At 43.1% G+C, this 57,671-nt stretch carries 56 protein-coding genes, 1 pseudogene and 1 riboswitch (2 of these 58 running past the window's edge); of the genes and pseudogenes, 28 read left to right on the forward strand and 29 right to left on the reverse strand.

The window, feature by feature from the left end; genetic code table 11:
* The 5 genes from CGB83_RS05975 to CGB83_RS05995 form a co-directional block, all read right to left on the reverse strand.
* Positions 1-447, reverse strand: the 5' end (the start) of a protein-coding gene (locus CGB83_RS05975) for a DHA2 family efflux MFS transporter permease subunit (RefSeq protein WP_100074992.1). The gene continues 1,128 nt to the left of window position 1, outside the view; the window shows 447 of its 1,575 coding nt (coding positions 1-447); the start codon lies at positions 445-447; its stop codon lies off the left edge, out of view.
* A 154-nt stretch (positions 448-601) separates the two neighbouring features.
* Entirely contained in the window at positions 602-1,705 is a 1,104-nt protein-coding gene (locus CGB83_RS05980; protein ID WP_100074993.1) for an HlyD family secretion protein, read from the reverse strand.
* 23 nt (positions 1,706-1,728) lie between these two features.
* Positions 1,729-3,039, reverse strand: coding sequence for a TolC family protein (locus CGB83_RS05985; protein ID WP_100074994.1), 1,311 nt, complete (start codon positions 3,037-3,039; stop codon positions 1,729-1,731).
* Positions 3,023-3,649: a TetR/AcrR family transcriptional regulator gene (locus CGB83_RS05990; protein ID WP_100074995.1), complete on the reverse strand. Its 627-nt coding sequence runs from the start codon at positions 3,647-3,649 to the stop codon at positions 3,023-3,025. Before CGB83_RS05990 ends, CGB83_RS05985 begins: the two co-directional genes overlap by 17 nt.
* Positions 3,650-3,944: 295 nt before the next feature.
* Positions 3,945-5,066, reverse strand: coding sequence for a DNA polymerase III subunit (locus tag CGB83_RS05995; protein WP_100074996.1), 1,122 nt, complete (start codon positions 5,064-5,066; stop codon positions 3,945-3,947).
* Between the two features lie 410 nt (positions 5,067-5,476).
* On the opposite strand from CGB83_RS05995, the gene CGB83_RS06000 reads away from it, so the two are divergent.
* From CGB83_RS06000 to CGB83_RS06020, 5 genes are all read left to right on the forward strand, one after another.
* Positions 5,477-6,760 carry a hypothetical protein gene (locus CGB83_RS06000; protein ID WP_100074997.1) on the forward strand — a complete coding sequence of 428 codons (1,284 nt, stop codon included), beginning with the start codon at positions 5,477-5,479 and terminating at the stop codon, positions 6,758-6,760.
* 1 nt (position 6,761) lies between these two features.
* Positions 6,762-7,355 carry an LPS export ABC transporter periplasmic protein LptC gene (gene lptC / locus CGB83_RS06005; RefSeq protein ID WP_100074998.1) on the forward strand — a complete coding sequence of 198 codons (594 nt, stop codon included), beginning with the start codon at positions 6,762-6,764 and terminating at the stop codon, positions 7,353-7,355.
* An 8-nt stretch (positions 7,356-7,363) separates the two neighbouring features.
* Complete coding sequence (locus CGB83_RS06010; protein WP_100074999.1) at positions 7,364-8,410, forward strand: anhydro-N-acetylmuramic acid kinase; 1,047 nt, start codon at positions 7,364-7,366, stop codon at positions 8,408-8,410.
* Positions 8,411-8,599: 189 nt separating this feature from the next.
* Positions 8,600-9,469 carry a helix-turn-helix domain-containing protein gene (locus tag CGB83_RS06015; protein WP_100075000.1) on the forward strand — a complete coding sequence of 290 codons (870 nt, stop codon included), beginning with the start codon at positions 8,600-8,602 and terminating at the stop codon, positions 9,467-9,469.
* A gap of 68 nt (positions 9,470-9,537) precedes the next feature.
* A complete protein-coding gene (locus CGB83_RS06020) occupies positions 9,538-10,590 on the forward strand; it encodes a hypothetical protein (RefSeq protein WP_100075001.1) in 1,053 nt (350 codons plus the stop codon).
* A gap of 69 nt (positions 10,591-10,659) precedes the next feature.
* Here the strand turns inward: CGB83_RS06020 and CGB83_RS06025 are convergent, their stop codons facing one another.
* Positions 10,660-11,049, reverse strand: coding sequence for an orotate phosphoribosyltransferase (locus tag CGB83_RS06025; RefSeq protein ID WP_100075002.1), 390 nt, complete (start codon positions 11,047-11,049; stop codon positions 10,660-10,662).
* Positions 11,050-11,084: 35 nt separating this feature from the next.
* Between CGB83_RS06025 and CGB83_RS06030 the strand changes: the two genes are divergently transcribed.
* Complete coding sequence (locus CGB83_RS06030) at positions 11,085-11,690, forward strand: NUDIX hydrolase (RefSeq protein ID WP_100075003.1); 606 nt, start codon at positions 11,085-11,087, stop codon at positions 11,688-11,690.
* On the opposite strand, the gene CGB83_RS06035 is transcribed toward CGB83_RS06030, so the two are convergent.
* On the reverse strand, positions 11,687-12,958 hold the full coding sequence (locus CGB83_RS06035) for a UDP-N-acetylmuramoyl-tripeptide--D-alanyl-D-alanine ligase (RefSeq protein ID WP_100075004.1): 1,272 nt from the start codon (positions 12,956-12,958) through the stop codon (positions 11,687-11,689). The genes CGB83_RS06030 and CGB83_RS06035 overlap by 4 nt on opposite strands.
* A 61-nt stretch (positions 12,959-13,019) precedes the next feature.
* Positions 13,020-14,615 carry a gliding motility lipoprotein GldJ gene (gene gldJ, locus CGB83_RS06040; RefSeq protein WP_100075005.1) on the reverse strand — a complete coding sequence of 532 codons (1,596 nt, stop codon included), beginning with the start codon at positions 14,613-14,615 and terminating at the stop codon, positions 13,020-13,022.
* Between the two features lie 164 nt (positions 14,616-14,779).
* Here gldJ and porU point away from each other — a divergent pair, with 164 nt between their 5' ends.
* The 3 genes from porU (at position 14,780) to CGB83_RS06055 (ending at position 22,372) form a co-directional block, all read left to right on the forward strand.
* Positions 14,780-18,679 carry a type IX secretion system sortase PorU gene (porU, locus tag CGB83_RS06045; protein WP_100075006.1) on the forward strand — a complete coding sequence of 1,300 codons (3,900 nt, stop codon included), beginning with the start codon at positions 14,780-14,782 and terminating at the stop codon, positions 18,677-18,679.
* Positions 18,680-18,739: 60 nt separating this feature from the next.
* Positions 18,740-19,903, forward strand: a complete 1,164-nt coding sequence (gene porV / locus CGB83_RS06050; RefSeq protein WP_100075007.1) for a type IX secretion system outer membrane channel protein PorV — start codon at positions 18,740-18,742, stop codon at positions 19,901-19,903.
* Between the two features lie 207 nt (positions 19,904-20,110).
* Complete coding sequence (locus tag CGB83_RS06055; RefSeq protein ID WP_100075008.1) at positions 20,111-22,372, forward strand: FUSC family protein; 2,262 nt, start codon at positions 20,111-20,113, stop codon at positions 22,370-22,372.
* Here CGB83_RS06055 and CGB83_RS06060 read toward each other — a convergent pair.
* The gene (locus CGB83_RS06060; protein ID WP_100075009.1) at positions 22,353-22,967 is read right to left on the reverse strand and encodes a 4'-phosphopantetheinyl transferase family protein; all 615 of its coding nucleotides are present in this window, start codon (positions 22,965-22,967) and stop codon (positions 22,353-22,355) included. The two genes, CGB83_RS06055 and CGB83_RS06060, sit on opposite strands and share 20 nt — an antisense overlap.
* A 54-nt stretch (positions 22,968-23,021) precedes the next feature.
* Here CGB83_RS06060 and ahcY point away from each other — a divergent pair, with 54 nt between their 5' ends.
* The 3 genes from ahcY (at position 23,022) to CGB83_RS06075 (ending at position 26,415) form a co-directional block, all read left to right on the forward strand.
* On the forward strand, positions 23,022-24,335 hold the full coding sequence (gene ahcY / locus CGB83_RS06065) for an adenosylhomocysteinase (RefSeq protein WP_100075010.1): 1,314 nt from the start codon (positions 23,022-23,024) through the stop codon (positions 24,333-24,335).
* Positions 24,336-24,529: 194 nt separating this feature from the next.
* Positions 24,530-24,922 (forward strand): inner membrane protein YiaA, encoded by a 393-nt coding sequence (gene yiaA, locus CGB83_RS06070; RefSeq protein WP_100075011.1) that lies wholly within the window; start codon positions 24,530-24,532, stop codon positions 24,920-24,922.
* Between the two features lie 167 nt (positions 24,923-25,089).
* The gene (locus CGB83_RS06075; protein ID WP_172954681.1) at positions 25,090-26,415 is read left to right on the forward strand and encodes a BspA family leucine-rich repeat surface protein; all 1,326 of its coding nucleotides are present in this window, start codon (positions 25,090-25,092) and stop codon (positions 26,413-26,415) included.
* A gap of 118 nt (positions 26,416-26,533) precedes the next feature.
* Here the strand turns inward: CGB83_RS06075 and purE are convergent, their stop codons facing one another.
* Positions 26,534-27,037, reverse strand: a complete 504-nt coding sequence (gene purE, locus CGB83_RS06080; RefSeq protein WP_100075013.1) for a 5-(carboxyamino)imidazole ribonucleotide mutase — start codon at positions 27,035-27,037, stop codon at positions 26,534-26,536.
* A gap of 133 nt (positions 27,038-27,170) precedes the next feature.
* On the opposite strand from purE, the gene CGB83_RS06085 reads away from it, so the two are divergent.
* From CGB83_RS06085 to CGB83_RS06095, 3 genes are read left to right on the forward strand one after another with little or no spacing between them, the layout of a single operon-like run.
* Positions 27,171-28,088, forward strand: a complete 918-nt coding sequence (locus tag CGB83_RS06085; RefSeq protein ID WP_100075014.1) for a DMT family transporter — start codon at positions 27,171-27,173, stop codon at positions 28,086-28,088.
* A 50-nt stretch (positions 28,089-28,138) separates the two neighbouring features.
* The gene (locus CGB83_RS06090; protein ID WP_100075015.1) at positions 28,139-28,705 is read left to right on the forward strand and encodes a hypothetical protein; all 567 of its coding nucleotides are present in this window, start codon (positions 28,139-28,141) and stop codon (positions 28,703-28,705) included.
* A gap of 6 nt (positions 28,706-28,711) precedes the next feature.
* Entirely contained in the window at positions 28,712-30,835 is a 2,124-nt protein-coding gene (locus CGB83_RS06095) for a cation:proton antiporter (RefSeq protein ID WP_100075016.1), read from the forward strand.
* A 70-nt stretch (positions 30,836-30,905) separates the two neighbouring features.
* Here CGB83_RS06095 and CGB83_RS06100 read toward each other — a convergent pair whose 3' ends face one another.
* On the reverse strand, positions 30,906-32,021 hold the full coding sequence (locus CGB83_RS06100; RefSeq protein WP_100075017.1) for a 5-(carboxyamino)imidazole ribonucleotide synthase: 1,116 nt from the start codon (positions 32,019-32,021) through the stop codon (positions 30,906-30,908).
* Between the two features lie 60 nt (positions 32,022-32,081).
* Positions 32,082-32,633 (reverse strand): DUF1543 domain-containing protein, encoded by a 552-nt coding sequence (locus CGB83_RS06105; RefSeq protein WP_100075018.1) that lies wholly within the window; start codon positions 32,631-32,633, stop codon positions 32,082-32,084.
* An 84-nt stretch (positions 32,634-32,717) separates the two neighbouring features.
* Between CGB83_RS06105 and CGB83_RS06110 the strand changes: the two genes are divergently transcribed.
* Both CGB83_RS06110 and CGB83_RS06115 read left to right on the forward strand, forming a co-directional pair.
* Positions 32,718-33,548 (forward strand): sulfite exporter TauE/SafE family protein, encoded by an 831-nt coding sequence (locus CGB83_RS06110; RefSeq protein WP_100075019.1) that lies wholly within the window; start codon positions 32,718-32,720, stop codon positions 33,546-33,548.
* On the forward strand, positions 33,545-33,928 hold the full coding sequence (locus CGB83_RS06115) for a DUF1634 domain-containing protein (protein ID WP_100075020.1): 384 nt from the start codon (positions 33,545-33,547) through the stop codon (positions 33,926-33,928). Before CGB83_RS06110 ends, CGB83_RS06115 begins: the two co-directional genes overlap by 4 nt.
* A 6-nt stretch (positions 33,929-33,934) precedes the next feature.
* Here the strand turns inward: CGB83_RS06115 and gloA2 are convergent, their stop codons facing one another.
* The gene (gene gloA2 / locus CGB83_RS06120) at positions 33,935-34,318 is read right to left on the reverse strand and encodes an SMU1112c/YaeR family gloxylase I-like metalloprotein (RefSeq protein ID WP_100075021.1); all 384 of its coding nucleotides are present in this window, start codon (positions 34,316-34,318) and stop codon (positions 33,935-33,937) included.
* 129 nt (positions 34,319-34,447) lie between these two features.
* On the opposite strand from gloA2, the gene CGB83_RS06125 reads away from it, so the two are divergent.
* Entirely contained in the window at positions 34,448-35,530 is a 1,083-nt protein-coding gene (locus tag CGB83_RS06125; RefSeq protein WP_100075022.1) for an endonuclease/exonuclease/phosphatase family protein, read from the forward strand.
* Between the two features lie 58 nt (positions 35,531-35,588).
* Here the strand turns inward: CGB83_RS06125 and CGB83_RS06130 are convergent, their stop codons facing one another.
* The 12 genes from CGB83_RS06130 to CGB83_RS06185 form a co-directional block, all read right to left on the reverse strand.
* Positions 35,589-36,650, reverse strand: coding sequence for a diphosphomevalonate decarboxylase (locus CGB83_RS06130; protein ID WP_100075023.1), 1,062 nt, complete (start codon positions 36,648-36,650; stop codon positions 35,589-35,591).
* Positions 36,651-36,684: 34 nt separating this feature from the next.
* Complete coding sequence (locus CGB83_RS06135) at positions 36,685-38,457, reverse strand: AMP-dependent synthetase/ligase (protein WP_100075024.1); 1,773 nt, start codon at positions 38,455-38,457, stop codon at positions 36,685-36,687.
* Positions 38,458-38,465: 8 nt separating this feature from the next.
* Positions 38,466-39,473, reverse strand: coding sequence for an NAD-dependent epimerase/dehydratase family protein (locus tag CGB83_RS06140; protein ID WP_100077512.1), 1,008 nt, complete (start codon positions 39,471-39,473; stop codon positions 38,466-38,468).
* A 216-nt stretch (positions 39,474-39,689) separates the two neighbouring features.
* Positions 39,690-40,697 (reverse strand): MvdC/MvdD family ATP grasp protein, encoded by a 1,008-nt coding sequence (locus tag CGB83_RS06145; RefSeq protein ID WP_100075025.1) that lies wholly within the window; start codon positions 40,695-40,697, stop codon positions 39,690-39,692.
* The gene (locus tag CGB83_RS06150) at positions 40,690-41,646 is read right to left on the reverse strand and encodes an MvdC/MvdD family ATP grasp protein (protein WP_100075026.1); all 957 of its coding nucleotides are present in this window, start codon (positions 41,644-41,646) and stop codon (positions 40,690-40,692) included. Before CGB83_RS06150 ends, CGB83_RS06145 begins: the two co-directional genes overlap by 8 nt.
* 88 nt (positions 41,647-41,734) lie before the next feature.
* Positions 41,735-41,953 (reverse strand): microviridin/marinostatin family tricyclic proteinase inhibitor, encoded by a 219-nt coding sequence (locus CGB83_RS06155; protein ID WP_100075027.1) that lies wholly within the window; start codon positions 41,951-41,953, stop codon positions 41,735-41,737.
* A gap of 51 nt (positions 41,954-42,004) precedes the next feature.
* The gene (locus CGB83_RS06160) at positions 42,005-42,217 is read right to left on the reverse strand and encodes a microviridin/marinostatin family tricyclic proteinase inhibitor (RefSeq protein WP_100077513.1); all 213 of its coding nucleotides are present in this window, start codon (positions 42,215-42,217) and stop codon (positions 42,005-42,007) included.
* A 113-nt stretch (positions 42,218-42,330) separates the two neighbouring features.
* Positions 42,331-43,110, reverse strand: a complete 780-nt coding sequence (locus tag CGB83_RS06165) for an alpha/beta fold hydrolase (protein ID WP_100075028.1) — start codon at positions 43,108-43,110, stop codon at positions 42,331-42,333.
* Between the two features lie 97 nt (positions 43,111-43,207).
* Positions 43,208-43,927 carry a pyridoxine 5'-phosphate synthase gene (locus CGB83_RS06170; protein WP_100075029.1) on the reverse strand — a complete coding sequence of 240 codons (720 nt, stop codon included), beginning with the start codon at positions 43,925-43,927 and terminating at the stop codon, positions 43,208-43,210.
* Positions 43,928-43,979: 52 nt separating this feature from the next.
* Complete coding sequence (locus tag CGB83_RS06175) at positions 43,980-44,219, reverse strand: hypothetical protein (RefSeq protein WP_100075030.1); 240 nt, start codon at positions 44,217-44,219, stop codon at positions 43,980-43,982.
* Between the two features lie 9 nt (positions 44,220-44,228).
* Positions 44,229-44,564: a DUF2085 domain-containing protein gene (locus CGB83_RS06180; protein WP_100075031.1), complete on the reverse strand. Its 336-nt coding sequence runs from the start codon at positions 44,562-44,564 to the stop codon at positions 44,229-44,231.
* Between the two features lie 27 nt (positions 44,565-44,591).
* Positions 44,592-45,854, reverse strand: coding sequence for a mechanosensitive ion channel family protein (locus tag CGB83_RS06185; RefSeq protein ID WP_100077514.1), 1,263 nt, complete (start codon positions 45,852-45,854; stop codon positions 44,592-44,594).
* A 214-nt stretch (positions 45,855-46,068) separates the two neighbouring features.
* Between CGB83_RS06185 and CGB83_RS06190 the strand changes: the two genes are divergently transcribed.
* Together CGB83_RS06190 and CGB83_RS06195 are read left to right on the forward strand one after the other, a co-directional pair.
* Positions 46,069-46,560 carry a DUF456 domain-containing protein gene (locus CGB83_RS06190; protein WP_100075032.1) on the forward strand — a complete coding sequence of 164 codons (492 nt, stop codon included), beginning with the start codon at positions 46,069-46,071 and terminating at the stop codon, positions 46,558-46,560.
* Positions 46,561-46,565: 5 nt separating this feature from the next.
* Positions 46,566-47,069 (forward strand): hypothetical protein, encoded by a 504-nt coding sequence (locus tag CGB83_RS06195; protein ID WP_100077515.1) that lies wholly within the window; start codon positions 46,566-46,568, stop codon positions 47,067-47,069.
* Here the strand turns inward: CGB83_RS06195 and CGB83_RS06200 are convergent.
* Positions 47,056-47,697 carry a uracil-DNA glycosylase gene (locus tag CGB83_RS06200; RefSeq protein ID WP_100075033.1) on the reverse strand — a complete coding sequence of 214 codons (642 nt, stop codon included), beginning with the start codon at positions 47,695-47,697 and terminating at the stop codon, positions 47,056-47,058. The genes CGB83_RS06195 and CGB83_RS06200 overlap by 14 nt on opposite strands.
* Positions 47,698-48,076: 379 nt before the next feature.
* Positions 48,077-48,595 (reverse strand): GNAT family N-acetyltransferase, encoded by a 519-nt coding sequence (locus CGB83_RS06210; protein ID WP_100075035.1) that lies wholly within the window; start codon positions 48,593-48,595, stop codon positions 48,077-48,079.
* Between the two features lie 108 nt (positions 48,596-48,703).
* Here CGB83_RS06210 and CGB83_RS06215 point away from each other — a divergent pair, with 108 nt between their 5' ends.
* On the forward strand, positions 48,704-50,851 hold the full coding sequence (locus CGB83_RS06215; protein WP_100075036.1) for an endonuclease MutS2: 2,148 nt from the start codon (positions 48,704-48,706) through the stop codon (positions 50,849-50,851).
* Positions 50,852-50,967: 116 nt separating this feature from the next.
* Here the strand turns inward: CGB83_RS06215 and CGB83_RS06220 are convergent, their stop codons facing one another.
* On the reverse strand, positions 50,968-52,062 hold the full coding sequence (locus tag CGB83_RS06220; RefSeq protein WP_100075037.1) for a GEVED domain-containing protein: 1,095 nt from the start codon (positions 52,060-52,062) through the stop codon (positions 50,968-50,970).
* Positions 52,063-52,185: 123 nt separating this feature from the next.
* Here CGB83_RS06220 and CGB83_RS06225 point away from each other — a divergent pair, with 123 nt between their 5' ends.
* The 4 genes from CGB83_RS06225 (at position 52,186) to CGB83_RS06240 (ending at position 54,680) form a co-directional block, all read left to right on the forward strand.
* On the forward strand, positions 52,186-52,464 hold the full coding sequence (locus CGB83_RS06225; RefSeq protein WP_100075038.1) for a hypothetical protein: 279 nt from the start codon (positions 52,186-52,188) through the stop codon (positions 52,462-52,464).
* Complete coding sequence (locus CGB83_RS06230) at positions 52,461-53,123, forward strand: ATP-binding cassette domain-containing protein (RefSeq protein ID WP_100075039.1); 663 nt, start codon at positions 52,461-52,463, stop codon at positions 53,121-53,123. Before CGB83_RS06225 ends, CGB83_RS06230 begins: the two co-directional genes overlap by 4 nt.
* A gap of 29 nt (positions 53,124-53,152) precedes the next feature.
* A complete protein-coding gene (locus tag CGB83_RS06235) occupies positions 53,153-53,953 on the forward strand; it encodes a hypothetical protein (RefSeq protein WP_100075040.1) in 801 nt (266 codons plus the stop codon).
* A gap of 50 nt (positions 53,954-54,003) precedes the next feature.
* Positions 54,004-54,183, forward strand: a riboswitch (cobalamin riboswitch).
* Positions 54,184-54,296: 113 nt separating this feature from the next.
* Entirely contained in the window at positions 54,297-54,680 is a 384-nt protein-coding gene (locus tag CGB83_RS06240; RefSeq protein WP_100075041.1) for an acyl-CoA thioesterase, read from the forward strand.
* Between the two features lie 47 nt (positions 54,681-54,727).
* On the opposite strand, the gene CGB83_RS06245 is transcribed toward CGB83_RS06240, so the two are convergent.
* Positions 54,728-55,324, reverse strand: coding sequence for an HD domain-containing protein (locus CGB83_RS06245; protein WP_100075042.1), 597 nt, complete (start codon positions 55,322-55,324; stop codon positions 54,728-54,730).
* Between the two features lie 66 nt (positions 55,325-55,390).
* Here CGB83_RS06245 and CGB83_RS20440 point away from each other — a divergent pair.
* The 3 genes and pseudogenes from CGB83_RS20440 to CGB83_RS06265 form a co-directional block, all read left to right on the forward strand.
* Positions 55,391-56,730, forward strand: a pseudogene (locus CGB83_RS20440) (cytochrome P450).
* 205 nt (positions 56,731-56,935) lie between these two features.
* On the forward strand, positions 56,936-57,265 hold the full coding sequence (locus CGB83_RS06260; RefSeq protein WP_100075045.1) for a PadR family transcriptional regulator: 330 nt from the start codon (positions 56,936-56,938) through the stop codon (positions 57,263-57,265).
* A gap of 11 nt (positions 57,266-57,276) precedes the next feature.
* A protein-coding gene (locus CGB83_RS06265) for a PspC domain-containing protein (protein ID WP_100075046.1) crosses the window boundary here: on the forward strand, positions 57,277-57,671 show its 5' end (the start). The gene runs 1,330 nt beyond the window's last position; the window shows 395 of its 1,725 coding nt (coding positions 1-395); it begins with the start codon at positions 57,277-57,279; its stop codon lies beyond the right edge, outside the window.

Below are 57,671 nucleotides of genomic sequence, written 5' to 3' on the forward strand. Positions count from 1 at the left end.
GATGATTACACCCAAACCGTAAATAGCCTGGGCCATACTTCTCTTTTCAACCGGATAAGATTCCGTGATGATGGTTTGTGAAGTCACCAGAAGGGCTCCCCCTCCGATTCCCTGCATCAGCCTGAAAAATACCAGTTCCCAAATGTTGGTGGCATTTCCGCAGAGAAATGAGAAGACGGTAAAGATGATGATGGAAGCCGCAAAATAGTTCCTTCTCCCGAACTGCTGCGACAGCCAGCTCGTCATCGGTACAATGATTACGTTACCGATGGCATAGGCAGTAATCACCCATCCCACTTCGGAAAGTGTAGCCCCAAGGTTCCCTTTCATCTCATTCAGCGCCACATTCACGATGGTAGAGTCTACAATTTCAAGCAAAGCACACAGAATAGCGGTAATCGTAATGATTACCCTCCTGGCTCCATATTCTACTAATGAATCCTGCATAATTTTATACGATGTATTTTTTGTGCAATGTAAAATGTAATAAAGTACTGATGTATACTGTAATGATAATCCTACATTCTTTCAATGCCTTTATATAAGCATAGTGAACAGAATCATCAGTACATGGATACTTTATTACACCCATACATCCATACTATTTAAGAGAAACCTCCACTTTCACGTTCATCCCGGTTCTCAGCCTTTTGGCGATATTTTTGTCAAGGTTCACAAAGTCAATCTTCACAGGAAGCCTTTGCACCACCTTTACGAAGTTACCGCTGGCATTATCGGGAGGAAGAATAGAGAATGTGGCTCCGGTTGCCGGAGAAAACGAGCTTACCACTCCATCAAATTCCTGATCGGGGAAAGCATCAATCTCCACTTTCACTTTCTGGCCTTCCACCATTTTATCCACCTGGGTTTCCTTAAAGTTAGCCACTACCCATTTCTGGTCGTCTTTAACCAAAGCAAATAGCTGTGCTCCGGCCTGCAGGTATTGTCCGGCCTGGATTGGCACTTTTCCAACGTAACCGTCTTCAGGAGCAAGGATAACCGTGTACGAAAGGTTTAATTTAGCATTTTCCACATCTACTTCACGCTGCTTGGCCACTGAACCAGCCACGCTGATCTGCTGTGAGCTTGCTGCGGTCTGTGAAGACGCGATATTGGTCTGTTGTGCAATCTGGTTTCTCTGATCAATTAACACCTGAAGCTGCTTATCTGCAGTCTGTTTTGCTGCTAAAGCCTGCTCATACTGCTGCTCAGTGATGGAATGGTCTTTTACCAGGTTGGCGTATCTTTTCAGATCCTGACTAGTTTTCCATACGTTGACTTTAGCAGCTTCAATCTGTGCGTTGGCTGTCGTCACCGCTGCCTGGGAAGAACCTATGTTCTTGGAAGTCGCTGTAGTAGATGCCTGAGCATTGGAAATATTGCTCTTAGCGGTTGCGAGTGCTGCTTCAGCCTGTTGCAGCGCTATTTTCTGGTCCCTGCTGTCCAGGACCACCAAGGTGTCCCCTTTTTTTACAAACTGGTTATCTTTTACTTTCACTTCGGTTACATAGCCCGATATTTTAGAGATTACGGGTGCCATATTGGACGTGATCTGTGCATCATCCGTTTCTTCATGAGACTGTCTGTATGTATAGGTATTGTACCCGTAGATTCCTCCTCCGATTAAAACAACCGCCAGGATAATAGGGAAAACCAGGCTTTTTTTCTTTTTTGGTTCCGCTGATGGTGTAGTATTATTTTCCATTGTTGAGTATCGTTCTTGATTTTTTATTTATTTGTTAAAGTTCCTGTTGTCTGTAATAATTTTCTATAGGCCAGTGCTGCATCTGCTTTCGCATTGATTACGCCTACATTGGCGGCGATCTGTGCTGCGTCTGCATCCAGCAGTTCGGTCATTGTCGCAAGGCCGTTGTCATATTTGTTTTTGGTAATCCTGTAATTCTCATTGGCCTGCTCTGCAGATTTCTCGAAAACGGCAATCCTCTTTTTAGAATAGTCTGTATTCTGGTACTCCCTGTTGACATCAAGCTTGATGTTATCATTAAGCAGTTCATTAGTGGCAGCGAGCTGCATTTCACGGGCTTTAGACTGTTTCAATGAAGAGTTTTCCTTCCAGATATTGGACAGGTTGTATGAGATCCCGACACCAACGTTCACCGCATTATAAATGGTTAAAAACTTAGGAATATCTGCGGCCACATATCCTCCGGTAAAAGCAATGGAAGGCAGGTTTTCCGCTTTAGCGGATTTTGTCCCGAGTGCAGCCGCCTGTCTCTGTTTATCCAGCGCCTGAAGGTCTTTACGGTTTTCCCTGGCGGTACTGATGTAATAATCCACAGGTTTCATATCTTCCCCTTCCTCAATATAATTCTGGTCCACCTCTATTTCCGTGGTTTCCGGAATTCCCAGCAACAGGTCCATATTGATGTTGGCAATATTGTAGTTGTTTTTGGCTTCCAGCAGCTGGAGCTCAATATTGGATGTCTGGAGATTGGCTTTCAAACGGTCATTCCTTGCGATAACACCGTTGTTTTCAAGCTTCAGGAAAGTCTCATCCCTCTGCTGGGAGGCCGTAAGGTTTTCTTCCAGTACCCTGATCGCCTGATTGGCCTTGAAAAGGTTGTTATACGCCTGCGCTACATTATAGGCAATAGCGGTTTTATCATTTTCTGTATTGAGTTTGGAAGCTTCTACGAGATATTTTGCTGATTCAATCCCATATTTTATTCTCCCGCCGCTGTAGATCGGAATACTGAGGTTGGCCGATCCGTAGGCTACCTGATGGACTTCAGGACCGCCGCCGGCTACCCCGGGAAGTTTAATATTGATGTTGGGCTTCAGAGGGAGGTACATGTAACTTCCGGATACTTTAAGTTCCGGTAACTGCCTGTTTTTGGCCTCCAGAAGGTCGGCGGTAGCCTCTTCGATTTTTGCGGCATCGATTTTCAGGCTTTTGCTGTTCTGGATACCCAGCTGTACGGCTTCATCAAGGGTAAGGGTCCTTTTCTCCTGGGCATTTATGTTTGCGAAGCCCACGAACAGGGCCAGTGCAATAACGGAGTTATTTATTTTCTTCATAACCTAAAAGGTCTTTTAATATGTATTTAATGTGTGTATTGAGCTCGCTGTAATATTCTTCATCAAAAACATCTTCATCATCAGTATTGTTTAAAAATTCCTTGTACATCTCCTTGGCATTGGAGGCATAAAACAGGGTTCCGCTTACGGTAGAATGCAACAGATAAATAGGAGGCCTTTTGGTAAATACCCCACTCTTCAGTCCGGCTTCCAGGATCTGCGAATACAGCCCGATAAATCCCAGTTTGGTCTGTTTCAGAAACTCTATGATCTGCAGGCTTTTGGTATGGAGCTGTTCCCGCTGCATGATCCTGTAAAAACATTTGTGTACTTTTACCCTTTCTGTAAACTGATCGACCAGCTTCTCTATTTTTACCCATTCATTGATATCGGTCCTGTCCATAATATCCTTCGAAAGGAACTGGCCTTCATTCATCCTGTACTCCACCAGCTTTTCATACAGCTTTTCTTTAGAACCGAAATAATAGGAAATCATAGAGATGTTTACATTGGCTGCTTTGGCTATTTCGCGAGTGGAAGTTCCTTCAAACCCTTTTTCCGCAAAAAGGCTTTCAGCAGCAAATAAAATATTCTCTTCTTTTGATATCATGTATACTTCTATTTTCCGGGTGCAAAGATAATCAAGATTTAAATAAAATCAAACGTTTGATTGATTTTTAATTTATTTTTAATTTTTGCTTAATACAGGTCTGCAAAAAACATGATTTAAACTCAATAGTACTTGGATAAAAGCTGAAGCTATCCGATGCTCATCAATAATCAATCCAAAAAAATAATTGCTGGAAATACAAAGCAAGGGATGCATATAAAAAACTGACTTAAAATCAGTTAAGCATCAGTAAAACATTCTGTCCTGACAATAATAATACTGGAAAGGGATGGTTTTATGGCGTACTTTTGTGAATGTACCGGGACAGCTTTATTCCCAGGTCCGTCCAGACAATCTTGGGGTTCCCGTTACGGGTAAGATGCAGGTCTGCCGTATTGATTTCTTCTAAAATACTTTCAATATTCGCTCCGCTGATGAATTTTGAAAATCCGGGCCAGTTGAAACCGTTGGCATTGATTTTTTTGTACACCAGGTTTTCCGACTGGTAATTCTGAAGCAGGGCCAGCCTGAAGATTTCCGAACAGTAATCGAGGAAATTCTTCTGCTTTTCACGGTTCCATCCTGCAATATCCCGTGCCCACGTGATAATGCTCCTGAGCTGTTGCGGCTTCTTCTTGACCTGGAATGCATCGCGCACCCACTGGACAAACAGCCGTTCGAATTCTTCATTTTTACTTCCTGAACGCAGCAGTTTAAGGGCATCGTTCAGGTTTCCCTGGGCTTCATGGATGATTTCTTTTGCCTTTTCCGAAGTAACCGCATGATGGCGGGCCAGGTACTGTTCAAGATCCTCATCGGTAATCCTGGGTACTTCTACAATCTGTGTCCGCGAAAGGATGGTCGGGAGGATGTCATTGCTGCTTTCCGCGGTAAGGATAATGACGGTTTTGGCAGGCGGTTCCTCAAGAAACTTCAGGAATTTATTGGCTGCAGCGACGTTCATTTTATCCGCCCGCCATACAATCAGGATTTTGGTGCCGCCTTCAAAGCTTTTCAGGGCGAATTTCTGGTTCTGGTCATCCACTTCATCGGCTGAAATAAACAGCTGCTTGTTTTCCGAATCCAGGAAAGCCGTCCAATCGTCATAACTCGAATACGGAGAGCTGATCATCATATCCCTGAAAGACTCGAACTTATTTTTGCTTAAGGAATTTTTACCATCTGTATATACCGGAAAGCTGAAATGCAGGTCCAGGTGGTTAAGGTGGTCTACTTTTGAAGCGGCATGCCCATGCTCCCGCTGCAGGATTTCCCTGGCATAGGCTAGCGCCAGAGGAAAGGTTCCGTATCCCTCTTTTCCCACAAAAAGCTGGGCATGGCTCACCCTGTTTTCATCGATACTGTCCCGGAGAAGTTTTTTCAGATTCTCCTGTCCGGCAATGTGCTCCCAATTCATGGCCCAAAGATAAAAATTTGCGGTTTATTATGCGTTAATTTTATTTTATAAGTGAATCCATAGTGCTTTAAATGATTTGTTGGCATCTCCACCACTTTAAAGATTCACACATGATGTTCAAATGCTTCTGAAACGGTACAATCTAAATGCAGGTCCTATCAGACAGTATTTTGAAAGCTAAAATCATTTGCTCTCCTGATTTCATAAACGAGTCCAATATATTTTGTAATACGTTTAAACCCTATTTTCCAGCATCATAACAACATGATCTTCCCCTCAAATTTGCTGATAACAAAGCCGGTCAATCACAGGTTATCCCCCGCTTCATCCCCTTAACAAACTTTAACCTCAGGAAATTTTTACAATTCATTAATATTTAAGATATTTGCGCATTATTTTAAAAATAAAGAATGAAAAAAATCTTTGTACTATCATTCATATCAGTTGGGTATTTCCTAAATGCACAGAGTATCAGTAATTCACCCTATGCAACCTACGGAATCGGAGATGTAAAATATGATAATACGATCGAAACTTCCTCTATGGGAGGTATATCTACCGCTTTTGTCAGCGATTTCAGCAGCAGCTTCAATTTTGCTAACCCTGCGAATAATGCCAATTTCGAACTTACGAGCATCAGGCTGGAAGCAACGAATGAAAACAATTACTTCAAGACTAACTATAATAATACGAAGGTTACCAAACATTCTACGTATCTTTCCAATATTGCCCTGGCATTCCCTTTATCACCAAAAGTGAAAATGGGACTTTCCTATCAGCCCTACAGTTCCAAAAGCTATGACATCATACATTCCGAGACCCTGGCCAACGGTAATATCGTAGCCAACAGGTTCAGAGGAAGCGGAACGCTGAATACGGCACAGGCTGCCCTTTCCTATAAGGTAAGCGACCAGTTTTCCGTAGGGGCAAGAGCAAACTTATATTTCGGAAAGCTAAATGACCTTAATGAACTGGCGTATTCCAACGCAGAACTGATTAACGGTTATGAGACCAGCAACAGCATCCATAACTTCAACTTTACATTAGGAGCCAATTACCAGCACCTGAATACCCGCACCGATCGTAAATTTACCATCGGGGCCACCACAACGTTCGGAAACACCAGCAACATGACGACGGATTACGTCAACAGTACTTATTTCTATTCTGATGCTGCAGCAACTACAAAAAGCAACGAAAGCATTATTGAGCAGAAGAGCACCAACTCCAAAAATCTTCTTCCTTTTCAGGCATCCCTGGGTTTAGGATACGGTGAAGAAAACAGATGGTTCCTTTCTGTTCAGGGAGATTATAAAAAAGGCGAAAGCATTGCCTATTTCGGAAGCAGCCTGGATTTACAGGACTCTTACCGGATTTCTGCCGGAGGATGGTACCTGCCGAACTACAACAACTTCAGAAGTTATTTCTCCCGCGTGGTATACCGTTACGGGGCTTTCTACGAAAAAGGGAACCTGCAGATTGCCGGAACCAACATCAATAAGTTCGGACTTACCGGAGGGGTTCTTCTTCCATTCAAAAATAGCAGCATCACCCGTATGAGCGGACTGGAGCTCGGACTGGAAGTAGGAAAAAGAGGAACTCTTAAAAACAACCTGATCAACCAGAATTACATCAACATCAAAGTAGGCTTCAATTTTGCCGACAAATGGTTCAGAAAAACACTGTACAATTAAGATGGAATTCTTGAGAAACATATTCATTAAAAAAAATATAGCATACCTTTTCAGTTGTGCTATATTTTTTATGACCATGTCCTGTGAGGAAGACCTTACCAAATCCAAAGATAACCAGAGCCGGAACTTCCCGTCAGAAATCATCCATAATGCCCATATCACCAAGAGGGATTCAGGATTTGTCACGATGAAAGCCATTGCTCCCATCATAGAAAAATATGAGCTGATAGACAGTCCGTATATCGTGGCTAAAAAAGGGATTGACATTGAGTTTTTCGATAAGAAGAAACCAAAAGTCCCGGGAAAGATCACTGCAAAATATGCCCGCATCTTTGAATACAAAAAATTCTATGAAGCCAAAGGCAATGTAAGGATCACCACCAACGAAGGCCAGCGTTTTGCCATGCAGAGCGTATACTGGGACCAGAAAAAGAACCGGATCTATACGCATGACACGGTATTTGTAACCATGGAAGACGGTTCTACCCTGGTAGGAGCCAAAGGAATGACCGCTAAAGACGACTTTTCCGAGTATACGTTCTTTGACAATACCGGGGATTTCAGTTCAAAGCAACTTTCCGAAAGTAAAAGATAATTCCGGGTATGACTTTTCACGCAATCGGGCTCATGTCCGGAACAAGTTTAGACGGACTGGATCTCTGTTTTGCCGAATTTGAAAAAACAGGAACCACCTGGACGTTCAGGATCCTTAAGGCTGAAACACTTCCCTACTCTGAAGACTGGGAAAACAAACTCAGGAATTCAATCCTGCTTTCTGCCCAAGAACTGCTGGAACTGCATTCGGAATACGGGTATTACCTCGGAAAACAGGTTAAAGAATTCATTCACAGGCATCGGCTTGACAATATCAGCCTGATCGCATCCCACGGTCACACGGTTTTCCATCAGCCGGAGAAAAAATTCACATTACAGATCGGTGACGGCAGAGCCATCAAACTGGAAACCGGATTACCGGTCATCTATGATTTCAGAAGCCAGGACGTCCTGATGGGCGGCAACGGAGCACCGCTGGTTCCAATCGGTGACGAACTGCTTTTTTCCCGATACAGCGCCTGCCTCAACCTGGGTGGGTTTTCCAATATTTCTTTATCATGGGAAGGAGAAAGGATTGCTTTTGATATCGCACCGGTGAATATTGTCCTGAATTATTTAGCACAGCAGCTTCATAAAAGTTTTGATGAAAATGGTGCCTTAGCAGAAAAGGGGCATATCCATGAAGATTTACTTGACCGGCTTAACGCATTAGACTTCTATCATCATTCCCACCCTAAATCATTAGGCGTGGAATGGTGCCTTCAGCACATATTTCCGGCCTTTGAAAATAGGGAAACCACAGATGCCCTGGCTACCTTTACAGAACATGCGGCCCAGCAGATTTCGGCTGTCATCAATATCTATCCTATAAAAGACATCCTGATTACCGGCGGCGGCGCGTACAATACCCTTCTGATTGAAAAAATAAAGTCAAAGACAAAAGCTTCCATCATCATTCCCGAAAAAGAGATCATCGATTACAAGGAAGCGCTGATATTCGCTTTCATGGGTGTTTTAAGAATGAACAATGAGGTTAATGTGCTGTCTTCTGCAACGGGAAGCAATGCTGATCATTGTTCAGGCATAATGGCTTAAAAGGAAATTTCACAGCCAGGTATTTCATTTTCCAGTCCTACCTTCTGCTACTTTTATCATTTTAAGTAGCCCTCCTTTTGCTGACTTTCTGTATGCAGTATCAAACTACGATTTTGTTTTGCATGCAGGACAGATCATGAAAATTTGTATTTTTACCGTAATCATCAAACCATAATAACCGGTAAAAGAATGGCACCAGTTCCCCAGATCAAAACCTATCATTTTCTGCCCTGCAAATATGGTTCAGAGCTGCTACTGGATATCGGGCGTATTGAAACATTAAAAAATTATGTATTGAACACTGCCCTGCATCAGCTCAGTTTTTACGAAATCATTTTCATCCGGGAGGGATCTGGAACATTTGTGCTGGATGAAAATAAAATATTAATACATCCGAGAACCGTTATTTTCACCAGTCCGGGCCAGATTCGCCGATGGGAAATTGAAGAAGAAGTCAGAGGGTATACGCTGTTCTTTGAGAAAGATTTTCTCCACCTGTTTTTTTCGGATGAGTTGTTTCTGTATCGATTTCAATACTTTCACCAATATTCGCATCCGTCAGAAATGCAGATCGGTGAAATATCCTTCGGGAAATGCTTAGAACTTCTGCAAGAAACAGAACTTGAATTTGAACATATTCAGAATGACAGCAATCACCTCATTCGGTCACTTTTATATCAGTTGCTCATCCTGCTCAACCGCTATTATGCGGATGCCTACCATGTTCAGCGGGATACCTTTATCCATCCGGATTTCTACAGATTCCGGTCTTTGCTGGAAAAAAAATTCTTAGAGGAGCAGACTGTTGAAGCCTATACTAAAATGCTGAATGTGAGCCCCGGATTCCTGAATAAGATATGCAGGCAATTCAGTGGTTTATCAGCACAACAGATGATTCATAACAAACTGATTTCGGAAATAAAGAAACAGCTTTATCAGAACAAATCAGCCAAAGAAGTTGGATACGAATTCGGATTTTCAGATCCCTCCAATTTCAACCGCTTCTTTAAAAAAATCACCCGTATGACTCCCCGGCAATACCAAAAGGGGTTAAAATGACCTTTCTAAATACAAAATGACCTTTTCGCAGGGTACCCATATTCCTAATTTTACAGAAAAAAAGGAATATGATACAATCTACAGCAGTCTTTCTTTTATTCTTTATTATGAATCTGGCTTGGATTAGGGCAGAACAATTATATGTCAATCCCCGGACCGGCAACGACACCAATTCCGGAATGAAAACTCAGCCGTTAAAGACGCTTTCCGAAGCAGCGAGACGTGTCAACCTCAATACAGCAAAGGAAGGAACAACAATCATCCTGTCAGAAGGCACTTATCTGTTAACCAGTACCGTCCTGTTTACTAATGATAAATACAGCGTTACCAACCGCCTGGTCATTCGCGCGGAAGTGATGCCTGATGATTTGGGATGGACGCCTAAAAATATGCCGATTATTATAACGGCTGTGCCTCCTGAGCCAGGCGTAGGCGGAGAAGAGGCCAAAGGCATACAGCCCGAGGTAAACCATGTAACTATTGAAGGTCTGAGGTTTACGGGCAGCCCGGATTATACCTATATCGACCACAATAATTTACGCCGTTCTTATCCTATCTGGCGCGACGGGAAAAGTCTGGATGACCTGCTGGTAACCCAGTGCCTGTTTGCAGGAAATATAGATGTGTTACCATTGCACGTAGGCGTGATAGCCAATGGTTATGGGCTGGTTATCGATCATTGTGTCTTTTTCAACTGCAAAATCCCTGTTGTTTTTTGGAAAAATGACGGAAAGACCGGCAGTCGGAGTGCTATGAGGCATTCTCTGGTGTATGGAGGGTATTTTTGTGGAGTATGGACCACACAGGGAACCAATGGAGATGATTTCGACTTTCATCACAATATCATTGCTAACACAAGTACGGTATGGATCAGGGAAAAAGGAAGCACGCGGCGGTATACAGGTTCAGACTGTATATTCAGCAACTACAACAAACTGGCTGGATATGGAAGTGGCCCTTTGAGCGACAGTGACACTACTTCTACAGATTTTCTTAACATGAAAAATGTAGAGACCACCGGAACAATAACCATCGAAAAAGATCAGAGTAAACGTAATTACCTCCAGCTGGCAGCAGGTTCGGCAGGTGAAGACTTAAATGCAGGACTTTTTAAAAAATGAAATCAATAATCAGATCTGTATGGATCCTGTTGTCCTAAATAATAAGAACCTTCATGATGAAGGTTCCTGTTATTTATAAGCTTCGATTTTATCGGTCAGCGTATTGATAAAATTCTGTAACGGCTTCTCTACCATCATCTTGATGAACGGATTGAATTTCCCTTCAAACAACATCTGTACTTCAGTCTGGTTTTCGCTCAAAGGTTTTAACGTCGCCGTGAGTGCAAAGTCCAGGCTTGAACTGGCAGATTTCAGCACCGCTTTTTCATCGGTTACTTCATCAATCTTCAGTGCAATTTCAGGCATGCCCTGTAAGCCGAATTTAAAGCCATCCTCCCAGGTTTCAAATTTCTGAAGGCCGTCCGGCATAAAGTTTTTATAATTTTCAGGTGATTTCAGTAATTCGGTTAATTCTTTAGATGATTTATTGACAATTATTTTTCGTCCTTCTAAATTCATTTTTTATTTTTGTATTTAATTCTTAATTCTTACAAATGTATAAAGTTTTTGTGAACGAAAAAAAATTATTACTGTCTAAGCAGCCTGAAGCAATGGAAAAGAAGCTTAGCTACGAGAGTTTCACAACTTTAGAAATGGCGCTGGACCTTCTGGAGAACACTTCGGTAAAAGAGCTGAATGTATATGGTGAATCTATCGATGAAATCTGGGATGAGTTCCGCAAACTGTTCAGAATTATAGAAGCTGCCGGCGGTGTCGTGAATAACCCGGATGGCGAAATTCTCTTTATCAAAAGGCTCGGAAGGTGGGACCTTCCCAAAGGCAAAATGGAAAAAGGCGAATCCCGTGAAGAGTCTGCCGTACGTGAAATTGAAGAGGAAACGGGGTTACGCAATGTCAACCTTATCCGGTTCATCAATACCACCTACCATGTCTATGTGGAAAGGAACGGTGAAAAGATCCTTAAATGTACCCACTGGTTCGAAATGAGCTTTAGCGGTGAAGATACGTCAACCCCTCAGATCGAGGAAGGCATCACGGAAGTAGCGTGGAAAAATGCCCGACAGATCGAAAGCGAGGTTTTCCCAAGCACTTTTCAGAACATCAAACTTATTATCGAGGAATTCCGGAACCTGGATTAAATGAGATCTGCCGCCTTTTCAAGGGCAATTCCGCGGGAAGCTTTCAGAAGGATATTCTCCGACCGGACAGGATGTTCTTTTAAATAGTCCATCAGTTCCGCCGTGCTTTCAAAAGCTTCGGTATCCTGATTAACGGTTCTGAAGTTTTTCCCTACGGTAATGACCTGGTCAAAGCCAAGCTGACGGGCCAGTTCCAGGATGCCAAGGTGCTCTTCTTCGCTCTCCTCTCCCAGTTCCAGCATATCTCCGATGATGATCGTCTTGCTGCCTTCAAAAGTAATGAAGTTCTGCAGCGATGCTGCCATGGAGCTCGGATTGGCATTATAGGTATCCATCACCAGTGTTTTACCCGGTCTTTTAACGATCTGTGAACGCATATTGGTGGGTGTATAGCTTTCCACAGCTTCTTTGATATTTTCAAAATCAATCCCGAAATGCAATCCCAGGGCGGCGGCGGCACATAAGTTGGTAAAATTATAAATACCGGTGAGTTTGGAAACTGCTTGGATTCCCTGATATTGAAGGCCAACGAACTGCTCCTGAGTCATCAGATCAAATCTATAGTCTGAATTTTCTGTTCCGAATGTGATCCTGTGGGCATATCCTTCCGTTTTTTCTTTCTGAATGGCATCATCCTCATTGACGAGAATGGTCTTTTGATGACTCTTAAGATAATCATACAGCTCAGATTTACCTTTAATTACCCCTTCAAATCCCCCGAAACCCTCCAAGTGGGCTTTACCGAAATTGGTGATATACCCGAAATCCGGCTGTGCAATGCTGCACAGAAGCTCTATTTCCTTCTGGTGGTTGGCTCCCATTTCAATGACGGCCATTTCATGTTCCGGCTTTATGGAAAGCAGGGTTAAGGGAACCCCGATATGGTTGTTCAGGTTTCCGGATGTATACTGTACGTTGAATTTTTGGGAAAGTACGGCATGAATGAGCTCTTTGGTCGTGGTTTTTCCGTTGCTGCCTGTAAGCCCGATGACAGGAATGTCCAGCTGATGCCGGTGGTAAACGGCCAATGCCTGTAAAAATTCCAGTGTAGAAGGAACATAATATATATTCCGCTCAGTGTTTTCAAACTGCTGCTGTTCCACAATAACAGCTATAGCACCAGCATCAACAGCTTTTTCTGCGTGTTCAGCCGCATTGAAATTCTCACCTGAGAAAGCAAAGAAAATGTCGCCCTGCTCTATTTTCCTGCTGTCTATGGTTACCTTTCCGGACTGTAGAAATAACGGATAAAACTGTTCTGCATTCATGGGTCAAAAATAAAAAACCTTCCGGAAATCCGGAAGGTTTTTCATAAGTATTTTGATAATATTATCTTCTCGTTCTATTCTTGTCATTCGTCATTGCATCCTGAGCGACACGGAAACCGATCCAGCCATACGCTTTATTCTGGTCTTTATATCTTCTCTGACCCGGATCCAGCCAGTAAGCCGTATCCTGCCAAGAACCTCCTTTGATCACTCTGATGTCGTTAGACATCGCTGAAGTTCTGTTTTTAGTATCTTTCTGTAACACTACTTTTCCGCTTCCGTCTACGATGAACCTTCTCTGCGGAGCATTGTACATGTCAAAAGAGGCAGAAGAATCTGATGCTCTGTAGTACTCAAGAGAAGACTGTCTGTCTCCGTCTCTGTAGTTTCTGAAGTCAGCGATAGTCTGTCTTTCAAACTGGCCAGGCAGGTTTCTGTAAACCAGTCTTCCGTCATCAAGCGTATCATATTTGATGCTGCTTTCGTCTACCATCTTGTAAGTACCGTCACCGTTTCTTACGATAGCCTGAGGCATGTTTCCTCTGTAGTAGTTGAAGTCGCTGAAATCTTCATCGATGATCGGTCTGTATACATCGGCAGTCCATTCAGAAACGTTTCCGTACATCCCATAGATTCCCAGGTCATTGGAAGGATATTTTCTTACGTCCGAAGTCCTTGCAGACCCGTCGTTTTTCCATCCTGCAATACCGGAATAGTCACCGGTTCCCATTTTGAAGTTTTCAAGGAACATGCCTTTATTTCTTCCTTTGGTCCCTCTTAACTGTTCGATTTCAGGCTTTTTACCTAAGTATTGGTTGTATTCTCTGTTTTTAGCCATACCCAAAGCTGCATATTCCCATTCAACTTCAGTAGGAAGTCTGAATTTGGTTACCATGGCAGCACTAGGTGCTCTGTTTGCAGCAAGGAGCCTTTGGTTGGTCGTTTTCATACCGGTTCTCTGCTGCAGTCTTTTTTCATTGATATATCCCTGAATTTCAGGATCGTTCGACTTGAATTTATCCATATTGAAAGCCGTACCTCCCTGGTTGTTGGATTCGTTCATGTACAGGTCTTTTGCAATGATACCAGCCTGCATAAGGGCTTTTTCATTGGCTCTGTCTGTAAGCCACTCACAGTATCTGTTCGCCTGTGTCCATGAAACTCCCACTACCGGATAGTAATCAAATTCCGGAGAACGGAAGTAGGTTTCGTTGTAATCGTTTCTGGATAGTTTGTTGTCCCACAATAAAGTATCCGGTAAGGCACCGTTGTAGATTTCTTTAAAGCTTGGGTCACTTGGTGGGAATACATACTTCAACCATGTAAGGTATTCGCGGTATTCGTAGTTAGTAATTTCAGTTTCTCCGATAAAGAATGAACTTACCTGCATTCTGCGCGGCGAGTTATTCCAATCGTGCATAACATCATCTTTCACTAATCCCATTGTAAAAGTTCCACCTTCTACATATACCATTCCCGGCCACCCCTTCTGCTTTTGTTGCTTTCCTGCAAAAAACCAACCTTGTTTTTCGTTTGGTTTCCAACCTGTTTTGCTGACAAACTTCTTAGTACCGCCGCCATTATTAGATCCTCCGCAACTGGTTAATGCAAGTGTAGAACTTAATGCAATTAATGAAAACAACTTTAGTTTTTTCATAGTCGATATAAATATTTTCAAAGTACAAAGAAAAAATAAATTATTCAATAAATCAAATAAAGATTTGATTTTTTTGAAAAACGTTGACAAATTAATTTTATTGTCTTATAATTTAATTCTAATATTTTCGTTTATTTTGTAATTTAGCAATTTCAATAACAAACATGAAACTGAAAATTACGTTTTTACTTCTAATAACTTCTGTATCAACACTTTGGGCCCAAAAAACCTCCATAGAATGGGATGGCTCAAAAATTCAGGACTTCGGTGACACAAAACTCAATCTTCCTCATTTCAAAAACGAAGGTTTTTCTTACAGCCAAAATAACATTTTTATCGTAACAAAACAAAAGGTCGGAGAAAAGCAATTAAAAATTTCAAACCCATCCTGGGAGAGCGTTTCAACTAAAGACGTCTTTGAAATCCAGAAGGAGCTTTTACCCGATCATGATATTGCGGATGTAGCGTATTATTACCTGGACGGGGAACGGTATGCCAGCATCAGCGTCTCTCTGTTCAAAAATGTAAGAGGAAGAATTCAGAGATTGTCTTCATTTGATATTTCTGAATCAGCCCAGTCCATTCCTTCCGGCAGTACGGCAAAGGTCGGGACGACCAACAATCCGCTGGCTTCCGGTAATTTCTATAAAATCAAAGTAGATAAGTCAGGGATTTTTAAAATCACATCTCAGTTCCTGAGTGCCAATGGGATCAATCCTTCTTCGGTTAATCCTAAAAATTTCAGGATTTACGGAAACGGGGGTGTCATGCTCCCTGAATACAACCAGGATGTTAAATACAGTGCATTGCAGGAAAATGCCATCCAGGTAGTGGGAGAAGATGACGGTGTATGGAACGATAATGACTATGCTCTGTTCTATGCCCAGGGACCGGACGGCTACAACCTCTATAATTCTACCAACGGAAACGGTATCAAGAGACATGATACGCGTAATGACAATACCGAGCACGTAAAAAACATCTATGAAGACTACGCTTATTATTATATTAATTTTGATAAAGGTGCCGGCAAAAGGGTGCCGGTTGCAGATGCCAATCTCCCTGCTACTCCGCTGATCACCCGGTACGACAATTACCAGTTCATCGATAATGATAAGAAGAACCTGATGAAGGTGGGCCGGTTATGGGTGGATGAAACGCCTTTTACAACAGCTAAAACAGTTACCTTCACTACCGGTTCTGCCATTCAGGGCGGTGACCTTATCCGTTACCGGGCCCAGGTGGTCGGCTACAAAGCCCAGCAAAACAGCATTGAATTTACCATTAACAATCAGAATACAACAACTATTGCTGTTCCGGCTAACGGTACCAATGTCAATTATGATTTTTTTCCGGTACGCTACGACGGGGTCATTTCCAGCTTAAGCGGAAACCAGATTACCTTTAACCTGAATCCTAATATCAGCGTAAATCCGAACGGTACCTTTTACGTAGATTACCTGGAAGTACAATATAAGGATAACCTCAGCTTCAACGGTTCGCAGATGAATTTCAGGGATTTTTCTCTGGCAAGCGGTTCCAATACCTTATATGGGTTCAGCATTGCCAATGCCTCCGGTGTTGAACAGGTATGGGATGTCACCGACATCACCAATGCAACCCGGAAGGTAAACAAAGCAGGGAATAATGCAACATTCAGCTTCGGATATGCAGCAACCAACCAGAATTTCAATAATGAATTTGTGGCTTTTAAATCCGATGCTGCCTACAGCCCGCAGTTTGTAGGGAAAATCAACAACCAGAACCTTTCTGCCTTACAGAATGTAGACTACCTTATTATTACGGTTCCTGAAATGATGGGACAGGCCCAGAGGATGGCCAATTATCATCAGACGAAAAACAACTACAACGTTCAGATTGTTGATACGGATAAAATTTACAACGAATTCGGAAGCGGAAGCAGGGACCTGACAGCCATCAGGGATTTTGTAACCAGGCTGAATACTCCGGCGGGAACCCTGAAATATGTCCTTATTTTAGGTGATACGTCGTATGACTATAAAAACAGGATCTCCGGGAATACCAATGTGGTATCAAGCTACGAAAGTGAGGAATCAGGGGATTTTGTAAGCTCTTTTGTTACGGACGACTATATTGTAATGACGCAGCCGCAGACTTCTGTGTACATCGTCAACAACCTTCCGGACCTTCCAATAGGCAGGATTCCCGCTGCCAACGTGACGGAAGCCGGGAATATGATAGATAAGACCCTGGCTTATTATAACTCCCTTTCCGGACAGTCTACTCCTTTCGGGGAATGGAGGATGAAGCTTGACTTTGTAGCGGATGATGATAATGATGGCGGAGTTCCTTTCCATACCGTAATGAACAATTCGCTGGTCAGTATTTTTGAACAGCCTACCAATACCAGTCTTAAGGAATACAATATCAGGAAACTGTATCTTGATGCTTTCCAGGCCCAGAGTACGGCTGGAGGACAGCGTTTTCCACAGGTCAACCAGGCAATATCCAATGATATCGGAAACAGCCTGTACCTGTTCTACTTCGGGCACGGAGGGATCAACGGATGGGCACAGGAAAGGGTTTTAACGCTGGATGAAATCCAGAATGCCAATAATTTCACCAATGTATACAGCAGGTTCCCTTTTGTATCTACGATTACATGTGAGTTCACACTTTGGGATGATCCGGAAACTGCTTCTGCGGGGGAACAGTTCATCAAGCTGAAGCAGGGAGGACCTGCGATGATGATCACCTCCAGCCGGGCGATTGCCGTGGGATACGGAATTGATTTCACCAACCTGTATACCCAGAACATCTTTAAACTGACGAATGATGATTTCGATACTTTAGGCTATGCTCACCTGAATGCCAAAAAACAGAGGGGAAGCGATGGAAACCACCTGAAAGTAAACCTTCTGGGCGACCCTGCCATGAAACTCAGCCGTCCTAAAAGACTTTTGGTGATTGATAATATAGAAACCCCTGTTCCGGGACTGATCCGGGGGCTGGATTTTGTGAAGATCAAGGGACACATCAACAATAACAACGGAACCATCAACACCGGCTTCAACGGCCGCGTGGTCATCAACATCTTCGATAAAAGGCTGAACAAGACGACGCTGAATAATGACGGAGACCTTACTCCGGTCCTTCAATATACCGAAGAAGGAAGTGCGATTGTAAAGGCTTCCGGTATGGCGGTAAACGGAGTGTTTACCATAGAGTTTTATGTACCGAAGGACATCAATTATGCTGTAGGCCAGGGAAGGATCCTGGGATATGCAGACAACAAATCTTCTGATGTATTCAATAATATGTCTGTACAGGTAGGAGACATCAACCCTAACGGAATTAATGACAACCAGCCGCCTAAGGTAAAACTCTATATGAACAACACGAATTTCGCAGACGGCGGAATTACCGATCAGAACCCTACCCTGCTGGCGTGCATCACAGATGACACCGGGATCAACTCTACGGGTTCAGGAGTGGGACATGATATTACCGTATACCTTGACGGGCAGATTATCAACACGATTGTCCTGAATGATTTCTATACCTCAGGAGAAGGAAACGGATGCCTGAGCCCGAGCCTGGCAGACTATCAGAAAGGGAATGTAACCTACCCTTTCAGGAATTTAGCCTTAGGCCAGCACCAGCTTACCTTTAAAGTTTGGGACATCAACAATAATTCGAGCTCTGCTACGTTAAATTTTGAAGTTAAGGATGAAGCGGACCAGCACCTGGCCATCAACCGCCCGCTGAACTGGCCTAATCCTTTTACCAATAAAACGTACATCCAGTTTGAGCATAACTGTGATGATATCCTGGATGTGAATGTCCAGATCTATACCATTACCGGAAAACTGGTGAAGACCATATCCCAGGCTGTGATGGCAGAACCCTTCCTGCAGGGCTTCAGAACGCCAAGGCAGGCCATTGAATGGGACGGTAGAGATGATTTTGGATCAACCGTAGCAAAAGGTACGTATATTTTTAAGATATTTGCAAAAAGTCAGAATCAGGAAAAATGCAAAGGAAGTGCTACAGCTGTAGAAAAAATGGTACTTTTGAAATAATTTAAAATAATAATAGTTAAGAATAATTATAAAAGACTGATAATATATAAAAGACAACATATGAATTTAACTACTAAACTGCTTTTAGGATTTGGGTTAGGTGCTGGTTTTTTAAGCTACGCCCAGGACTTAAGTCAAGTAAGACCGGTACTCACCGGGGCTCCATTTTTAAGAATTGCACCGGATGCACGATCAGGAGGTATGGGAGACCAGGGTGTCGTAACTTCTCCGGATGCATTTTCCCAATTCTGGAATGCGGCCAAATACCCTTTTAGCAGAACAAGTTCTTCTGTTGGTGTAAGCTATACGCCGTACATGAGCAAACTTACCAATGATGTATTCTTATTGTACGGTGCATTTCACAAATTCCTGGGACAGGAAGAAAGATCTACCATCTCTGCCAGTATCTATTACTTCAATATGGGAGAAGTGGATCTTACGCAGCTGGTAGGTAACGATGTTACTTCTATGGGAACTTCAAAACCGAACGAGTTTTCCATTGATATCGCGTACGGGCTGAAACTTTCCGATTCTTATTCCATGGCCGTAACAGGAAGGTACATCCGTTCCGACTTAGCCGGAGGATTCAACACAGATACTACGCTTAAGCCTGCCAATTCGTTTGCTGTAGACGTTTCAGGATACTATACTTCACCAAGGTTCTCCAGTTTTGGCGGATATGACGGTAAGGTTAACGCAGGTTTTGCTGTTCAGAACCTGGGTCCGAAACTGGATTATACCGGAAATGAAGAATCCAGATCCTATCTTCCTACCATGGCCAGACTGGGTGTAGGGTATGATATGTATCTTGACGATGTGAACCGTGTTGGACTAAGCGTTGAAGGTTCTAAAATCCTGGTTCCCGGATCAGAATATGTAGGCATCGACCCGAATACGAGACAGCCGATGTACGCCATTCCCAACGTAGGTCCTATCGCAGGGATCGGAAAATCGTTCAAGAACGAAAACAGCATCATGTACAGCGGTGCGCTGGAATATTCTTATGACAATGCATTTTCCGTACGAGGAGGATACTTCCACGAAAGCGAGCAGCAGGGAGCAAGACAGTTTGCCACCGCCGGTATCGGGCTGAAGTACCGTTCTTTCGGACTGGACGTTTCTTACCTGATCAACATGTCCAAGATCAACACAGCTTTGGATAATACCTTACGGTTCGGTCTTACCTGGAATATCGGAGACGAAACATCCAATGTAGATTATTAATCCGGAGATTTCTTCCATATATATATATATAAAGCCTCATATGATGAGGCTTTTCTGTTTTCTGCCCGATGCCGGAGCGGACTGAAATGAGCCGCTGAAAATGAATGTGGAGGATTAATCAGGGAAATATGGCTGCGTTATTGTAAGATGAAAAGATAAAGTCTTATTTTTATAAGAACAATTCCCTACAATAAGTATTTTTGCATGATGAACTATTCAGCGGAACTCAAAAAATTCATTACCGGCCAGTCTGTATATTCTGCCATCAGGATCACCCTGGCTACGGTCCTTCCTTCGCTGGTTCTCGTTCATTTCGGGGTACTGAAAGAATACTACCTTTTTCCCCTGGGAACAATATTCGTTGCGCTTACGGATCAGCCCGGGCCTTTTATCCGGAGAAGGAATGCCCTCAGCTTTGCGGTAGTCTGCTTCCTGATTGTTGCGCTGATCGCCAGCCTGATCATGAACTTTAAAATCCTGGTCCTGCTGGAAATCATAGTCTTCGGCATGTTTTTCTCCCTGATCGGGATCTACGGGCAGCGGCTTGCCGCAGTAGGTTCATTGGCTCTAGTCGTGATGGCGATTTTCATAGATGGTCACCTTACAGGCGGCAATATCGTAAGAAGCCTCCTGATTTTTGCTGCGGGATGCATCTGGTTCCTGATCATCTTCCTTATTGTGACCACCATCCAGCCCTACAAGCTGGCCAGCCAGATGATCGGGGAAAATTACCTTCAGCTGAGTGAGTTTCTCAAAATAAAAGCAGGATACTACCAGAAACGTCCGGACTTTGATAAGCTGAGCTCCCAGGTTATCGCCAAACAGATTGAAATCAAGAATTTACAGGAAGATACCCGGGAAACCGTGTTCAAGACCAGGACTATCGTTAATGAATCCACAACTACGAGCCGCCTCCTGATGCTGATGTTCCTCAGCTCCATGGACCTGCATGAAAAGCTGATGACTTCCGAAAGCAACTATCAGAAACTTCAGCAGAGCTTTGAAGACAGTATGATCCTGGTTAATATCCACGACTATCTGACCATTCTTTCCAACGAAATTACCAATATAGGGCTCTCTCTTCAGATCGGGACGAGGGCAAGGCCAGTACTGAATCTGGAACTGGAACTTCAACAGCTCAACTCCAATTATTTTGAGCTCAGAAACAAACAGATGAACCCTGCAACGCTGGAGAATTTCATGATCCTGAGGCAGATCCTGATGCGTATTAATGAAATTACTAAGGACATCAATGACATCTACAAGATCTTTTCACAGGATATAAAGCTGGCCAAAAGCCTTTCAACAGGTCTTGACATCAAAAAATTCCTTCCCAATGAAGAAAAGATCAACTTTAAAGTGCTTCGGAACAACATTTCATTATCCTCTTCCCATTTCCGCCATGCGGTACGGGTTACCACTGCCCTGCTGATCGGATACCTGTTTTCCCTCTTTCAGTTTATCGGAATAGGACATACGTACTGGATCCTCATCACAACCGTTGCCATCATGAAGCCCGCCTACTCTATTACCAAAAAGAGGAATCTCCTCCGTCTTTACGGTACCATAGCCGGAGCGGTACTTGCCTATGGAATTTTGTTCTTTGTGAGTTCCGGCCCTGTACTTTTTGCCATGCTGATGATCAGCATGATCCTCTGCTTCAGCCTGCTTAAAATACAGTATTTCTGGGCAGTCCTGTTCATGACGATGTACGTATTTCTCGGCTTCAATTTTTTAAGTCCTGGGCACATCAATATCATCTTCAGGGACCGGATTGTGGATACGGCCATCGGAGGGATCATTGCGTTCCTGGTTTCATACAGCGTACTTCCGGTCTGGGAACACACCCAAAACCTGGACCTGATGAAAAAATGTGCGGAAAGCAACCTGATCTATTTCCAGAGCGTCATGTCTAAATTTCTCACGGATGGATTTAATATGCAGGATTATAAGGTGAAGCGTAAAAATGCCATTATTTCACTGGCTAACCTCTCCGATAATTTCCAGCGGATGATTTCAGAACCTAAAAACCAGCGTAAGAAACTGGAAGTGGTGCATCAGTTTGTTGCCACATCGCATCTGATCACCGCCTATATCGCCTCGCTCTCACAATATTCCAAAAATCAGGAAAAATATCCTGAGATCGATGCAGAAAGCTGGAGCCGAAAGATTGAGGCTGAAATGAACCAGATCTTCACATTGCTAAATGGGGAAGATATTGATAAAGCGCTTCAGATGGAAAGCCGCCTGACGCCGGATGACGAAATTGAAGAACTTCTTTTACAGCGTAAAAGTGAAATCCTTGAGCATGAAATCTTTGACCGCAGGGATCCGGATCAAGTATCCCACCTTACGGAACTGAAGAACATCCATGACATTCTGGAACTGATTTACGACGTGGCCAGGGAACAGCGGAAAGTGATTGAAAAATACAGGCAAGAATCCCACACTACTCCTCCACAATCGTAAAGCAGTAATCATCAAAAAACTCAACACGGGCTTTAAATTCATCTGAGAAAATTTCATCATAAACCCTGCACCGGATATGGTGAAGGTGTTTCAGCTGGAACGGCCGCACCTCATAATTTTTTTTCAGAGACCAGTATTTGGAATGGTGGATCTTGTACATGCTTTCCTTAACACTCCAGATAATGGTATAATAGGTTTCTTCCTGATCAGCGGGAATAAAGTCGCGCTCATGTTCATAGGTAAACTTGTCCACGACCCTGAGAATTTTTGAGGTAAACCGTTCCAGGTCGATCCCAATCTTATTTTTGGAAATCGCAATAGCCGCAAAAGGAAAGGAATGGGTAATGGAAATTTCCGCATCTTTAGGAGAAAGGAAAGGCTCCCGCTCCCGGTACAGAATTTTAGCTCCCGGTTTTAACCCCTGAAGCAGCTTCCGAACCATGAGGACCTCCAGAAGTTTTTTAGGATGGTAATCTTTTACTTTTTCAGCATTTTCGGGTTCCAGCAGTTCATCCGGATCCAGGTTTTCGGCATCATCATACTTCCACACCAGGATCGTAGCATTGTCATCTGAAAAATCTCGGTAGAGCGGCATATTTTTGGTCAACAGGATTTTAGTTCGTAAATTTGCGAAAAATATTTCATATAGATGGAAACAACAACGCAATACGTTCCTTATAAAGTAAAGGATATTTCCCTGGCAGATTGGGGAAGAAAGGAAATCACTCTTGCTGAGGCTGAAATGCCTGGTTTGATGGCAATCCGTGAAGAATACGGAGCTCAGCAGCCACTTAAAGGAGCAAGAATCGCAGGATGTCTTCACATGACCATTCAGACTGCCGTGCTTATTGAAACATTGGTTGCATTGGGAGCTGAAGTAACCTGGTCTTCATGTAATATTTTCTCTACCCAGGACCATGCTGCCGCTGCCATCGCCGCTGCGGGAATCCCTGTGTATGCATGGAAAGGAATGAATGCAGAGGAATTCGACTGGTGTATTGAGCAGACGTTATTCTTCGGAGAAGACAGGAAGCCGTTAAACATGATCCTGGATGACGGAGGAGACCTTACCAATATGGTATTTGACCAGTATCCTGAACTGACCAAAGAGATCAAAGGACTTTCTGAAGAAACTACGACAGGAGTTCACAGATTATACGAAAGAATGCAGAACGGCACGCTGGTAATGCCTGCAATTAACGTGAATGATTCGGTAACCAAGTCTAAATTCGACAACAAATACGGATGCAGGGAATCTGCAGTAGATGCTATCAGAAGAGCTACGGATGTAATGCTTGCCGGTAAAAGAGTGGTGGTTTGCGGATACGGAGACGTTGGTAAAGGAACAGCAGCTTCTTTCAGAGGTGCAGGTTCTATCGTTACCGTAACGGAAATCGACCCGATCTGTGCATTACAGGCTGCCATGGAGGGATATGAAGTGAAGAAACTGGATACCGTAGTTGATAACGCAGATATCATCATTACCACTACCGGTAACTTCAACATCGTTCAGGGATCGCACTTCAAAAAGATGAAGGATAAAACCATCGTTTGTAATATCGGACACTTCGATAACGAAATCGATATGGCATGGCTGAATGAAAACTACGGTTCTACCAAGTATGAAGTAAAGCCGCAGGTTGATGTATACAATGTAGACGGAAATGAAATCATCATCCTTGCAGAAGGAAGACTGGTGAACTTAGGATGTGCAACAGGGCACCCGAGCTTTGTAATGTCCAACTCTTTCTCTAACCAGACTTTGGCGCAGATCGAACTTTGGGCTAATTCCAGCCAATACGAGAATAAAGTATATACATTGCCGAAGCACCTGGATGAAAAAGTAGCTGCCCTTCACCTTAAGAAATTAGGCGTAGAGCTTGAAACGCTTACCGATGAGCAGGCAAAATACATCGGAGTAACGGTAGACGGGCCGTTCAAACCTGAGTATTACAGATACTAATCAATAATAGATTATTGATACAATAAATATGAGCCCTTCCTTATGGAGGGCTTTTTGCATTGAGGAGCTGGATATGCACGCTGATTTCAGCTTTATGCACAAAAGAATAGTCTTGTATAATACAATTACATAATTTCAGTTATTGCCGGCAATCAGATAAAAATGATATATTTGACGTTCTGAATAATTAAAACATGAAAAAACAAAGAGTATCAAATGCGTTTGTCGCAGCATCCTGGGTTGCGCTGGGAGCCGGAATGATCGGCTTTATTGTAGGACTGGCCAGGGCAGAGATGCAACTGAATGAAAAAGGATATTATTTCACGATCCTTCTGTATGGCCTGTTTGCAGTAGTTTCCCTGCAAAAAGCTGTGCGGGACCGGCTGGAAAATATCCCGGTAACCGATATCTACTATGGAATATGCTGGTTCGCCACCCTTTCCTCCATCGTACTTCTGGCCATAGGCCTGTGGAATGCCACGATCCTGCCGAGTGAAAAAGGTTTTTATTCCTTTGCTTTCCTCCTGGCACTTTTCGGAGCTATCGCCGTCCAGAAAAATACCCGCGACAATATGCTTCAGGAATAACATTCAGGCTCACCCATACGGTGGGCCTTTTTTTTATGTACTTTTCTGAATATGGCTGTTCAGAATACAGTATCAATAAAAAATTTTGTTTTATTCCCATAAATTGGAATAATATCATTTTTTATTCGTTTAAAATACTATCTTTATGCATCCACTACACTAACCCTATGAAAAAATTCCTGATTTTTACTTTTTTGATCCTTTTCTGGACCGGCATCAGTGCCCAGAATGAATTTATCACCGTCTGGAAACCGGGGACCTCTAACCTGATTCACTTTCCGGGAAAAGGGACCAACTATACCATTTACTGGGAAGAAATAGGGTATCCTCAGCATAGCGGAACCCTGGATAATATAACCTCAGCCAATGAAGTAGTGATTGATTTCGGGAATGCCTACAATCCTGTTCCTTCTTCAGCAGCATACCGGGTGAAAGTCAGCAAAGGAAACGGGAACTTCAGCCAGATCAGGTTTTTTGATAATTCAGTGGTCCCGATTTATTCCTGTCCCGATATGGCCAAGATTTTTGAAGTGGCACAGTGGGGAAATACCCAATGGCAGACTTTCGAGAATGCATTTACGCTGTGCTCCAATCTCGATGTAACGGCAACCGATGCTCCCGACCTCAGCCTGGTCACCAGTACCAAAGAAATGTTTTACATCTGTTCTTCCCTGGTAGGTAATGCAAGCTTTAATAACTGGAATACCAGTACGCTGACCAATATCAACTCCATGTTTTCTGCTGCAGATATATTCAATGCACCGATAGGCAGCTGGGACGTCTCCAATGTGACCGATTTCAGGTATGTTTTTGATATGGCCCTTAAGTTTAACCAGCCGTTGAGAGAATGGGATACTTCTGGTGCGTTAACCATGGAGCATATGTTTCACGGTGCAGCTATGTTCAACCAGAATATTGGTGAATGGGATACATCCGGGGTAACCAATATGGATATGATGTTTGCCCAGGCAATGGCATTCAACCAGGATATCGGTTCGTGGAATCTATCCTCCCTTGTTTCTGCTGTTGATATGCTTAATTTTTCCGGCCTGAACTGCCAGAATTACGATAGCACTCTGGTGGGATGGAACAACAATCCACAAACACCCCAGAATATCAATCTCGGCAATGCAATGCCGTTGTATTATAAACACCCTCTTGCCATTGCCGCAAGAACCAGCCTGATCAGCCAGAAAAACTGGTCTGTTACCGGAGACGGCTATAATCCGACCTGTAATTCAGTATTAAGCGCATCCGAAACAGAATTACCGGAACCGGTAGGCATTTATCCTAACCCTGCTTCTGAAACGATTTATCTGAAAAATATAAAAGGGGGTAAAAACTATTTCATCACTGATTTTACCGGAAGAATATTAAACACCGGTAGCATTACAAAGGGCTATATCGACATCCGACATCTTGTGCCCGGCAATTATCTTCTGAAAATTACAGGAGATGATACAGCTTTGGTTTTTAAATTCATTAAAAAATAACATATAATGCATCATAGGGATCACATGTCTTTCCTGATGCATCTTACATATACGGAAACATGCTTTATAATTTCGGCCCCGCCTTTGGCGGGGTCGAAATTATAAATAGCGCTGTCTTTTACTGATCGTACCGGTTAGGGTGCTTTGCTTTGATATCATCCACTGTTCCCAGCACCTTATCTTTCAAAGAATCCTGGTAGTGCTGCAGTTTAGCGGCAACTTCCGGATTACCGCTGCCTAGTATCTTAGCGGCCAGGATACCGGCATTCAGTGCCCCGTTTAAAGCAACCGTAGCCACTGGAATACCACCCGGCATCTGCAGGATGGAAAGCACTGAATCCCATCCGTCGATAGAATTGCTGGATAAGATAGGAACCCCGATCACAGGAAGCGTAGTACAGCTGGCCACCATTCCGGGAAGATGTGCGGCTCCGCCGGCTCCGGCTATAATTACTTTCAGTCCCCTTTCCTGAGCCGTTTTAGCATAATCAAACATCCGTTCAGGAGTCCTGTGTGCGGAAACCACTGTAAGTTCATACGGAATATTCAGGCTTTTAAGGAAACCTGCGGCCTGTTCCATGATCGGCAAGTCGCTCTGACTTCCCATAATAATTCCTACCATCTTTATATTATATTAGATGGTCAAAGATAAAAATTATAGGCCGGACCTGCAAAAGACTTAAAACTTATTCCTGAGGCCCCTTTTGGTTTAAAAATTGAATCATTCCGTTACATCACACCAATTCCGCACTGTTTTGAAAGATTACAAACTCATGATTGCTGTCCTCACCGTTGCCATTGTCTGGGGAACTACATTTCTGTCGATACGGGTAGCCGTAGAAACCATTCCGGCCTGGTTTGTTGCCGGGATCCGTCAGTTTCTGGCCGCAGTCATCATCTTTTGTATCCTTTTATACAGGAAACAGTTTCAATGGATCGGATGGAAAAACCTGGCTTATCAGATTATTTTTTCCTTGCTGATGCTGGTCGTAGCCAATGGAATGACCACCGTAGCGGAAGAAACTGTGACGAGCAGCGTAACATCGCTCATCAGTGCCTGCTCCCCTATTATTGTATTCCTGGGAAGTGCGGCTTTCGGTTTACAGAAAATCACCCTGAAATCGCTCGTAGGCGTGTTGATGAGTTTCAGCGGGATTGTCTTTATCTTCTGGCATGGCGTACGTGACCTTGCTAATCCGGCTTATGCCAAAGGAATCATCTTTCTATTCATCGCTATTGCCGGCTGGGCATCCGGGACCATCTTTACCAAAAAACTCAACATACAGACGGAAAACATTTTCCTCAACCTGTTTTACCAGTTCTCTTTTGCCGGAGTACTCCAGATTATTTTTGCTTTTATGTTTTCGGAAGATTATAATTTCGGAAACTGGAGCTTCAAAAGTGTGGCGGCAATGATCTACCTTGCCGTATTTGGCTCGGTAGCGGCTTTCTTCGCTTTTCATTATGCCCTGACTAAAATTTCCGCCGTGCAGGTTTCCATACTGGCATATATTAATACGGTGATTTCAATATTCTTAAGCTGGCTGATACTGGATGAAAAAATCACCTGGAAATTTATTGTCGCTGCGGTCCTGATTATCCTGGGTGTCTTCATCATCAATTATAAGCGCTCTATGTTTAAGCAGCGGAAGATCAGATTAACGCGGTCATAATTTTCATTTTTGCTAATTTTTCCCTATCTTCATGCATCAACCTATTTTTTATGAAAAAAAACACAATATTTATTTTATTAACGGCCGCACTCCTGATCATCAGCTGCGGTGACAAGGAAAAAGAAGCCGGTCTGGCAGCGAGGGAGCAGCAGCTGCTGGAGAAGGAGAAACTGTTTGCCCAGAAAGAATCGGAATATCAGTCACTCCTCAAAATGAGGGACAGCATCTTTGCTAAAAAAGATTCTGTGACCATCGCCTCCTGGCCAACTGGAATTGCCGGATTATGGACCGGAAAAGTCATCTGTACGGAATCCAACTGCAGTGACTATGTTATCGGGGACCAGCGTACGGATGCATGGGAATTCGATAGCGATTCTACCCAGCTGGTGACGAAAATCATCAACAACAATAACCTGGTACGGATCTACTCCGGAAAAATGGACAACAATGAAATAAAGCTCAACTTTAAAACGGATTCAACCTCAAAAAAAATGGTGGATATGAATGTGATCCTGAATGATATTTCTGCCAATAAGATCAAAGGAACACGAACGATTGCGGTAGACAATACCTGCATGGCTAAATTTTCCGTTGAACTGGTACGCGCTGCAAAATAAACACCTATGATTTTACTGAACATACATAACCTGAGTTTTCCCATAGAAGACCCGGTCCTGAAATTCCTGCTGGTTTTAATCATTATCCTCGCCGCTCCCCTGCTGCTGAATAAGATCAAAGTTCCTCATCTGCTGGGATTAATTATTGCCGGAGCCGTGATAGGTCCGAACGGTTTTAATATCCTTTCCAGAGACAGCAGCATTGTGGTTACAGGGACTACCGGATTGCTCTATATCATGTTCCTGGCCGGGCTTGAGATCGATATGGGGGATTTTAAGAGAAATAAATGGAAAAGCCTTGGTTATGGTGGCTATGCATTTATTTTCCCATTTATTTTAGGGTTTCTCGGTTCATACTATCTTCTGGAGTTTTCGGTTCTTACTTCGGTGCTTTTTGCCAGCCTCTTTTCTTCTCAGACCTTGATCACATATCCGCTGATCAGTAAGCTGGGAATAGCAAAAAATCAGGCGGTCAATATTACTGTAGGCGGTACCATGATCACTGATGTTGCCACCCTATTGGTTCTTGCTGTAGTTGTGGGCATGGTTCAGGGCGATGTAGGTACATCATTCTGGATCCGGCTGTCGGTTTCGTTTATTATATTCGGATTGATTGTATTGCTGGTTTTCCCGTTAATCGGCCGTTGGTTTTTTAAGAAAGTCAATGATAAGATTTCACAGTACATTTTCGTTCTGGTTATGATTTATCTTGCTGCCATGTTAGCAGAACTGGCCGGAGTAGAGTCCATTATAGGGGCATTCTTCGCTGGTTTGGCACTTAACAGGCTTATCCCTCATACTTCTGCACTGATGAATCGCGTTGATTTTGTAGGAAACGCAATCTTTATCCCGTTCTTCCTCATCAGTGTAGGTATGCTGATTGACTTTAAAGTGTTTTTCAACAGTTTTGAAACGCTCAAGGTAGCGCTCATCATGCTTACAGCATCTATTGGCGGGAAATACATATCTGCCGTCATCACCAGAAAGACTTTCCGTTTCAGCAAGGAAGAAGGAACGCTGATTTTCGGACTCAGTTCTGCATCAGCAGCCGCTACTCTTGCAACTGTACTTGTTGGATACAACATCATTATTTCCGAAACAGAAAGCGGGGAACCTATACGATTACTGAATGAGCATGTACTGAACGGAAGTATCCTTCTTATATTAATCTCCTGTACCATTTCATCCTTTGTTTCCATGTCCAGTGCCCAGAAAATTGCACAGCAGGATAATGAAGATACCGTATCCGGAAACAGCCATGAAGAGGAGAATATCCTGCTCGCGGTTAACCATCCGGAAACCGTGGAAAGAATGGTTAACCTGGGAATGCTGATCAAGGCACACTCCAATACCGATCATGTTTTTGCCCTGAATGTGATCAACGAAGATAAAAACGAATCTTCCGTAAAAAATGCTGAAAAAATCCTCCATCAGGCTACAGATACTGCAGCAGCGGCAGATGTAAAGCTACAGGCATTGAAGAGATATGACAATGATGTAATCAACGGTGTTAATAATGTGATCAAAGAACAGAATATCACCGACCTGATCATCGGTCTTGAAGATGTCAAAGGCTTCTCGCCGTCTTTCGTTTATAATCTTTATAACGGCTACCTTCAGAATGATGACGTAAATGTGCTGGTTTATCATGCGGCACAGCCTTTATCCACCATTAAGAAATATGCGGTCATGATCCCGGAAAACGGACACCTCGAACCCGGGTTCTTCCATGCGCTGCTCAGGGTCTGGAATATCGCCCGTAACTCGGGAGCTACCATGACTTTTTACGCTCCTGAAGTGATCCTGGAAATCCTTCAGAAGATTATTAAAAAAGCGAATATTGAAGCGGAATTCATCATTATGAACACCTGGCGTGACGCTGAGCAGACGGCGGCCGGACTTAAGGAAGACGAAGCCCTGATCGTACTGATGGCGAAAAGAGGCATGGCATCTTATATTCCAAGGATGAGATTCATCCCTGAGTTGCTTAACAAATACCTCAAGGACAACAACTACCTGCTGATCTATCCTTTTTCTGAATACAGCCAGGATAACGCCGAGGAACGCTCGGTAGGCAACCACGGAGATTTTATGGAAATCGGGAACATCATTAAAAAGATATTCAAATAAACTGATAGATGAATTGCCATATCCAGTAATGCTAAAAACAAAGGCTGCCTCTTCGGCAGCCTTTGTTTTGTTATGATCCGGCAATGACCTGTACCATTTCTTTAACCCTGATAAGCTTATCCATCAGTTCTTCCCTGGAGTCTGCGAGTACATTGATGTGCCCCATCTTTCTTCCGGGCTTGGTTTCGGTTTTACCATACAGGTGAACATAGGTTTTCGGCAGTTTCAGCAATTCTTCCATTCCCTGGTATCGTACTTTTCCTGTGTGACCTTCCGCACCCACCAGATTAAGCATGCCGCTGTAAGTGATGGTATCCGTATCGGCCAGAGGCAGGTTTTTCACCACCCGGTACATCTGTTCAAACTGCGAATTCGCATTTCCTTCCTGGCTCTGGTGTCCTGAATTGTGCAGCCTTGGCGCCGTTTCGTTCACCCATACTTTTCCTTCTTTGTCCAGGAATAATTCAATGGCAAATAATCCGGGTGAATTGACTGCATCCAGGAATTTCCCAGTGATATGGTCAATCTGCGTGGTAATTTCCTCACTGAGATGCACAGGACAGATATTGAAATCCAGAAGATTCAGCTTCGGGTCAGCCACCATTTCAGTCACCGGGAAAGTTTTGGTTTCCCCGTTTTCGTTCCTGGCAACAATCACGGAAAGCTCTTTATCAATATCCACTAAGGCTTCCAGGACAGACGGCTCTTTCCAGAGCTTTTGAAGCTCCTCTTCAGTCCGGATCACCTGTACCCCTTTACCATCGTATCCTCCGGTATTCATTTTCTGTACGAAAGGCAGTGGCATAACTATCCCTGCATTCCAGTCGCGCACCACCTGGAATTCCGGACTTGGGATACCATGGGCCTTATAAAATTTCTTCTGAAGGATTTTCTGCTGGATGATGGTAATGATCCTGGAATTCGGAACCACTTTTACGCCCTGCCCTTCCAGTGCAGCCAGCGCTTCAGCATTCACATGTTCTATTTCAATGGTGATCACCTCTTTATCTTTTCCGAAATCCATTACGGTCTGGTAATCATTGAAATTCCCCTGTGTAAAATGGGAAATCGTGTGGCAGGGTGCATCCGGAGCTGGATCCAGGGTATAAAACTGATCGTCATATTTCAATGCTTCCTGGATAAGCATTCTTCCGAGCTGCCCGCCGCCTAAAATTCCTATTTTCATTGTTCTGTATCTATTGTATTTATATTGATTTTATTATTAAAGGTGATGAAATGCATCAGATTACTGCAGCTTCTCGATTCTGAGGTAACCCAGGTGCATTACATTGGTCTGGTCCTGCTCTTCGGATTTTTCCAGCACAATGGAATACCGTTCTTTCATCGTGTCCGGCAGGATGTCATTAAGCCTGAAGATATCATCGATATCCACTCCGTGTTTTTCATCGATGTGGCTTTCGGCTCCCTTGAAGCCCATGGTCTGGTAAAACTCGGTTTTCTTTACACGTTTTACAACTTCCCCCATGGATTTGCCGACCATAAGATGCTGCTCGTGAAATTCTTCAAAATGTCCCGGTTTATATCCCCCAAGGTTAATGAAGTACAGCTGATCACCTGAATCTTTCTCTGTCCTTTCCATGATTTTCAATTCGTATCCGTCTGCAAACCGTACTTCCTGATAGGCATCGATATGGATTTTCCCATCTGCCTCCTTCCAGAATTTTTTCATCTCCGGAACAAGGTCCTTCAGGTTTTCCGCAATCCCGAAGAATACATCGTGCTGTTCAATATTTCTGCCTTTTGGGGTGGCTCCCAGAATGATATAGAATAATTTCATGTCCCTTTCGTTTATGCAAAAATACGTCAAATTTATCTTTTTTAAACGTTTGGCAGACTACCACAATAGTTTTATATTTGTAGCATGTCAGAAATCATCATTCTCTTCCTGGGAGCTATTTCGGCAGGATTGCTGGGCTCGCTTACAGGATTGGGCGGAGGGGTCATCATTATTCCTCTTCTTACGCTGGGCTTCGGCGTACCCATGCACTATGCTATCGGAGCGTCTCTTATATCAGTAATCGGTACATCTTCCGGTGCCGCAGTGGCCTTCGTAAAGGAAGGGTTCACCAATATGAGGATCGGGATGTTCCTGGAAATCGCCACTACATCGGGGGCTATTGTGGGAGCCCTGGTTTCGGGAATGCTGAATCCGAATACCATCGGGATTATTTTTGCCAGCATCCTTCTTCTGACGGTTATTTTAAATCTTAAAGGAAAGCCGGACCATCAGGAACCTATTATTCAGGGAAGCCTGGAGGAAAAGCTGAAATTATACGGAACATTTCCGGATAAAGGCATCATCAAAAGTTATTCTGCCAGGAATACGGTACCCGGATTCTTAATGATGATGTTTGCAGGAGCAATGTCCGGACTGCTGGGAATCGGGTCGGGAGCGCTCAAAGTACTGGCTATGGATAACATGATGAAGCTTCCTTTTAAAGTTTCCACCACCACCAGCAACTTCATGATTGGTGTAACGGCTGTAGCCAGTGCCATGATTTATTTCCAGCGCGGTGAGATTGTTCCGGTTATTGTAGCTCCGGTACTGATTGGTGTGGTAGTGGGCAGCTTCATAGGATCAAAGACTTTGATGGTTTCCAAAACAAAAAAACTGAAAACCTTTTTTGCCATTGTCATTACCATCCTGTCTGTATATATGATGTATAACGGTATTAACAAGAGCTTCCGATGAGAAAAGATTTCACTGACATAGACCTGAACCGCTCCGTCGGCAATCTTCTGAGGCTGGGAGTTATTTTATCCGTGATCACATCACTGGTGGGATTTATCAAGCTTTTTACGGAAGGCTTCAAGATGCCTAAAAAATATACATCGCTCCAGATGGGTTCTTCATCGGAAAAAATCTGGGGAGAATTCTGGCATTCCCTTAGCAAAGGCGAAGGAATGGCTATCATCCAGCTCGGCATTCTGCTGCTTATCCTTACGCCTCTGATGAGGATTATTTTTGCCTGGATCGGGTACCTGAAAGAAAAAGACTATATATATGTCTTTATTTCTTCAGTAGTCCTTGCCATCATGGCCATCAGTTTTTTCACCGGCTACGCAAGCTAAAATCATTTATCGTTCATAAAACTCCAGCGGCAGCTGATCCGGATCCTGAATAAAGAAAAATGCTTTTCCCGTAAACTCATCAGTGCGGATGTCTTCGCAGTCTATTCCTTTTTCCATAAGTTCCGCACGGGTATTGCTGATATTTTCTACGGAGAAAGCAAGGTGCCTCAAACCGCAGGATTCCGGTCTTGAAGGCCTTTCAGGAGGGTTTGGAAAAGAAAAAAGTTCGATCACATACTGGTCCCCTATCGCAAGATCAAGTTTATAAGACTGCCGTTCCTCACGGTACACTTCGCGGATGATATTCAGTTCCAGGATTTCGGTGTAAAACTTCTTAGAGACAGCATAATCTGAACAGATGATGGCAATATGATGGATTTTTAAAAGCACGTCAATTAAGGTTTAAAGAATAAAAGTAGCAAAAACCGGAATCAGATTCAAAAATCCGCAACAGTTTTTCAAAATATTTTTTTTGAAAAATTATAAAAAAAAGTTATTTTTATACACATATTTAAACATATGTGGAACGTCTACGCAGGACTAACGATACTGCTTCTTATTTTAACCTTACTTCCTAAAATACAGAACTCCCACTGGATCTTCCGGGTTCCGGAATTCGGGAAAATACAGATCACATTTTTTACCGTTATTACTTTCGGGCTGGGATTCCTGGTTTATCAGGCACCTCTGTTCTGGTATTTTCAGGGATTGCTGATCCTGATGTTTATTCATCACGGTATCATTCTGATCAAATACACACCGCTTTACCGGGTGAGAAGGTCCGGCAAGGGCGAAAATTCTTCAAAGAACATTCATTTTATCTCTGCTAATGTCTATCAGTTCAATGCCGAGTACAACCGTTTCATCCAACTGATTGAAAAGTGCAGGCCCGAAATCTTTCTCACTATGGAAAGCAATGGCGACTGGGAAAAGGCATTGCGCGTGCTGGAGCAGGATTATCCGTTCCATCATAAGGTAACCCTTGAAAATACCTACGGCATGCACTTGTATTCCAAGATCAAAATCAGCGATGCCAAAACCCATTATTTTGTTGCTGATGATATCCCTACTATTGAAGCACACCTGGAAACGGAAGACGGATTTTCATTTGTATTCTTCGGGATCCATCCGCCACCGCCAAGTCCTACCGAAGAAGAAACGTCTAAAGAAAGGGACGGCGACCTGCTGAGTACCGCTAAAAGAGTTCAGGAAATACGGAAGCCGACGATCGTAGTCGGTGATTTCAATAACGTTGCCTGGTCCAAATCATCTATCCTGTTCAGGAAAACCAGCGAATTGATCGATCCCCGGATCGGCCGCGCCTTTGTGTCCACTTTCCATGCGAAATACAAGCTCCTGAGATTCCCGATCGACCTGATGTTCCATAGCGAAGATATTTTCATCCGGCAGCTTAAAACGCTTGAAAATTTCGGGTCAGACCACCTTCCGGTATACTGTGAATTCTTTATCGACCATCATAATGACCAGCAGGAGGAGCAGATTGAAGAAGCGACTGCTGAAGAGGAAGCTGAAGCTGAAAAAATGATTGAAGAAGGCAAAAAGGAGGACGGCAACCGGGATGCCGTTGTTACTGAAGATTAAACAAAAAGCAAAGCAGGCCTGTAAACGGACCTGCTTTTTATTTTTTATTATTGACGGACTAGAATTTCATCACATCTTTTACTACCCCGTTTTTCTGCGTATGAGGTAATAATTCAGCCTCAATGAAAACCTTTATCCTGTCTTCCGAGCCATTGTTCGGAAACAACAGGTGAACATTGGCACCGGCATCAAGCGTAAAGAACAACGGCAGGCCGGTCTCCCTTCTGAACTCCCAGATTTTGTTAATAACTTCAAGCGTACCCGTTTTCATCAGGATGAATGCAGGTTCGCTCATCATCATCATGGCATGGAGCGTTAGCGCCTCATGTTCCACAAGAGTAATAAAACGTTCCATATTCCCTGCTTTCAGGATTTCCTTCATCGGAATAAAATTTTCCCGGGCTTCCTGGAACCTTCTCTCCGCATAAGGATTTGTATTCATTAATCCGTGTCCTACTGTTGATGAAACACTTTTCTGTCCTTCATGGATCAGCAGCACCCAGTCATTAAAATCCCTGAAAACATCATGGATTTCTGCTTCAGGATAAGGAACGGCAAAAAGGTCTGAGCTCCCATCCACCTCATCTGAACTTCCCCATACAACCAGGCCATTGTACAGGCTCCTGCATGCGCTTCCGCTACCCAGCCGTGCCAGGAATGAAGCTTTTCTTAACGATGCATCTTCTGAAATCCCTCCTGAAAACGCCTCATCAAGTTTCATCAGGCATTTCGCAATAGCCCCGAAACCTGAAGCGGAACTTGCAATTCCTGAGCTGTGCGGAAAAGTATTCTCTGTCCGGATGATATATTTTCCTTTCAGGACCCATGGCAGATAAGGTTCTATATTGTTAAAGTATTTTTCTATTTTTTCGGCAAATTTCACTTCTTCAGCACCGGCAAGGTAGGTCTGAACCGAGAACGGTTCTCCTGCTGAAAATTCAATTTCCGTATTGGTCCTGCAATGGTTCAGTGTATAACTGATGCTGGGATTGGCAGGAATCTGCTGTTCATATTTGCCCCAGTATTTAATGAGCGCAATATTGGACGGACAGCTGCCTGAAACCGTTTTAGAAGAGACAGTGAAATCCTTCTTTCCCAGAAATTCTTGTGTGGTCGTCATATTTGAGGATAGTTTATCATTGGGCGTTCTGTGTTTACGAGTACATATCTTCAATGATATCCCTGTATTTATTCAGAACTACGTTTCTTTTTACTTTTAAGGTTGGGGTTATTTCTCCGGTGTTGATCTCGAATTCGGCAGGCATCAGGGTAAATTTCTTGACCTTTTCAAAATCAGCCAGGTTATGCTGCAGCTGTTTGGTTTTTTCTTTGTAGAAGCTGATGACCGTTTCATTTTTCACGATCTCTTTCCAGCTGGTAAACGGAATTTGGTTGTCCCGGATAAAGTCCTTCAGGAATTCGAAATCAGGAACAATTAAGGCAGAGACAAACTGGCGGCCCTCTGCAATAAGGATGATCTGCTGAATGAAATTGTTATTGGTCAGGAGATTTTCAATTTGCTGCGGCGCAACATATTTCCCATTGGATGTTTTCATCAGGTCTTTAATGCGGTCGGTAATGATCAGATTACCATGGTCATCCCACTTCCCCGCATCGCCGGTTTTGAACCAGCCATCTTCCGTAAATGCATTCCGGGTTTCTTCAGGCCTTTGGTAATAGCCTTTCATTATCCCGTTTCCTTTCGCCTGTATTTCATCGTTTTCCCCGAAACGGATTTCTACTCCAGGCAACGGCTTTCCGCTGGTCCCGTGCTGGAAATGCGTCAAAGGGAAGAGTGTTAATGTAGCCGTAGTCTCTGTAAGTCCGTACCCAACGGTTATATGGATGCCGGCAGATTCAAAAAACCTGGTTACTTCAGGGGAAAGGGAGGCTCCTCCGCACGGCAGAAACCATAACCGGCCGCCCATTTTTTCCTTAATGGTATTGAAGACCAGCGTATCTGCCAGTACCTGCTTTATCTTAAGGCCTAAAGGCAGTGGTTTTTCATTCCTCCTGAGTTCTGAGGTTTCCCATCCGGTAGCGAGTGCCCAATTGAAAATTTTCTTTTTCAGCGGACTGCTTTTTTCAGCTTTGTCCAGTACTGCTGCGTAGATTTTCTGGAAAAATCTTGGTACTGAGCACATCATGGTCGGCTTCACCTCCTCCAGCGCTTTGGCAATGTTCTTGGGATCTTCCAGAAAGTAAACCCTTGCTCCGCCGTACAGGCACAGCAAGGTCCAGCTTCTTTCAAAAACATGGCTCAGCGGTAAAAAGGCCAGGGAAAGTTCTTCTTCAAAATTTTTAAACGTAAAGAATTCAAAATGGGCATCCAGGGCTTTTTTAAAATTTCCGTGGGTCAGCATAACGCCTTTCGGAGTTCCGGTGGTCCCGGAAGTATAGATAAGGGTGGCTACATCTTCTTCTTCCTTTGTGCAGATCTCTGCTTTAGGTGAAGCCCTGGAAATGAAATCTTCCAGGTAATAGCTGCTCAGTTCTTTTTTGATCCAGACTGCTTTTTTGGAGACAATAATCGTCTGAAGATCATTATCATCTTTCTGAATGAGTTCCAGGCAGGCGTCATATTGCGCCTGATTCCCTACCAGGATTATTTTAGCCCCGGAATCCTGTATGATGTACTCTGCCTGTCCGGCATTGTTGGTGGAATATACCGGTACGGAAATGGCTCCGATGACCATGGAAGCAAGGTCAAAAATCATCCATTCTGCAGAATTGTCAGAATAAATGGCAATCTTATCATCCTCCTGAATCCCTGCATTCTTTAAGGCATTGGCCGTCTTAAAAATAACTTCGGAAAACTTCTTCCAGCTCAGCTCTTTCCAGGGTTCTTCTTTCTTTTTAAACCCGATGGCTGATTTTACGGGATGCTTTTTTACATTATGGGCAATGATAGCCTCTGCAAGATTCATGGATAGGATCAGCTTTTTTTATCGTTAATATAATTATTCAAATGGAATTCCAGGCTTTCGTCAACGGGGATAAAACGGAAATTCAGCCTGTCTTCTATTTTCCGGCCGGATATGGTATTGAATGAGGTTACCGCTGCAATATTGGACTTCGTCACCATCCGTAAAGGCGGAATAAGCCACCCTAACAGAATGTTGAAAAACCGGCCTATACCAAGCTGGCTTTTTTTAAGCACAACCGGTTCTTTCAGGCCCAGCCTTTTCCTGATGGCCTTTCCTACCTCTTCATAGGTCTTCATTCCGGAAACCGCGATGAATCGCTCCCCGAATATATTTTTGTCCATCAGTTCAGCGGCTATTTCAGCCACATCGCGCACATCCACATAAGCGGATCCGCCCGGGAAGGTAAAGCGGTTGTTTTCAAACACCGAAAAAATCTGTCCGCTGCTCTGGCTCCAGCCTCCGCTGCCGATGATCATTCCGGGATTTACAATCGCTGCATTGAGGCCTTCGGCAGAAGCTCTCCAGACTTCCATTTCTGCCATGTGCTTGGAAATGGCGTAGGCAGAATGTTCTTCTTTGGAATTAAAATCCGAATCTTCATCCAGTTCGCCCTGCTCATTGAAGTTATCCAGAACCGCTACGGTACTGATGTACAGAAATTTCTTTACGGATGACTGCTCGCAGGCATACAGGATATTGGTCGTACCTTTGGTATTGGTATGGTACATTTCCTTTTCATCTTTCGGGTTGAAGCCTACTTTTGCCGCACAGTGGTATACTTCGTCAACATCTTTCAAAGCGTTCTGAAGTGACGTAAGGTCATCAAAGTCAACCTCTACCCATTCAATAGCATTAAACACGGCATCAGGATCCTCCGTATAAAAACGGTACGAATCTCTTACTTCCTGCAGGTTGCTTCCGGAACGTTTTGCTGCACGGACTTTCTTTCCTCTCTTAAGCAGCTCCAGAGCCACTACCCTTCCCAGAATCCCGGTTGCTCCCGTTACCAAAACCATGTCTTGTTCTTTTGTGTAGTTAGATTTATTTTCCTGTTGCTGCATATCCTGTATATGCCTTTCATGAGTTTTTACCACTGATACAGTAGCCGTTTTGCAAAGTTGCGATTTTTAAAGCAAAATGCAATTGAATTTCAGCAATAATACGATTTACAACTCTCATATCAAACAAAAACCTTTCCGAAGAAAGGTTCTATCATAGAAGAAATCCGTAAGTTAAGCCAGGACACTGTTATTGCGCCTTGGAGCCTTATTGCAGAGAAGATCGGCGATGCTTTTGGAGATCAGGTTTCCATCAGTAAGGTTATCCAGCCAGAAAAATTCCCCGGCTGCATTGATTTCTATAAAATAATACTCGTCTTCAGGAGTAAGAATGATATCAATAGCTCCGTAATCCACATGGTATACATCCAGAAGTTCGAGCAGCTTCAGCTCAATTTCCCGTGGCAGCTGAGTTTCCACCCACTGGTCGATGAGATTAAGCCCGTCTTTTCGCCAGTCGATTTTAGCAGCTTCAGATTTTTGGGAATCTATTTCAAACGCATAGATATCCTGTCCTACCACAGTTACACGGAGCTCTTTTTTCTTCTCCAGGCGGGTCTGGAACTGCATCGGGCAGTACTGCAGCGAATCCAGTTCCTCAAGTTTATCTTCATCGATCACATTGGTAAACACCACATTTTCCACTCCGTCCTCATAAATAGCAAATCCGGTCTGCATCTTCCCGATAACATTTTTATGCTTAAGGATAAACTGCCTGGCCTGCTCCGGATTGTTGGTCATACAGGTTTCAGGAATTGTAAACCCTATTTTTTCTGCAATTTTCAGTTGTTCTTCCTTGCTGTCCAGCCTTCGGTATACGCTAGGTTTTCCCAGCGAGTATGCATCTATGGACTCCAGGAATCCGAAAAGGGTGTTCCGGATCTCACCCATGGCTGCGCCATAGAATTTGGCGTCCATTTCCTCTTTCAGGCCATTACCGATATTGTAGGCTCTCCTGTACCATACGGCAGCAATATCATCCAGCCGGTACCTTGTTTCAGCAGTTTCAAGGATGCTGATCCAGCTTCCGTCTTCAAAAACGGTGGTAAGCCTGTTTTGCATCGGATAAAGATCCACATCGAAGCGGATGACCTCAAAGCCGTTATGTTCTATATATTCTGTTACTTTCTCTATGGAAAAATTATCTCCCGTATGGGTAATGATTAAAATTTTATTATTCATGGAAATTGATTCTTTTGATAAGGTAATCGGCAATGGTTTCCGCAATCGGGAAATTCAGCTCTTTCTGCAGCATTCCCCATTCTCCCTGAGGGTTGACCTCCAGGAAATAATAGTTCCCGTCCTTTCCACGGATCATATCTATTGCTCCGAGGCAAAGCCCCATTTCTTGCATCATGGCAGTAAGGTTCAGGCATATAGGTCCAGGCAGCTCATAAGCAGACCAGGAATAATTGCTGTTGGCAATGCGCCAGTCAGCATTTTCACTGTTGTTGATCTTACCGGTGAAAAATACTCCGTCCACATAAACAATCCTGAGCTCATAGGACTTTTCTATATACGGCTGAAAAATCATCGGACAATATGCGATGTCTTCAATGCTTTCCAGGCTGTCTTCTTCAATAATCATTGTGGAAAGCATATGCTCCCCGGCCATGGATTTTGACATGACGCCATGAAGTTTAGCCACAGCCTTTCCGTTGCAGTGCCGGTAGAAAAAAGAGGTGATCTTCTCAGCATCATTGGAAAAAAGAGTTTCCGGGACGCGCAGCTGATTCTTCCGGGCTGTTCTGAGCTGGTATATCTTATTGCCGTCAATTTTCTTTTCGGCTTCATAAGGATTGATCCAGGGAAGATGTTCCAGCGACGTGATCAGATTGTATCTGAGGCAGTTGTATTCATTGATAAAGATCCGCTGATAGTCTTCATCCATATTTTCAGGCACTGTTATGGTCCAGGCTTTCCGGTTCCACACTCCCTTGATGTCGGAGGAGGAAACCGTATTACCCTGTTCATCAGTCAGTTCAAATGAATCCCGGCCAATGCTTATTTTCTGAAGATGGTTGATATGATCGGAATTAAGCCTGAAGAAAGGGATGTTTTTAGACTTCAGGTATGCAGAGAAAAGATCGACGTTGTAATAGTCGCCGGAGTGGGTAATGCAGAGGATCATGTTGCCGTTGTTATTAAAAAAAGGAAACTTAATGGATAAGTTTCCTTTGGTCTGGTTTATTCAGATGATCAATAAAATGATCTTCTCATTATACAGAAAGTGCATCATCATCACCGTCTGAAGGGTACTTCATGGTGTGAGCCATGTCATCTTTAGGTGATGTTACTCCGTCTACAGAAGGTTTTGTTACAACATCCCTTTCCGGAATGCTGACATCTGTTCCTCCTTTTACAGTTTCAGGATCTTTAATTTGCTTCTCAAGAAATGAAGCAAAAAACGGCTTTTTCTTTGAATTCTTGTTTTTCATAATGTTTTGATTTGATTGGTTTGAATTGATTGATTTAATCTGATTGTTTTCTTAAAGGTCTATCTCTCCTGATTCATCACTGTCCGAAGGATATTTCATCGATACAGTATCATTTCCCGGGCTGGTAACATCGTCGTTCTGTACGCCCGTCACGTGATCTTTCAATACTCCGGTCCCGGAGCCTCCCTTAATAGTTTCAGGGTCTTTTACCTGCTTTTCAAGAAATGAGGCAAAAAATGGTTTTTTTAGTTTTTTTTCTTTCATGATATCAAATTTTATCATTTGAAGGACCTAATATACAAAATTTTCAATACAGTGCGAAGCAAACCTCTATTTTAATACAATTTTAACTTAATCAAAGAAAACACAGAATAAATTTAATTTAAACTTAAAAAGTCTTTAACTACCATACTGAAATCTGCCGGATTATCGGCCTGTACCCAGTGGGCCGCATTCTTAATGGTTACCACTTTAGCTTTAGGAAATTGCTGCCTGATGGCAAACTCATCCTGTGGAAGGATATAATTGGATTTCTCTCCGGCAATAAATAACGTTTCTCCGTTGAAAACCCCAAACTTTATAGCGTTGGAAACAAATTCATTGTACTTTTCAGATAATGTTTTAAGATTGAACCTCCAGTTCAGTTTCTTTTCATCGTTCCAGTACAGGTTCTTAGTCAGAAACTGTATGGTTGATTTTTCAGGTATATACCTGCTCAGGACTTCCTCAACTTCTGTCCTGGATGTTACCATATTGAAATCAACACTTTCCAGTGCCTTAATGATTCCCTGATGATGCGGCGGATAAGCTTTAGGGGCAATATCCACTACAATCAGCTTTTCAACCATCTCGGGATACCGGATGGCAAACTGCATCACAGCCTTTCCGCCCAGGGAATGCCCTAAAACATGTGCCTTATCTATTCCGTAATGATTCATATAGGCTACGATATCGCCGGCAAGATCGTCATGCGACATATTTTCCGAATGGAAGCTTCGCCCATGATTCCTGAGGTCAATCAGATGGACAGGCAGCAGTTCTCCCATTTCTTTGCCGAAACTCCCCCAGTTATCGAGCATGCCGAAAAGCCCGTGGAATACGAGGAGCGGAGTTGAAGTTAATTGTTCACCGAATATTTTTGAATGTAGAATTTCCATTGTGTGCTGTTGAAATGTTAAGTGTTAGATGCTGGATGTTAGGCTATAGTCTGATATCTCATGTCTGATATCTGACATCTTACATATAAGCTCACCCCTACCACCTGGCCAGCCTTTTCAGATAAGCCTGCACTGTATTTTCCATGCCCATATATAAAGCTTCTGAAATCAGCGCATGACCGATGGATACCTCCAGCAGGTTCGGGATGTGGTCTGAGAAATATTTGAGGTTATCCAGGCTCAGGTCGTGTCCGGCATTAATGCCTAGTCCATATTCAGAAGCGGCTACTGCCGTATCATAATACGGTTGTATTGCCTGTTCTTTATTGGCTGGATAATCCCTGGCGTAGGCTTCCGTATATAGTTCAATTCTATCAGTTCCGGTTTTGGCGGCATATTCTACCAGTTCCGGGTTCGGATCCAGGAAAATAGAAGTTCTGATGCCAGCATTTTTGAATTCCGCAATTATATCGGTAAGAAAGTCCAGATGCTTTTTGGTATCCCATCCTGCATTGGATGTAATAGCATCATCGGCATCGGGAACGAGGGTTACCTGTTCGGGTTTTACCTCCAGGACCATGTCAATAAAAGGTCGGTGGGGATTCCCTTCAATATTGAACTCCGTAGTCACCAAAGGTTTCAGGTCATAAACATCCTTCCTGGTAATATGCCGTTCATCCGGTCTCGGATGAATGGTGATTCCATGTGCCCCGAATTCCTGGATTTTCACGGCAGCTTCTGTAACACTGGGAGTATCTCCTCCTCTTGCATTTCTTATGGTTGCAATTTTATTGATGTTTACGCTTAACTTTGTCATGGTACAAAAATAAAAAAAACCCGACTTAAAGCCGGGCTTTTTTGGAAAACATTTAACTGCCTTGTGTCATCAGCCTGATTACGGTGAGTACAATATTCACCCCCAGACCTATCAATGCGAAAGTACATGCTGATTTTGCCGCTACCGGCTCTTTATCTTTTTTAATAAAATAAATAATAGCTCCCGCTAAAGGAATACAAAATGATAAAACTTTTAATCCTACATGCAGATCCTCATTCGACTGATTGTTGTTGCTGTTGTTGTTCGGATAATTCTGATTGAAATCGTTCATAGTATTATTTTAATAGATTAATGTTTGGATAAATTTGTAAGTGTAATAAGTGATGCGCTCACTGAAGCCGCTCATGCCGATCCCAGCCAAAATCCCGGTGGTGCAACGCAGGAAGTTGGTACTTTCCCGGTTGAGATATGCCTGGGTAAGCCCGTCTATCATAGTAGGGAGAATAAGAGCGACACTTAAAATAATCCCTATCTGGTAAAACCAGAGCATAGGAATCATTAAAAAATATCCCAGATAAATACCCGTGCATCGTGCGCATACGGGAAACTGCTTTTTCCGGAAAAAAAAGGACCGCGAAGGCATCCTGTGACAGTCCACCAGTTGAATTTTCGTCATAAGAGCGAAAATACGAAAATTTTTTATTTAAACCTTCACCTGCATTACTTCCAGATCAAATTCTTTTGAAGCGACCAGCAGATGGTCAAAAATATCAGACTGGATCTGCTCAAACTGTATCCATTCCGTATCTGTTGTAAAGGAATAAACTTCCAGCGGCAGTCCCTGTGGGGTTATATTGAGCTGGCGGACGATCATAGGTCCCTCTTTATCCAGCGATGGTATTCTTTCTATGTATTTCTGTGCATAATACCTGAACACCCCAATGTTGGTCAGCTGCCTGCCATTGATGATTTCTTCCGGATGAGCCATATTTTCTTTTTCTTTTTTAAGCTCCAAATCGCTTTTGGTAAGGTAATCCGAAATAAGGTTGATCGATTTCAAACGTTCAATATCTTCATCAGTAAGGAATTTAAAGGAATTGATGTTAAAATAAATGGATTTTTTGATTCTCCGGGCATTATTCTCAGAAATATACTGGAGGTTTTTGATCTCGGTCGTCAGCAAATCATACGTAGGGATGGTGGAAAAGGTTTTATCGAAATTATTGATCCTGGTCGTTAAAAGGCTGATTTCAGCGATGTTTCCCTCTACATTATATTTCGGTATGCTTACCCAGTCTCCCACCTTGAGGTTTTTGGAAGTTGCCACGTGGATGCCCGTCACAAATCCGAGGATGGTATCCCGGAATACCAGAACCAGGACCGCTGTAATAGCCCCGAGACTTCCCACGATGGTAGTTCCTTTAATACCGAAGATGACACAGATTCCCACTACTGAAAAGATGAAAATCCCAAGTATTTTCACAGTTTCGGAAATGGCGTTCAGCGCCATTATCTTGTAAAAATCCTGTTTGATGATAAAATACCCCCTGAATGCGGTGAGTGACCGGTACAGCATTCCGGCAAGCGTCAGTACAAAACCTAAATTAATTGACCTGATGATGAATATATTCGTATTAGGGATGGACCTCGGTGGGAAAATCGACGGGTTAATGCTGGCTACCACAAATAAAGCAATAAGGTGGGCAACAGAGTTGGTGATCTTAGAATCATAAATGGACTTGATGATCGGGTATTTCTGTTCATTATGAAAAAAACGGAAAATAATATTGATCACAGGTTTGCAGATGAAGTCTATAATAAAAAATACCGCCAGCAGCAGCGCCAATTTTGTAATCATATGAAAAAACCAGTCGAGGCCTAAAGGTGATATACGGCTGATATAGTCGTACAGCTGGTAACTCATATCCTGGAAAAAATCTTTGGTATCCTGTATTTCGTCTTTCATTACCGTAAATTTATAAATCTTAAACAACTGAATACCGCAGCAAAATTCCTTCCAAATCTTCCTGAGATCGCCTATTTAATGTGAATTTTAACGGAATTATATCATTTCGAAGACCTATGGGCATCATCATGCATTTATTTTGGAATTATTTTGGTAGTGAGATTGGCTGAGATATATTTTACCTTCTCGATCTGAATAGACACATACTGATATTATGGATACTATATTAATTGATATTCTCTGCCTGGTCCTTTTATTTTTAGGGATGTTAGGAACTTTTCTTCCGGTACTGCCCGGTCTGCTTTTAAGCATCTGCGGCCTGCTGATCTATAAATTCGGGACCGATGCGGATCTGCCGATGCTCTATATCTGGGTTTTCGGGGCGCTGACAGCCATTTCAGTCGTGCTCAATTATGTCATTCCTGCCAAAACCACCCAAAAATACGGGGGAACCCGCTGGGGAAGCATCGGATCTGTTATCGGGACCATTGTAGGGATGTTCTTACCCATTCCTCTGGGCTTCCTGATCGGGATGTTTGCCGGAGTATTCATCGGTGAGCTGCTACATGACAGCAGGGACATGAACAAAGCCCTGAAATCCACCAAAGGGGCTTTTGTAGGATTCATTTACGGAACCGGTTTCAGCCTGGTGGTAGTTATGGCAATGTTTTTGGTGGTTATCCTGGATATGTTAAGCATAATCTGATGAGTATGATCCCAAAAACCATTTTGTTCAGCATCGGACTGATGTCCGTACTAAACTGCAATACACAGAAAGAAGCGCACGTAAAAAATGCTTCCTCATTAAATACCCCACAAACAGGTATGAACAGTACGTCTGCAAAAAATGATGCCCTGATCAGTCTTTCGGAAGGTGAAAACAAGTTCCTGAAAGAATATGACATGAATATTACATTCAAAGGGGTGTCCGAAGACAGCCGCTGTCCGGAAGGCGTGAATTGTATCTGGGCCGGCGTTGCTGTAGCTCAGGTAGAAGTTATGGGTACTGCGACCCGCCCGGTGATACTTAACCTGGCCAGTACGGAAAACCCGGGAAGGAACTACCACCAGTCTGCCGACTTTAACGGATACACGATTACGTTAAAAACAATCGCACCCTATCCTACCTCAGCAGAAGGAACGAGTGCTTTAAAAGGAAAATATACAATCGGTATCTCTGTTCAGAAATCTGCAGGCAATGCTACCACGAAATAGGTTTTTTGCCTTTGGAGATAAGGTATTCGTTGATTTTCGAGAAAGGTTTGCTTCCGAAAAATCCCCTGTGTACGGAAAACGGGGACGGATGCGCAGATTTCAGGATAAAATGCTTAGCCGGATCAATCAGTTCGGCTTTTTTCTGTGCAAAGGCACCCCATAAAACAAACACGACATTTTCCTTTTTAGCAGAAATTTCTTTAATGATGAAGTCCGTGAACTTCTCCCACCCTAAGTCTTTATGGGAATTGGGTGAATGGGCGCGTACGGTTAGTGTAGCATTCAACATCAACACACCCTGTTTTCCCCAGTCATCCAGTTCTTTGGAAGTCCTTACAATGCCTAGATCATCTTTTAGTTCTATAAAAATATTTTTCAGTGAAGGCGGTGCCGCAACCTGCTCAGAGACGGAAAAGCATAATCCGTTGGCCTGATAATCATTATGGTAAGGATCCTGCCCTAAAATCACGACTTCAATATCATCAAAAGGAGTAATTTCCAGTGCCCTGAAAATCTGGTTTTTTGGCGGAAACACTTTTGTAGTGGCGTATTCCTGCTTTACCTTTTCCCAAAGATTGGAAAAGTAAGGGGTATTTTTTATCGGGGCTAAAATTTCTGTCCAGGTCATAGGTGTAATTTGAAAATTTGAAGATGAATTAATTTGAAAATCAGCTATTGTATTCTTTATTGTTTTAAAAATTTGTTGAATTCACTGGCTATTCCTGAATAATACAGGGCTTGCCGGAAGTAATATCAATTTTCTTGCCTTTATAAGCAGGGGTACGCTTTTATACCGATCAGCGCCAATAATGATTATCACTGAAAAATTTATCCGGCCTTCTAACAGGTTAGCGATTTCATGATGATTGTTGGTAGTGAGCGTAATAAGATACGGGTTTTCAAATGCCTCAAAAAATTTTCCAGAGAACGGATCCATTTGATAAGCTCGTTTTTTCAGTTGCAAGATTCATTGGATATGAATGTATAGTTAAACAAATATACTGAATTTAAAAATGAGCCTGCCTTTTCTCAAGGCTGAAGACCAGATGTTCGGAAAATCCCTCTTCCTCTTTATTTTCTTTCAAAGCAAAGTGATGTTTCAGCAGCAAAGCTTTTGAAGGTTCATTCAGCGTATGGGTAATAGCCAGAATTTCATGTAGCTGCAGATCATCAAATCCATAAGGCAAAACAACATCCAGCACTTCTGACATGATTCCTTTCCTATGGTATTCCGGCAGCAGCTCGTATCCTATCTCGGCGGTTTGGCGGTCTTCGGAAAAATTCCAGAAACAGAGGGTACCGATTAAGCCGGGCTGCCCTTTGTATGAAATTCCGAAGTACATCGTCTGTCCGTTTTTGGTCCTTTCCCTAATGGTTAAAATAAACTGCAGTGCATCATAATTGGTTGTAGGCGGCTTCCGTGTCAGAAACTGGTTGATGGTGGCATTGCTACGGATCTTCAGGATATCTTCAGTATGTCTTTCGTTGATCTCTTTCAACACTAAACGTTCGGTTTGCAGGTTCATCGTATTAAGTATGGTGCAGAATAAAGGTAATTATTTTCAGGGGTTCCAAAATATTCAAATTAAGGTATTTTCAAATTAACATTCATATTTTCTCACTAAATTTGTACTGTGTATATAAATAAAGAAGATTTAAACGAATTAGAGTTTCCGCAATTGCTCGCGGAAATTGCTCCATTTGCCTATTCTCCCAAGACGAGAGAAAAAATTCTTCAGCTCCTGCCGATGACGATTGACGAGGCGGAAATTTCCCTGAAAAAAACGTCAGAATACCTATCGAGCTTTGAAAGCTCAAATGCCGTTCCGTTTGATGAGTATGAGGATATTGAAAATGAGCTGAAACTGATGCTGATTGAAAATTACCGCCTTGAAAACAGTGCATTCATCAAAATAAAAACCTTAACGGAACAGATCGGGAAGCTCCAGAAGTTTTTCCCTACCATGCCGGACACCTTTCCCACCTTAATGAAAGACGCCGGGGTACTGGAATTTAAAAAAGAGATCATTGATAAGGTAGATAAGGTCTTTAACCGTTTCGGTGAAGTAAAAAGTGAAGCCTCACCGATCCTGAAAGAGCTGAGAACTGAAATCCAGCACGGCAAAAAAGCGATTCAGGAAAACTTTAACCGTGCTTTATTCAACTACGGACAGAGTGATTTCCTGGATGATATCCGCGAAACGATCATAGAAGACCAGAGGGTTCTGGCGGTAAAATCAGGATTTAAGAAGCGGGTTCCGGGAAGGGTCCTCGGGCTCTCCAAAACAGGATCCATTACGTACATCCAGCCGGACAGTGTAGTAAAGCATTATTTTAAGCTGAAGGAAAATCAGGAAGAAGAGAAAAAGGAGATTGATAAGATCCTCAGGAAACTGACGGCAGAACTTTCAGAGTTCCAGCCACAGCTCTGGAGGTACCAGATGTATATTTTCGACCTGGATCTCACCCGGGCAAAAGCTAAGTTTGCAGAACTGATCAACGGGGTGTTACCGAAAATCAACCGTCATAAAACCCTGCGGTTACGGGAAGCGTTCCACCCTTTGCTATTCCTGAGAAATAAAGCGGAAAACAAAACGATTTTCCCGCAGACCCTGGCCCTGACAGACCATAACAGGATCATCTGTATATCCGGGCCGAATGCGGGAGGAAAATCCATCACCCTGAAAACGGTAGGATTGCTGCAGCTGATGATCCAGAGCGGAATCCTGGTTCCCGTGCACCCGAAATCAGAGATGTTTTTCTTTGAAAAGATCATGACTGACATCGGGGACAACCAGTCGATTGAAAACCACCTGTCCACCTATTCTTCAAGGCTGAAAAAGATGGGCGGCATCATCCGTGAAGCAGACGCCAATACCCTTTTGCTGATTGACGAGTTCGGTACCGGCTCAGACCCGGAATTAGGCGGTGCACTGGCAGAAAGCTTCCTTGAGTTTTTCTATGATAAAAAGAGTTTTGCCATCATCACTACGCACTACACCAATATCAAACTGGTGGTGGAACAGCTTCCGAATGCAGAAAATGCGGCCATGCTTTTCAATGAAGAGACCCTGGAGCCAATGTATAAGCTTGAAGTAGGACAGGCAGGAAGCTCCTTTACTTTTGAGGTGGCCGAAAAGAATAAAATCCCAAGGTTCATCATTCATTCTGCCAAGAAAAAGGTTGAGCATGATATCGTAAACCTGGATAAGACCATCGTTAAGCTCCAGCAGGAAAAATTTGAAGTTGAAAAACTGAAAACCGACCTGGCGGAAAGAAAGGAATCGGTAGAAGATAAACGGGACAACCTGCAAAAGCTGAATGATCAGTTGCAGCAGAAACTGTTCAACTTCCAGAAGCTGTATGAGGAAGAACACCGCAAGCTTCAGTTCGGGAATAAGATTGAAGCGTTTATCGACAGCTATGTCAAAGGAAAATCAAGGAAAGATGTTGTCAAGGATTTCGTAAAAATCCTGGAGCAGGAAAAATTCAGGAAAGTAGGTGCCGATAAGGATGAATCCAAACGCCTGCAGGTGGTGAAGCGTAAGATCACCCAGCAGCTGAAAAAAGAAGATGTACAGGAGCGGATTGCCGAAACCAACGAAAAGCTGGAAGAAAAAATCAAGACCGAACGGGCGTTATGGATGAAAGAAGGCCAGCGGGTACGGATTAAAGGCAGTACCAGCGTAGGAACCATTGAAAAAGTTTCCAAAAACAAGGTGATCGTTAATTACGGGACTTTTAAGACGACAATTAATGCGGATGAACTGGAACGGATATGATCCTTTTGAATTTGGTAATTTGAAAATGATATAATTAATCCGTAAGATATCAGAAATGATACTTTCTTATGGTGATGTATAATAAAAAAGAGTGCTCATTGCCGAGCACTCTTTTATTATTTTTTGATCAGCTTAAGGCGCGTGATCTTATCATAATGTTTAACCTGTATAAAATAGATGCCTTTTACCAGATGGCGGACATCTATTTTCTGATCTGAAATTTTTCCTGTGCTGATTTTTTGCCCTGCTGCATTATAAATTTCAAATTCATGTCCGGAAATGCCTGAGACATGTATGATATCCGAGGCAGGATTAGGGTAAATACTTGCATGGTTCACTATACCGGTTTCGGAGGCAGAAAGACTGGCATCCGCTGATATATACACTCCATAATCTTCCACCTCCCCATAAGTGAACGTTCCGCAAACGGGACTTGTATAGGTTTCGCTTATTATAACTCTCATGCCTATGCCGCAGCCTGATCCTGTTTGGAATGCGGTCGGAGGAACAGCAAATGACGAACTGACTGCGGATGAACCGGCTGAATTGGAGGCTAATATCATTTCTGAATCCTGAAATGTCCCATCAGCATTAAAATCGATCCATGCTCTTACCGATGCCGTGCCCGGAGTTGCCTGCCACATCTTGGAGACTGAGATAATATTATTGGTACTTCCCAGAAACAGCTGAACTTTGCGGGACGGGTCCGGACGGTAGTCTGTATACGTTGAAGTCCCGGAATTGCTTACCATAGGAGTAAGACCTGTTCCTGACGGGGTTACCGTAACATTGGAAATATGCATTACTTCTGCACCTGTAGAAGCAGCTGTACAGTAATTCAGTGCAGTTGTAAAAGTTAGAATAGAGGATGGTAATCCTGTTAAACCATTGCATATTTTAGCAACATACACCTCATACGAAGTGCAGGGGACTAAATTAGTTAGGGTACAATAGCCTACGGACGACGAATAGATGACAGACCAGGCATTGCTGCCCACCGGCCTGAATCGTACCGCATAGTTTGGCGAATTAGGATCAAATGTCCAGTTTATCACAGCAGAATTCATCATAATAAAACTTGTATGCACATTGTCCGGCGGCAGATTATCACAGAAAATACCGGATGAGGATTCGTTTACAGTAATGTTGTTACCCTTAAGAAAAGAAGTTCCTGAGAACAGCACTAGGAAATAAAATAGATTTTTTATCATGATACCTATCGTTTAAATTATTTTTCTAAATATAGTGAATTAAATATATTAAATTACTCTGTCGAAGAAAATAAACATCAGCATTACATTTTAATTATCTTTACGGGATAAGTTCAGTTAGAAATGATCAGACAATTTACCATCCTCCGGATTTTTTATCTGAAACTGCTGATTCCATCAGTTTTCATTTCCCTGCTGTTATCTTTTCAGGGCGGATTCAGTGCTTCTGATTTCGGATTATGTTTTCTCCTGATTCTCCCCTTGCTGCATTATTTCGTTTATGAACTGAGACTGAAAAATGAATATGCATTCTATGCCCATTTCGGATTCTCAAGAATATTCCTCTGGATGTTGACGGTTATATTGAGCATCATCACCAATCTTATTACTACATTCCTATGAGCCTGCTTCATATTGACAGCATCACGAAAACATATGGCGAGAAAAGAATTCTGCAGGATATCTATATCCGTTCCGAGACAGGAAAGGTTACGGGGATTTTAGGCATAAACGGCTCGGGAAAATCTACGTTGCTTAAAATTATTTCCGGACAGGAGAAAGGGGATACAGGGTTTATCAGGATGGATGACCATGTAATCAGAAATCAAAAAGACCGGGCAGGCAGAATTGCGTACCTCCCTCAATATTCTTTTATTCCCAAACGGATAAAGATCAAAAGACTGATCCCTTTATTCTGCGGCCGGGAAAATGCAGAAACGTTATCTGCAACGGGCCTGATCCAGCCTTTTCTCAATGAAGTTCCGGGAAATCTTTCAACAGGCGAAAAAAGGATTGCGGAAGCACTGTTGATTTTATATTCAGATTCCAGATTTATTCTTCTGGATGAACCTTTCAGCGGTCTTTCACCGAAAGTGACCGCAGAGCTTCAGAAGATCATCAAAGAACAGTCAACACAAAAAGGAATTATGATTTCAGATCACCATTTTCAGGAGGTCTGGGATGTTTCAGATCATGTTTACCTGATGTCCCGAGGCTCTCTGAAACCTGTCAGGGATTTCAGTGAATTACAAAAGAATAAGTATCTGCCGGAGAGCATTTAATTTTATATCTTTGAGCTTTAAAAAGATCCATGATGAATTCCGCAACCAAAACATTATACGCTTCCGTTTTCACTATTTTTTCTCTGGCCTTTGTACCGGGGCAGTCTAAAGTACCGTTCGGAGTGGTAAAAGCTGAAGAAGGATATGCCATGGTACGCGTACCGAAGGACAATTACCGGAAGATTGTCGATAAGATCAGGATGCGTAAAGGCGATGTTTTCGTGTATGTAAAAACGGCACCCGGGGAAACGGAATGGATCTGGATCAAATACCCTGAGAAACAGGACGACGGCAAGCCTTTTGTGCGTTACGAAACTTTGGATAAGGAAGGGATGGTGAATAAAGACCGCATTGCCTTTATCGACCAGCTTCCCCAGTTTACCCCATCCAAATCCAAGAATGGAAGGTCACTTATTTTTACCGATAACAGCAATTCCAAAATTCCTGTATCCCAGAGATCCAAAGTGATTATTGATGTCTATCCTTCCAATGCCGGCTACCGCAAACAGGAAAAAGATGCCAGCGGAAATATCCTGACGATTGATAAAGTAAAACCATGGGGCATCAGCAACCAGCTTCCGGAAGGAATGACGGAGATCAAGTCCATCCGCGTCCAGCAGCCCGGAAGAGGATCCGTATTTGTGCGGGAAGCCATTAAAAATATGTTCCAGCCCACCATGGATTTCAATCATGTAGGGGTAACTTCCATTGATGACGACCATATTTTCCTTTATATGATCAACGGGTCAGGTGAAAACCGCTATACTACGCTGTGGACGATTAAGGAAGGAAGGGTGATCAGCCAGATCATTTATAAAAATCCTGAATAACCTTTTCTTTTCACGTTTTATCCGTACTTTTGCCCTGAAAAGTTTTATCGCTTATTCATCACAGGAACCGGTTCTGCTTAACGCAGATGAAAAGGGAATCGTGTGCAAATCACGAACTGTCGCGCAACTGTAAGTACCTTAAATCTTTATTGATGATCCACTGTGCAGAAGCATGGGAAGGAAATAAAGACGGTATGAGTCAGGAGACCTGCCTTTCCTCTATACAAAAAACTTTCGCGATCTGAAGTTGATTGATCTGATGAATGCTTACGGGAACATCGTATGTTCCTGCTGTCATTATTCTGCTCAACGGCTCCATTCGCTTTAATATAACAATGCAATAATGACAACAGAAGAAAGAATTGAAGCCTCGGAAACCAGAATTTTTAAAGCCGTTTTCCCTAATACCACCAATCATTATGATACCCTGTTCGGAGGGACCGCCATGCAGCTGATGGATGAAGTCGCCTTTATTACCGCTACCCGTTTTGCCCGGAAAAGGGTGGTTACGGTAAGCAGCGACAAGATCGACTTTAAAAAACCGATTCCTGCCGGGACCATTGTAGAGCTGATCGGTAAAGTAGCACACGTGGGAACCACCAGTATGAAGGTAAGTGTTGAGATCTACACGGAACAGATGTATTCTTATGAGCGTGAAAAAGCTATTGTCGGGGATTTCACTTTTGTATCCATTGATGAGTTCAAGAAACCAACTCCTATATTATAAATACATCAGTGGCTTGCAGCGGCCTCCGGCCGCCGCAAGCCTTATTATTACAGCTCTTTGACAATCTTTTGATTGTCCAGGCATTTCGTCAGCAGCATCTCAAATGCCTCACCCATTTCATCGGAAGCCCTGCCAATGGCATGTTCAAGCATCTTCCTCACCTGCTTTTCCGTTACGCCGGCTTCTGTCCAGCTCTTCCCTGATGTATGGGAGTTCAGGATGAACGGCATGATACGGTCTATGGCACAGGCGAAAATAGCATCCGGAGTCTGCTCTTCTTCAAACTCCAGCCAGAGGTTAAAAAATTCCGAGCGGATCGGTTCATCCAGGATCCCGAAAATATTTTTGGCAGACTGTTTTTCGCGCTCAAACTTCCCGACCATTGCCTGTTCATCAAACAAAAAGGTATCTCCGGCTTCAATTTCCACCAGGTCATGGATGGAAAGCATCCTGATCACCCGCAGAAGGTCGATATCCGCACTGCATTTCGCGTACGGATAAAGGATCTGGGCAAGGATGATGATCTGCCAGGAATGTTCGGCCGTATTTTCCCGCCGGGTATCATCAGCATTATAATTTCTTCTCTGTACATTTTTCAAAGCGTCTACGGCTAAGATGAAATTTATTTCCTTTTGTATTTTCATACTGCAAAAATAATTCATTTAAGGGTATCATATATATTCTTTACCTTTAGATAACAAATATTCAGTATGCCTTCACCCTTCCACTACCCTACAGAAATTACCGGACTTGATAAATTATATTCTTTGTTAAAAGGGGTTAACCATCCGCTGGAAGTCATCAGCAGGAACCACCGGATTGCCGGCGACCATTACTTCATCAATGCTTCCTTTGCTGACAAAAAGTTCATCTTTACCCAGGATCAGGAGTTTGTGGAGTACATCCTTAAAGAGAACCACAGGAATTATTTTAAATCTGAAATCCAGTCGGTTACCCTCAGGAAGTATCTGGGGAAGGGGCTGCTTACCAATAACGGAAAAGACTGGCTTCAGCAGCGAAGGCTCATACAGCCGGGATTCAGCAAAGCGAAGATCAGCAGCCTGGTTTCCATTATGGAAGAGGAAATCGACCGGTCGCTGCTGCTGTTTAAAGGCCAGGAAGAAACCGACCTGTACCATTTTTTCCATCAACTGGCTTTTGATATCGTAGCCAAAACTCTGTTCAGTTCTGATATCGACCAGGCTAAAGTCCATGAACTGGGCAGGATCATCACTGAAATCCAGGAAGTTTTCACCAGAGAAGTACGGCTTCCTTTTTACACCAAGGCCATGGATATCCTCGGGATTACCGGGAAGAACATCCGGAAAAGTGAACGGGCGAGAAAGATCATTCAGGAGATCCTGGATAAAAGGCGCGCATCCGGTGAAGAAAAGCACGATTTGCTTGATATGATGATCAATGCAAGGTATGAAGATACCCAGCTTCCCATGACCGATGAACAGCTGGTTGATGAAATGCTTATCCTGTTTATCGCCGGACATGAAACGACAGCCAACGCATTAAGCTTTATCTTTTTGAGATCAGCAGGCATCCTGAGGCGGAACAGGCTTTAAGGAACGAAATTTCCGGGTTGGGTGAAGAGGTTTTCACTCCGGAATCCCTGATGAAAAAATCCTACACCGTCAATATCATTAAGGAAGCGATGCGGCTGCATCCGCCGGCATGGGGCATTGACCGGGAAGCACTCGAGGACGACCATTTCAAAGACTATTCCTGGGGAAAAGGTACCCAGATCATCCTGTACATCAGCGGCCTGCATAGAAACCCTAAATACTGGGCAGATCCGGAAGCCTTTATTCCGGAACGTTTTGACGATGAGAATGCCCGGAACTTTGCCTATTATCCTTTCGGAGCCGGACCACGGCTGTGCATCGGGGAACATTTCGCCATGATGGAAATGGTGCTGATTGTCCGTAAATTTTATCAGCAGTTCAGCTTTATATCTTCTCACGACCAGGTAGAAAAGAAGGCATTAGTCACGCTGAGACCGGTAAAGGTATCCGGAAAAATAGTAAAAAATCCCATCTAAATAATCCTTTTCGGCTCCCCCTCAAAATTCATTAAAAATTTATATTATTGATTATCAATCAATTAATATAAAATAAAATATTTTTTCACTACTTTGTATTGCATAATACCATTTTAATTACATATCTTTGTAATGTAAAATCAGAGAAGGTTCAACTAGCTAGGAACCGGAGACTGAAAATATAACTCATTAAAACTTATTAAAAATGAATACCGAAAATACCAAAGCGCAAATGCGGAAAGGGATTCTGGAATTCTGTATTTTGAGTCTCATCAACCACCGGGAAATGTATGTGTCTGATCTTATTGATGAACTGAAAAAAGGAAAACTGGATGTCGTGGAAGGAACCCTCTACCCTCTCCTGACCAGACTTAAAAACGGGGAATTCCTCTCCTATCGTTGGGAAGAATCTACCGGCGGCCCACCCAGAAAGTATTACCAGATTACCGCAAAAGGGAAACTGTTTTTAGACGAGCTCCAGAATACCTGGAATGACCTCACCAACTCGGTTAACCAAATTACTCAAAACCATTAAAAAACAAAGCTATGAACAAGACACTCTCAATAGGACTCGCAGGTTTTTCTTTCACCATAGAAGAGCATGCTTATATAAAACTCAGCGATTATCTCAATGCACTCCGGAGCTCACTGGATGCTGAAGAAGCAGACGAGGTAATGCACGACATCGAAATCAGGATGGTTGAAATCTTCAGGGATTCCATGTCCAAACGCGAAGTAATCAACGATACAGACGTAGAAAGGGTGATTGCACAGATCGGGAGCCCTGAAAAAATCGAAGAGCAAGAAGAGGCTTACTATTCTGAAAAAAACACCAAGAAAACATATGCTCCGGGAACCGAGGCTACAGATAAAAAGCAGCTGTTCCGTGATCCGGAAAGACAGAAAATCGCCGGGGTATGCGCAGGTCTTGCCCATTATGT

It is taken from the genome of Chryseobacterium camelliae (assembly GCF_002770595.1).
Classification (GTDB): domain Bacteria; phylum Bacteroidota; class Bacteroidia; order Flavobacteriales; family Weeksellaceae; genus Chryseobacterium; species Chryseobacterium camelliae.

What these genes read in the sequence shown, in the direction of transcription:
- CGB83_RS05980 (WP_100074993.1), bottom strand. Translation starts at nt 1,705, where the DNA reads ATGGAAAATAATACTACACCATCAGCGGAACCAAAAAAGAAAAAAAGC.
- CGB83_RS05985 (WP_100074994.1), bottom strand. Translation starts at nt 3,039, where the DNA reads ATGAAGAAAATAAATAACTCCGTTATTGCACTGGCCCTGTTCGTGGGC.
- CGB83_RS05990 (WP_100074995.1), bottom strand. Translation starts at nt 3,649, where the DNA reads ATGATATCAAAAGAAGAGAATATTTTATTTGCTGCTGAAAGCCTTTTT.
- CGB83_RS05995 (WP_100074996.1), bottom strand. Translation starts at nt 5,066, where the DNA reads ATGAATTGGGAGCACATTGCCGGACAGGAGAATCTGAAAAAACTTCTC.
- CGB83_RS06000 (WP_100074997.1), top strand. Translation starts at nt 5,477, where the DNA reads ATGAAAAAAATCTTTGTACTATCATTCATATCAGTTGGGTATTTCCTA.
- lptC (WP_100074998.1), top strand. Translation starts at nt 6,762, where the DNA reads ATGGAATTCTTGAGAAACATATTCATTAAAAAAAATATAGCATACCTT.
- CGB83_RS06010 (WP_100074999.1), top strand. Translation starts at nt 7,364, where the DNA reads ATGACTTTTCACGCAATCGGGCTCATGTCCGGAACAAGTTTAGACGGA.
- CGB83_RS06015 (WP_100075000.1), top strand. Translation starts at nt 8,600, where the DNA reads ATGGCACCAGTTCCCCAGATCAAAACCTATCATTTTCTGCCCTGCAAA.
- CGB83_RS06020 (WP_100075001.1), top strand. Translation starts at nt 9,538, where the DNA reads ATGATACAATCTACAGCAGTCTTTCTTTTATTCTTTATTATGAATCTG.
- CGB83_RS06025 (WP_100075002.1), bottom strand. Translation starts at nt 11,049, where the DNA reads ATGAATTTAGAAGGACGAAAAATAATTGTCAATAAATCATCTAAAGAA.
- CGB83_RS06030 (WP_100075003.1), top strand. Translation starts at nt 11,085, where the DNA reads ATGTATAAAGTTTTTGTGAACGAAAAAAAATTATTACTGTCTAAGCAG.
- CGB83_RS06035 (WP_100075004.1), bottom strand. Translation starts at nt 12,958, where the DNA reads ATGAATGCAGAACAGTTTTATCCGTTATTTCTACAGTCCGGAAAGGTA.
- gldJ (WP_100075005.1), bottom strand. Translation starts at nt 14,615, where the DNA reads ATGAAAAAACTAAAGTTGTTTTCATTAATTGCATTAAGTTCTACACTT.
- porU (WP_100075006.1), top strand. Translation starts at nt 14,780, where the DNA reads ATGAAACTGAAAATTACGTTTTTACTTCTAATAACTTCTGTATCAACA.
- porV (WP_100075007.1), top strand. Translation starts at nt 18,740, where the DNA reads ATGAATTTAACTACTAAACTGCTTTTAGGATTTGGGTTAGGTGCTGGT.
- CGB83_RS06055 (WP_100075008.1), top strand. Translation starts at nt 20,111, where the DNA reads ATGAACTATTCAGCGGAACTCAAAAAATTCATTACCGGCCAGTCTGTA.
- CGB83_RS06060 (WP_100075009.1), bottom strand. Translation starts at nt 22,967, where the DNA reads ATGCCGCTCTACCGAGATTTTTCAGATGACAATGCTACGATCCTGGTG.
- ahcY (WP_100075010.1), top strand. Translation starts at nt 23,022, where the DNA reads ATGGAAACAACAACGCAATACGTTCCTTATAAAGTAAAGGATATTTCC.
- yiaA (WP_100075011.1), top strand. Translation starts at nt 24,530, where the DNA reads ATGAAAAAACAAAGAGTATCAAATGCGTTTGTCGCAGCATCCTGGGTT.
- CGB83_RS06075 (WP_172954681.1), top strand. Translation starts at nt 25,090, where the DNA reads ATGAAAAAATTCCTGATTTTTACTTTTTTGATCCTTTTCTGGACCGGC.
- purE (WP_100075013.1), bottom strand. Translation starts at nt 27,037, where the DNA reads ATGGTAGGAATTATTATGGGAAGTCAGAGCGACTTGCCGATCATGGAA.
- CGB83_RS06090 (WP_100075015.1), top strand. Translation starts at nt 28,139, where the DNA reads ATGAAAAAAAACACAATATTTATTTTATTAACGGCCGCACTCCTGATC.
- CGB83_RS06095 (WP_100075016.1), top strand. Translation starts at nt 28,712, where the DNA reads ATGATTTTACTGAACATACATAACCTGAGTTTTCCCATAGAAGACCCG.
- CGB83_RS06100 (WP_100075017.1), bottom strand. Translation starts at nt 32,021, where the DNA reads ATGAAAATAGGAATTTTAGGCGGCGGGCAGCTCGGAAGAATGCTTATC.
- CGB83_RS06105 (WP_100075018.1), bottom strand. Translation starts at nt 32,633, where the DNA reads ATGAAATTATTCTATATCATTCTGGGAGCCACCCCAAAAGGCAGAAAT.
- CGB83_RS06110 (WP_100075019.1), top strand. Translation starts at nt 32,718, where the DNA reads ATGTCAGAAATCATCATTCTCTTCCTGGGAGCTATTTCGGCAGGATTG.
- CGB83_RS06115 (WP_100075020.1), top strand. Translation starts at nt 33,545, where the DNA reads ATGAGAAAAGATTTCACTGACATAGACCTGAACCGCTCCGTCGGCAAT.
- CGB83_RS06125 (WP_100075022.1), top strand. Translation starts at nt 34,448, where the DNA reads ATGTGGAACGTCTACGCAGGACTAACGATACTGCTTCTTATTTTAACC.
- CGB83_RS06130 (WP_100075023.1), bottom strand. Translation starts at nt 36,650, where the DNA reads ATGACGACCACACAAGAATTTCTGGGAAAGAAGGATTTCACTGTCTCT.
- CGB83_RS06135 (WP_100075024.1), bottom strand. Translation starts at nt 38,457, where the DNA reads ATGAATCTTGCAGAGGCTATCATTGCCCATAATGTAAAAAAGCATCCC.
- CGB83_RS06140 (WP_100077512.1), bottom strand. Translation starts at nt 39,473, where the DNA reads ATGGTTTTGGTAACGGGAGCAACCGGGATTCTGGGAAGGGTAGTGGCT.
- CGB83_RS06145 (WP_100075025.1), bottom strand. Translation starts at nt 40,697, where the DNA reads ATGAATAATAAAATTTTAATCATTACCCATACGGGAGATAATTTTTCC.
- CGB83_RS06150 (WP_100075026.1), bottom strand. Translation starts at nt 41,646, where the DNA reads ATGATCCTCTGCATTACCCACTCCGGCGACTATTACAACGTCGATCTT.
- CGB83_RS06155 (WP_100075027.1), bottom strand. Translation starts at nt 41,953, where the DNA reads ATGAAAAACAAGAATTCAAAGAAAAAGCCGTTTTTTGCTTCATTTCTT.
- CGB83_RS06160 (WP_100077513.1), bottom strand. Translation starts at nt 42,217, where the DNA reads ATGAAAGAAAAAAAACTAAAAAAACCATTTTTTGCCTCATTTCTTGAA.
- CGB83_RS06165 (WP_100075028.1), bottom strand. Translation starts at nt 43,110, where the DNA reads ATGGAAATTCTACATTCAAAAATATTCGGTGAACAATTAACTTCAACT.
- CGB83_RS06170 (WP_100075029.1), bottom strand. Translation starts at nt 43,927, where the DNA reads ATGACAAAGTTAAGCGTAAACATCAATAAAATTGCAACCATAAGAAAT.
- CGB83_RS06175 (WP_100075030.1), bottom strand. Translation starts at nt 44,219, where the DNA reads ATGAACGATTTCAATCAGAATTATCCGAACAACAACAGCAACAACAAT.
- CGB83_RS06180 (WP_100075031.1), bottom strand. Translation starts at nt 44,564, where the DNA reads ATGACGAAAATTCAACTGGTGGACTGTCACAGGATGCCTTCGCGGTCC.
- CGB83_RS06185 (WP_100077514.1), bottom strand. Translation starts at nt 45,854, where the DNA reads ATGAAAGACGAAATACAGGATACCAAAGATTTTTTCCAGGATATGAGT.
- CGB83_RS06190 (WP_100075032.1), top strand. Translation starts at nt 46,069, where the DNA reads ATGGATACTATATTAATTGATATTCTCTGCCTGGTCCTTTTATTTTTA.
- CGB83_RS06195 (WP_100077515.1), top strand. Translation starts at nt 46,566, where the DNA reads ATGATCCCAAAAACCATTTTGTTCAGCATCGGACTGATGTCCGTACTA.
- CGB83_RS06200 (WP_100075033.1), bottom strand. Translation starts at nt 47,697, where the DNA reads ATGACCTGGACAGAAATTTTAGCCCCGATAAAAAATACCCCTTACTTT.
- CGB83_RS06210 (WP_100075035.1), bottom strand. Translation starts at nt 48,595, where the DNA reads ATGAACCTGCAAACCGAACGTTTAGTGTTGAAAGAGATCAACGAAAGA.
- CGB83_RS06220 (WP_100075037.1), bottom strand. Translation starts at nt 52,062, where the DNA reads ATGATAAAAAATCTATTTTATTTCCTAGTGCTGTTCTCAGGAACTTCT.
- CGB83_RS06225 (WP_100075038.1), top strand. Translation starts at nt 52,186, where the DNA reads ATGATCAGACAATTTACCATCCTCCGGATTTTTTATCTGAAACTGCTG.
- CGB83_RS06230 (WP_100075039.1), top strand. Translation starts at nt 52,461, where the DNA reads ATGAGCCTGCTTCATATTGACAGCATCACGAAAACATATGGCGAGAAA.
- CGB83_RS06235 (WP_100075040.1), top strand. Translation starts at nt 53,153, where the DNA reads ATGATGAATTCCGCAACCAAAACATTATACGCTTCCGTTTTCACTATT.
- CGB83_RS06240 (WP_100075041.1), top strand. Translation starts at nt 54,297, where the DNA reads ATGACAACAGAAGAAAGAATTGAAGCCTCGGAAACCAGAATTTTTAAA.
- CGB83_RS06245 (WP_100075042.1), bottom strand. Translation starts at nt 55,324, where the DNA reads ATGAAAATACAAAAGGAAATAAATTTCATCTTAGCCGTAGACGCTTTG.
- CGB83_RS06260 (WP_100075045.1), top strand. Translation starts at nt 56,936, where the DNA reads ATGAATACCGAAAATACCAAAGCGCAAATGCGGAAAGGGATTCTGGAA.